The following is a 53,164-nucleotide window of genomic DNA, read 5'->3' as shown; positions in this document are numbered from 1 at the left end:
GATCCGGCTGAACATTTAATTCCAAGACTTCACAATCTTTCATATTGCACAAAATATAGATTGAGCGATAAAGCTCTTTACCTACATTCCCTTTCAAGATCTTAAATCTGTATTTCGGTGTCCAAACTATGTGGTATTTGCAACGCCAATATACATGTGATGAACTTCTATAATCGCCCATGTTTTTAGTTTCCTCTTACTTGTGGTGAATAAGAGGTTTACTTCTAGCATGGGCACTCCTTCGGGCAATAGCCCCAAGGTTGAATCACCACCGCCCAAGGCGGTGGTTTAGGGATGACAACAAAAATGCCGTTCACTCTTAAGTGAACGGCATTACTCATCCGAGAGCCTTTTTATCATCTTACGGCCTTGAACCTTGCATTTATTGGTATCTGCGTTGTTTAACGCTATACTCAGCCGCCTATTCTGCAGTTAGTGATTCACATGTTTGATATTCTTTATACTCACAACGATTTTCTCATCATCAACAAGCATCCCAATGTTTCTGTGCACAAAGATGATGGGGATACAATGCTGCTGCAAGAAGTGGGTAAGGTTTCAGGCGATGACAAGCTCTACTTAGTTCATCGGTTGGATAAAATGACGTCCGGCATTTTATTGCTTGCCCGCCATCAAGCCGCGGCTAGTGAGTTATCTAAAAACTTTGCAGCAAGGGAAGTCGAGAAATTCTATCTTGCCATTGGCAGTAAAAAGCCTAAAAAGAAACAGGGTTTGATCAGCGGTGATATGGAACGCTCTCGACGTTCGTCGTGGAAGTTAGTAGCGACACAAAATAACCCTGCAGTAACGCAGTTTTTTTCCTGCTCTGCTGAGCCGGGTGAACGTCTCTTTTTATGTAAACCTTTTACCGGAAAAACCCACCAAATTAGGGTTGCTTTGAAATCACTCGGCTCTGCGATTGTCGGTGACCCGATTTATCATTCTCATGATAATTCTGATAGAGGCTATCTACACGCTTTTGCGTTACGTTTTTGCTATCAGGATCTGTGGTATCAATTTATCTGCGACCCACGCAATCAAGTAGCGATGGGGCAGAAATGGAACTCAGACATTGTTAGCCAAGGGATTGAATCTTGGTTAACACCTTGGAATCTAGTTTGGCCGAAAGTAAACAAATGACAGAACAAACAATGCAACGTTCAGCGCTTTCTCACTTTTTTACCCATATTGAGCAGCAGCTCTCCTGCAATACAGGTGAAATTCGCCGCTTATTTCATGGCCGAGGTCGTCAGTGGCCAGGTCTAGAACAGCTCACCTGTGACTGGTTGCAAGGGCAGTTAGTCGTCAACTTATTTAAAAATGTCGAAGAGGACTTTCTCGCGGAGTTAAAAGCGGGTTTGTCGCACCTAACAACCCGTCCGTTATGGCTAGAAAAGCAAGGTCGTTGTGTCTTACTTCAGCATCGATATGCCGATGGCGCGCCTTCAGAAACAGTATGGGGAGCGTTAGAGCCATACCCTGTGGTGGTCGAAAATGGCTTAAAGTACCAATTGAGCATTGGGCGTAACCAGAATTTCGGGCTGTTTTTGGATATGCGCTACGGCCGTGAGTGGGTTTCATCTCACGCTAAACATAAAAATGTACTGAATCTATTTGCCTATACTTGCGGTTTTTCAGTAGCAGCTATTGCTGGTGGTGCTGACCAAGTTGTGAATGTCGATATGGCCAAAGCATCACTGGCTAAAGGCCGTGAAAACCATCAATTAAATGGCCACAATCTCAATTCAGTGAAGTTTCTTGGACATGATATTTTCAAGTCTTGGGGAAAAATCAAAAAATCAGGGCCATATGATTTGATTATTATTGATCCTCCTTCGTTTCAAAAAGGCAGCTTTGCGCTGACTAAAGATTATCAACGTATCTTACGCCGTTTACCAGAGTTGTTAGAACAAGGCGGCGAAGTGCTTGCATGCGTTAATTCACCAGCCGTAACCTGCGACTTTTTAATCGAAGGGATGAAGGTGGAAGCGCCATCACTTACTTTTCAAGCTCGCCTAGAAAACCCACCAGAGTTTGAAGATATTGATCCGCAAGCCAGCCTGAAAGCACTGATTTTCTCCTAAGTAGAATGGAGACTAGGTAAGATCACGCCATAATAAAGTTGGTTATGGTGTGATTTCTCCCGACTTCAGGAATTATTAATTTTGCAAAATATGTTCAATCGGTGAGGGTTTAGAATAGATGAATCCTTGGATAAGATACACAGCACGAGTAGCAAGATAATCAACTTGGTCTCCGCGTTCAACGCCTTCAGCAATAATTTCAATATTAGCTTCTTGTGCTGAGAGAATAATGGAATTGAGTACCTTTATTTTTAAGTCGTCAGTTCCAATCGTATCAATAAACATCTTGTCTATTTTAATACAAGAAATACCAAGATTTTGTATATATGAGTAACCACCGTAGCCTGTCCCAAAATCATCAATTTTGAACTTATAGCCTTTTGCCATAAGATGAGATAGTGCCCTACCTGCATTTTCAATATTAATAAATGGCGTTCTTTCTGTTATTTCAAAATGAATCTGTTTGGTGGTCGGCCAATTGAGTTCTTTTAGTGTTTCTGCTAAGCCACCACTTTCAATGTGGGCTGGCACGATATTGATACTCACCCATTGCTGCACGTCGAATTGTTCTAAATCATCAATTACTTTTCTTATGATTTGATTCGTTATCTGGATGATTAAACCGGATGTTTCCGCCGGACCAACGAACTCATTTGGTGGAACCATCTCTTTGCCTTTGCACCAACGAACTAAGATCTCATAGCCAATAACTCTCTCTTCTCGGCTATCAAGAATGGCTTGGTAGTAAGGGATGAATTGTTTATCTTTGATGCCTTTAAGAATTAATCCTTGAATTGAGTTTCTATAATTTCTGAACTTTAAATAAAAAACAGATAATAAGATGCCAATTGCTAGCGCAATGGGATAACCCCAATGTATTAATTGGTAGTAAAGATATTGCTTGAATTCTTTACCAGCAGAGAGTGTTTCTTGAATATCAAACTCTTTTATGGTGTAACTAATGGTTGTGATGTGGTCTTGGTAAGCAATCTCTTTATTGCCTCGACTCATTCTCAATCCATTTAAACTAGGCGATAAATAATGAAAATTTAATAAAAAGCAATTTATACAATCACCTTTTAATATCTCTTCTTGCCAGCTACTGTCTAATATCCAAAAAATTCGATTACCTTCTTTTTGATAATAAATAAGTAGCTCTTTTTCTGTATTAAAAAGTGCGGGAGTGGTGGACATGTAAAACCCTGAAGAGAGGTCATAGGCTTTCAACTCATCCGAAAGTTGTAATGGGAAACCGACAGTCGAGCAGCTACGCCCGTCTTTGTTGACAACCGCGATCATTCTGATAAATCGGTTGTAGTACTTGGAATCACGAATTAATGACATATCGCTTGCTTGGCATTCATAATTTATCTGAGCGACTTGATCTAAAATCATATTATTTAAGTTCTGAGCTCTATTGGCCAAGTAAAGATTGACGGTATCGAGTTTGTTTTCCAGCACATAGCGTGTCAATGGATTGATTAATATCGGGATGGCTAACGAAAAAATAAGAGTCGGGATCAGAAAGAGTAAGATCGCTATTTTAACGGGTCTGGTCAAAGTCATCAATGCAACCTTAGGCATCGTTATGCCACTGCGCTAGTAAGTGCGCAGTTTAGCATGCCACTGGTTCAATTGATGAGAATTTCGAAGAGTTATACGATTACCCAATGTATTACATTATCTGGATTTGAAGCCGTAGTTCGAAGCCAAAAGTGATAGCGTTAATCATGTTTGTATTCCTGACGTGAATGAGTGGTAGAAAGTGTATGAAATCCAGAATAAATGCGAGTAATGGTGGTGAACCAGCATGCGCAGCCGAATAGATAAGCTATCAAGGCAAAATGTTGGGGAAAAAGACAAAACAGGACGAAACAAGCAATCGTTTCCGTACCCTCAGTCAAGCCTGACATGTAATACAGTGATTTATTTTTGTAGATAGGGCTGTGGATATTTTGCTTGCTGGCCATCACGGCGAAGGCAAGAAAGCTGCTTCCCGTACCGATAAAAGAAAAGATCAAAAAGGCGCCAGCTACCGCATTGTGCTCAGGTGAAGCCAGCACAAAACCAAACGGAATGAGCGAGTAAAACAGAAAATCTAAACTGATATCGAGAAATCCTCCCGCATCGCTGACCCCCTGAATTCTTGCCAACGCACCATCAAGGCCATCCGCTATTCGGTTTAGTATGATGAAAATTAATGCCAGCGTGTACTGCGAGAAAGCAAGTGCAGGAAATGCACAGCAACCTAAAGCAAAACCCCAGAGTGTCGTTTGGTTCGCTGTAATGCCTAAGCGATGAAGCCCTTGAGCTGTTTTCTCTAGTGGCCAACGAATGATTTTGACACTAAATCGATCAAGCATGTGCGCTCTCCCATGAGCAGGTTAAAATGCGGCTGTTAGGCGGAACATCGTCTTTATCGTGCGTGACCATCAAGGTCGGAATGCCTTCGGCGACCAGTTGATTGAAGACCCAATCCCTAAATTGGATCCGCAGTGCTTTATCTAACTTACTAAATGGTTCATCCAATAGTGCCAGTTTAGGTTGAGCCAGTAGCATGCGAGCCAAGCTAATACGTGCTCGCTGCCCCCCAGATATCTGTTCTGGGTAAGCATTGGCAAGATGTTCGAGAGAAATTTTCTGTAATGCTTTTTCTGCTTGAGACTGCCGTTCATGGCCTTTTACCGAGTTGGGTAAGGCAAAAGCCAAATTTTGCCAAACCGTCAGATGTGGGAAGAGCAGATCATCTTGAAATAAAATACCGACTTGCCGCTGATGTGCAGGCCGCAAAGTGATGTCGACATCGTCCAGTATGACTCTGCCTTGGAAGCTAAAATTCCTCCCCAAATGACCCGCAATTACATTAAGTAGCGTTGATTTTCCGCAGCCGCTCGGCCCCATTAAGCTAACAATTTCACCTGGGGAGATGGTGATATTTAAATCCGATAAGAGAACGTCACCATTTTGTTTATGGATGGCGAGGTTTTCGAGGCAGAACGTCATGAGTAATGGCTTCCTTACGGGCAGTTTTTTTAACGATAGGGTTCATGGTACGGCGATGAGTTTGCAGGCGGCTGATCACAATCGCCAAGGTGAAAAAAATTAAAGGCAGTAGGGCTTGCCAAATGGCATAGATGGCGGTGACTCTGCGGTCAAAGCCACTCGAGAGCGCAACGGCTTCGGTAGTAATAGTAGCGATCCTTCCTGCGCCGAGCATCAAAGTCGGCAAATATTGCGCTAAGCTCACACTCATTCCAACCGCTGCCGCGTAAACGATGGCTGGCAAGAGTTGCGGCGTTTTAATTTGCCAAAATACTTGCCACGGCGTTTTTCCTAAACTTAACGCTGCTTTAGTCAGGTTTTGATTGTAGCTTTGCCACGGGCCATCCAACGCAAGGTAGACAAAAGGAAAGGCGAAGAATACATGTGACCATGTAACCCAAAGCCAATACTGATCGCTGGCTAAAAAGAGTGTGGCGATCTGCATGCCAAATAACAGTGAAAGTTGAGGAATGAGCATTGGCAAGGCGATCAAATAACTGGGTAAATGACGCTGATATTTGAGCTTATACTCATGAGCGAGTAGAGATAACACCAGCGCAATCACAGTGCTGAATAGCGCTAATTGTACGCTTTGATAAATGGTTGGTGCGATATTCAACCATTCGTTGTCCCAAAAACGGGCACTGAACTGGCTGGGCCATAAGTCTGGAAAGCGCCAACGTTGTGCAAAACTCCAAATCACCATTAAAGGCAACATCAGCAGAGATAAGGTAATGATGAATAAAAACAGTGATTTTCCTGGCAAGGAAAGCGCATAGCGGCCTGAGTATTGCCAGCGTTTGTAGTGTTGCGTCGAACACTTTTCGATGAAGAGAACGATCAATAACATGGCGCTTGCAAGTATAAACAACAGAACGGCGCCAGCGGCGGCGCGAGGAATTAAGGCTAAGTTAGGGTCACTAAACCACTGCCATACCAATACTGCAAACGTTGGTGGATTATTGGGGCCTAAAATGAGCGCCAAATCGACAACGGATACGCCGTAGGCAATCACGGCAAAGAGGGCAAACCGCAGTTTATTTAACCACTGTGGGAAGATCACTTTTAGCCATAGTTGGGGTTGAGAATAACCCAGCGAAGCCGCTGCTTGTTGCAGTTTATCAATGTTTAATTGCTGCAAGATGGGGATGCTCATCAGCAGTAAAAAAGGAACTTCTTTAAGTGTTAACGCTAAGGTTAACCCGACTGCGTAAGGGTTGCGTACTAAAAGTGAAGCGCCATCTCCCATGAATGAGGTTCCAAACAGATGATACAAAAGGCGATCCATCATGCCGCTTGGCGAGAATAAAAAAGCAAAACCAATGGCAAAAGCGACGTGAGGCATAGCCAGTAGCGGTGACAAAGCGTTCTCTACTTTTGACCAGTAACGGCTGTGCCACAATGATTGCAATATAGCAAAGCAGATCGCCGCGGCGAGATAGGTACTGATTAACGCAGAACCTATGCTAAGTAGTAGAGATTGCCCGACTCCCGACCATTGTAAAATGGCGATGTAGCCATCTAGAGAAAAGTGGTGCAAGCCAACGGGAGGAATATAGCCCAATGAGGAGAGTATGACCCCAAGTAGGCCGGGAACAACTGGGGCAATACAGATGACAATAATCAGCAAATAGCTTGCTCTAAACATCGGGCTTTATCTCAGTCTCTTTAGTGGCCGTAGCGTTGTTGCCATTCGGCTTCAAGCGCCGTTTGCCAGCTTGGATGTGGCTCGGCGATTGATTTAAACAGCTGAGTTTTCTTGGCGCTGCCACTTAAGAACTCATTTTGTAATACCGATGGATCTCCCCAAATGGAAAGATCCCCTTTACGAGATTGTGCTTCCGGACTGAGTAAGAAATTGATCGCAACCAATGCGCCTTCTTTGGCGCTCGCATTCCAAGGAATGGCGAGAAAATGAATGTTAGAAAGAGCCCCTGTTTCAAACGCGTAGGAGCGGGTAGAGGCCGCTAGCGTTCCATTTGCTTGAGCGGAAAAAACAGCATTGGGGTTAAAGTTGATGGAAAGATCAAGCTGACCATTATCAAGCAATTGCAGCATTTGAGCGGAACCGCTGGGAAACTGCTTGCCTTGACGCCAGGCCACAGGATGAAATTCATCAAGATAGCGCCAAAGAGGTGCTGTCACTATGGCAAAATTTTGTTCATCCACAGGCTTAGACAGTGCAACATCGTTCTCTGTTAGTTCAATCAATAAGGCTTTAAGGAAACTGGTGCCATGAAACTCTGGAGGACGAGGGTAACTAACACGATTCGGAAACGCCTTTGCGTAGCTCAACATTTCTGAAAATGAACGGGGTGAGTTATTGAGCTTTTCCTGATCGTAAATAAACACCAGTTGTCCTACACCCCAAGGCGCTTCAAGGCCAAGAGTCGGCTCTGAAAAATCTTGATCGATCGGCAGTGAGGAATCAACATATTGCCAGTTAGGTAAACGCTCCGTAAATGGACCATACAGTAAACCATTATTTTTCATGGACTTAAAGTTTTCACCATTAATCCATACTAGATCGACACTGCCATTATTATTTTTAGCGGCCGCCTTTTCTGCAATAAGCCGTGTTGTTGTCTCGGCAATATCGGTCACTTTCACCTGTTTTAACTCGATACCGTAGCGATCTTGAAGCTCGTTGCCTGCCCAGCGGATGTACTCATTAATCTCTTGGCTTCCTCCCCACGCGTGAAAGTAAACGGTTTGTCCTTTAGCTGCATCTGTGGTTTGTTGCCAAGTTTGCGCTGACGCGGAAAGTGCGAAGGCACACGTGCAGAGTAAGGTGATGAGCTTTTTCATAATTATCCTTAAAGATCGCTTTATTCAGTGACTTAGTGAATAGACCGGAGATATTTCCATGTTCATTCATTATGAACGAAAAAAAACAAAAGATCTGAATTGGTAAGAAAAAGCAGAAGTTGCAGATAGGTGAATGATGTGTGAGGTGGTCTACGGAAATGGCAGCCTGATAGAAAAGACTGCCATGAGAAGAATGACTGAAATTAATTTACCCAATCACGCAAAGTAAAGGTGAGCGTGTGAACCTCATTTTTAAGCGTTAGGCTATCTTTGGTCAGATTGATCTCGCTCCAATCTGACAATGTTTGAGAAAACGCCTGCTCGGTATCCATGACATCACCGATACACATCATCATGGTCATGCCCATTTTTTCGATGCGGAATTTGTTGTCTTTTAGCTCGGCTTGCCCAAAAAAGTTATTACAACCTGCGTTACCGCTAGCCATCATCTTTTCGCCGATTTCTAATCGCGGTGCTTTTTGTTTGTCATTATTGACCACGTCCTTGCCATCAATTTGCACCAGTTGCCAATTGTGATGCTGCAAATCTTGAGCGGTGATGCTTTCTACATCACCATTACTTGCACAGGCACTCACCAATACAGGTAGAGAAATTGCGGCTAGCCATTTTTTTGAACTAAACTTCATCGTATTAGACCCCAGAATTTGGAAAACGCGCACAGTATATAAAATTGAGTACTGTTTTTGTCAGTATAAGGTGATTGTTTTATATACGTCACAGTTTGCAATCAGGAAGTGACACACGTTACTCTTATGTGGCGGACATTAAATTGGAAAAATAATTGAGTAACCATGGAGCAACTCGAATTTTTTAAAGTGCTGAGCCCTTGTATCGGTGTATGTTCAGTTGATGACAAAGGTTATTGCCAAGGCTGTATGCGTAAAAGGGAAGAGCGTTTTAACTGGCTCTCAATGACTGCTGCGCAGCAACTGCATGTCATAAAATTATGCCAACAGCGCTATAAGCGGAAAAAACAGAAACAACAAGCGCAAAACAAAGCAGATTCCGAGCCAGAAACGAATCCGCAGCGCGATCTGTTTTAATCAATTACTTCATTCCCCAAAAATCACTGACCCAACCACCAACATGTTCATCAAAATGATTACCGTGAAAACGTTTATTCACATCGGGTTGTTCCATGTTGGGTTTTTCTGTCAGAAGCTGTTGAATATAGTTCGCCATTGGATCCGTACGTTGGTGCCGCGTTACAACATCTTTTATCAGTTGTAATCGATAAGTGGAACTTGCGCGTTTCATTTCTATAACCTCCATTGTTGTGGTAACCAATAGAAAAAATAGAAGCGATCCAGTACAGCGTCAATCAAAGATCTGCTTAAAATTCGCTCAATTTTATGATTAAAAATTAACCGCCTGATTTGGCTCGATTAAAGCTCTTTAAGCCATAGAATCTATTTAAAGAGAGATCGATCTCGAAATTTTGTGATTGCTTTTTAGTGTTGCAACCAAATGAGCGGCCCCATCACATAAACATATTTATAAAATCAATAATATCCACTCTGTTTTAATGAAAGCCTGTTTATACGTATGAGTATGTTATGAAACTAAAAATTGTTACTAGCGCAATACTTGCTTCTATTGCCGCTTCTTCTTTCGCTGCTGATGGCGATATTCATCAGGTTACCATTCTTGGTACTTCCGATATTCACGGGCATTTTATGCCATGGGATTATGCTGCTGACAAACTGAATATGCAGGGGAGCCTAAGTCAAATCGCCACCAAGGTTAAACAGATACGAGAGCAAGATAAAAACGTTATTTTAGTGGATGCGGGAGATACGATTCAGGGAAACTTTGTTGAAACGTTTAAGCATGAAGCCGTAGACCCTATGATGCTCGGTTTTAATGAGATGAACTACGATGTTTGGGTGCTGGGTAACCATGAGTTTGATTTTGGTTTATCGGTATTAAATCGCTCCCTGACACAATTTAAAGGCCGAGCGTTAGCCGGGAATATTCAGAGGCCCGATGGCAATCCATTCTTACCCGCCGCAACAATTATTGAAAAAAATGGCGTCAAGATCGGTATTATTGGGATGGATACTCCGATGACACAAGTGTTTGCTGAAGGCACTAATCGCCTTGAAGGCATGAGCTTCACTAACCCAACACTTGAAGTAAAAAAAGTGATTGGGCAGATAAAAAATGATGTCGATGCGATCGTTTTGGTTGCGCACATGGGGCTGGATAACGAAAACGACATCAAAGATACGGGCGTATCTGATATTGCCAATGCTAACCCAGAAATCGATGCCATTGTTGCTGGCCACATGCACACTAAAATTGATAAAGCGACGGTAAACGGTGTCATCATTACCGAGCCTGACAAATATGGACGCGTTTTATCTCGAATCGATTTCCAATTTGAAGAAAAGGATGGCAAATACACGCTCGTTCATAAAGACAGCTTCACCTACCCTATGAAAGGTGTTGATTCTGATTCGAAAATGGAAACGCTATACGCACCTTATCATCAACGCTTACGAGAAAATGCCAATCGCGAAATTGCGATACTTGACGGAGTCGACTTGGTTCCTGATGATGAAATACGCGGTATCCCTCAAGTGCATATTCAAGATACCGGCATCAGTGCGCTGTTTCAGGAAGCCAGTTTTTTCTACGCGCCAAAAGCAAACGTGATCGCACTGCAAATTGATAATGACCAAGCTCAACTTGATACTGGCCCCATCAAAGCAAAAGATATCGCGTTTAACTATCAATATGCTGGTGGTGAAATTACGGTTTACCAAATGACCGGCAAAGAGCTGCGCACCTACATGGAGTGGGCCGCTGGGTATTTCAATTCCGTCTCGCCAGGCGATGTGACTTATAGCTTTGATCCAAAGCGGCGCGCATCGAAATACTCAACCAATGATTTTTTTTCGGGTGTCACTTACACCATTGATCTTACTCAACCTGCGGGTAAGCGAATTAAAGATCTGCGTTTTGCTGGTGGACAACCGATTGATGATACTAGTGATATTCGGTTGGGTATGAATAGTTACCGAATGGGGCATTTGACGCAGAAAGGGGGTAGCCTTGAAGGGCGGTCATTCCCGATTATTTTTGACTCGGAAGCGGAATATGGCGAAGAGGAAGGAACTATTAGAAACCTAACGATCCGCTATCTCACCCAAGAGAAGCAAGGCCGCTACGAAGGGAAACTAATGCAACGTTGGAAGCTGGAAGGTTTGCAAGGGTATGAATCGGAACGTGCCATCGTGAAAGCTCTAATTAATAGTGGCCAAATTGATGTACCAAGTAGTGATGATGGGCGTTATAGCAATATCGCCTCGATCAATGTTAAAGCACTGCTCTTTACCAATAAGGCCGCGGCTGAAGAGGCGATCAATGCGCGTATTTTGCAAAGTAGCCAAGCTTCTGATGCTGAAAAACAGCGTATCAATCGAGAGATTGTATTGCTCAAGGCATTGAATGCTAATGTTTTAGATTAGCTAAAGTTTTAAATTAACGGTTAAGGCTCTGACCAAAAGTCAGAGCCTACTACTTTAACGACTAACTCATCAATAACCAGAATCCAACGCCTATCATTAACGAGCCGGAAATTCGGTTCATTAGACGCACATTTTTTGAATGCCCTAGAGCTCGTTTTAAACCTTTGCCACCTGTTGCGTAAAGTGTCATGCAGACAAATTCTGAGACCATGATAATGGACACCAGCAGTAACAGTTGAGGTGCAAGTGGTGCTTCACTATTAATAAAAGGCGGAAGTAGGGAGATCATAAACGCCCAGCCTTTAGGGTTAGCAATCGCGGTCACAAAACCTTGCATGACAAGATCCCAGTCTTTGTTATGGGGAGTGACTTGTGAGTCGCTACTGAGGGCAAGCTTGCCTTTTGAACGCCACATCTGAATGCCTATATAGCCAAGATAGATGGCACCGATGGTTTTGAATCCGGTAAAGAGCCAAGGGTAATTGAGCATAATCGAAGCCATCCCCAAAACGGCTGCGATGGAAACGAACGCCACACCGACGATCTCTCCCATCATCATCCATAAAGTTCGGCGATAACCAATACTCATCCCAAGACTCAGTGCCAATGTCATGCACATACCTGGAGTAATCGAAACAAAAAAGAATGTTGGTATAAATGCCAGAAGTAAAGTACTGCTCATTAATCAATCCGTGTTGAGAGACAAGAGCTCTAGCATACACATTAATTACAATCTTCACTATTTCACTTTGCTGTGCAATTGACGACAGTGCTACTTACGGATTGAAACTAATAAAGATGACCGTTTGGGATGATGAAGCATAGATAGGATGCACAGAGATGAAAAAGCCGCATTGCTGCAGCTCTTTCGTTGTTATGACTTACTTCTTACGATTTTTTAGTCGATTCATCATGTTCAAACGACGTTCTGCTGAGGCTTGATCCGGTTTTTCGTCATTTGGGTTGTTACGACGGCCTTGGCGATCTTTGTACGCCGCTTTTGTGTGAAGTTTTTCAATGTAGGCATCACGCTGTTTAGGCTCATAACCAGGCTGTTCAACACGGCGGATGCGTTGCTGGATAAGGTTTTCAACCTGAACAACAGTCAACTCTTCTTCGCGGCTGACAAATGAGACAGCATGTCCCTGTTTGCCAGCACGACCAGTACGACCTATGCGGTGTACATAATCTTCGGCGAGAAATGGCATGTCATAGTTAACCACGTGCGGCAGGTCGACGATATCTAAACCACGTGCAGCCACATCGGTCGCAACCATGACACGCACTTTGCCTTCTTTAAATTCTTCAAGAGCGCGTCGACGTGCACTTTGTGCTTTATCGCCATGACATAGCACGGCCTTGATGCCATCCAGTTTTAGCTCTTTAACCACTTCATTAGCCGTCTCTTTATAGTTCACAAACACTAAGACTTGTTGCCAATTTTTGCGGCCAATCAGCTCAGACAGCAGTTCCGTTTTACGCTCTTGATCGACAGGGTAAACCACATGCGCCACTGTTGCGGCCGTGGTATTGGCACGATCAGCATTAATGCGTTTGGGTTTGCGTAAAATATCACCTGCCAGTTGGTTAAGCTGAGTGGATGTAGTGGCCGAGAACATCATGATTTGCGGTGAGGTTTCTACTTCCAGCATGATTTTACGCACGGGATTGATGAATCCCATATCTAAAATTCGATCTGCTTCGTCGAAAACCAAAAACTCAAGGTTGGCGAGTGAAACATTACCTTCACTTAAATGTTCTTCTAATCGGCCTGGGGTCGCGACCAAAATGTCCACACCCATTTCAAGCTGACGAACTTGAGAAGACATTTTATTTCCACCGTAAACAGCAGCGACACTGAGTTTGGTGTACTTGACGTAGTCTTTAATGTTCTGGGCAATTTGTGCCACTAATTCACGCGTGGGTGCCAAAATTAAGCCTCGCGCTGTTTTAGGCGAAGGTTGCTTGCCGCTATCTAACAGATGTTGAATAACGGGCAGTGCGAATGCTGCGGTTTTGCCTGTGCCAGTTTGCGCCGTTGCAAAAATATCATGCCCTTTACGAGCCTCGGGAATGGCTTGTCGCTGAATGGGGGTAAGTTTTTCATAGCCGCATTCAGTAAGCGCTTTAACAAGTTCAGGTGCAAAACCTTGAGATGAAAATGACATTTAACGGGTTCCTTAAGCAGACAGCCTACAGTTCTTAATTTTAGCCGTGCACTATATAGGATTTAGAGTGATTTATCTCACGTTTATCGTGATCAGTGATAAATTTCCTACATTATTGACCAATTGTATTTGAGTTCACAAATGAGATGAATTGGTGATTCATAGCGGTTGCCTATCTTTCTATTATGTTTTTACTTCAGAAGCCGATAATAAATGGTAGACTCTCAACACTTGCGTAGCATCATGATGACGCAGAAGTAATTAACCTTGATAAAGGATGCATAGACGCCATGGACAATGCAGATTTTGTACAGAAACGGCAATATTACCGCTTAAAGTATCCAAAGCGGGCAAGACCTACCGTAAAAATTGATGATCAGCTATTCCATGTCTGTGAAATATCAGAGCAAGGCATTCGTATTTCAATGCCGAGAGTGACTACCTTATATTGTGGTCTATCGATGTCTGGTACGGTGCAGCTACGCAGCAATAATACAGTCAAAATTGCAGGTCAAGTACTGCGCTTTCAACAAGATGAAGTCGTGGTTCAACTATCCAATGGTCCTGCTTTTAAGCACATGGTTGAAGAACAGCGTTATATTCGCCAAAGATACCCGTCTTACTTCTCGTCTTTACGTTCTGCTTAAATCAAAAACTGTCTGCGTTGAAACGAGCGGTGCGTGCTTCTGCGATTGTGCAGTGCGTAATGTGCATAAGTTCGGCGAGAGTGATTGATGGGTTTTGTTTAACAAGCCTTACCAACTTGGCTGATTTGGGTTCAAGCTGTTCCTGATATTCTGCCAGTTTGTCTTTGAGTCTCGTTATTAAAAATTGCATGACCAATGAATCAAGTTCTCTGAGCCGATTTGCCAATAATTCAAGTTGCGTTATCTCACCACTGATTTGCCAATTTCTGGAACGTCGTATTCGTTTCAGGTTGCACTGATATTCTCTCGCCAGCATTTTTGCTTTTTTCGCATTTTCTCCACCAAGCCGATGAATCAATGAGGGGAGGGAAATCGTGATGATCATAATAGCCATGTTCTTGTTTGAATGACTTTCCGTTATAACACGGTCTTATAAAACGGTGAAACCCCGATAGTTGGTAGCTATCGGGGTTTCGAATTTTTAGATTTCTCGGATGGTAAGGCCGATCATCTTTATGCAAAAGGTTGGATTTTATCCAACTAATTCCTTGGTAGGAAATTAGATGCGGATGAAGTCCATGTGCTCAACTTTTGGCTTGAACACGTGACGTTGAACGTCTTGTGGCTTAACTTTTACTTCTGCGCCATCAATTACTAGAGTAATTGCTTCGTAGAATTCTGGTTTGTCCATTTGGTTGATCACGTCAGAATGATCCAGTGCGATAGCAACTGGCGCTGCTTCACCACCGTAAACAACTGCTGGGAATTGGCCCGCGTGACGTAGGCGGCGGCTCGCACCTTTACCTAGTTCAGTACGTACTACTGCTTCGAATTTCATAGTTTTTACACTCAAATTAGTAAAAATAAACTTCACATCTGCAATGCGACCTTGCTGATGTGGTATAGCTTTGATAGTGAATCAATGATTACTAACAAAACGAGCGCGGATACTAGCACTCTATCTAAGATGGGGCAATAGCAAATCCCTTGCAGCATCGATTTATTGCAGTGTTACGAAGGACCGTGACAGTCTTTATTGTTTAATGTCGAGTTCGATTTCGTCCATTAAACCGAACGAAAAGTTAGCACCGCTTTTAACCCCCCCATGGTGCTAGTCGATAGGGTTAGCGTACCGCGATAACTGTGCGCCATTTCACTGACAATATTCAACCCAAGCCCAGATCCAGAGGTTGTTTCGTCTAAGCGCACGCCACGCTGTATCGCTTTGGCCAGATCTTGCTCAGCAATACCTGGGCCATCGTCTTCGATGTGGATTTCTACCCAGCCTTCTTCTCGATTTTTTGCGTGAACTCGAACTAAAGAAGCTGCCCATTTGTAGCTATTTTCCAGTAGGTTGCCGAGCATCTCGTCGAGATCGGTTGGGTCAACGGCAACCTCTAGATCAGAATCCAACTCATTAACTAACGTGATTTCACGCTGTGCGTAAATTTTGTCAAATGCCATAGAAATAGCATCTACCCGTTCGCTTGGATTGGCTTTTACCGCAAGAATATTCATTGAGCCAGCCATGCGCGCGCGGCCTAGATGGTAGTCAATCTGCTTTTGTAACTGTTCAATCGGTGTTCTGAGTTTCTGCTGTTGTGCGAAATCAAGATGATCGATCTCATTGCGCAGTACAGAAATCGGCGTTTTTAAAGCGTGAGAGAGATTGCCTGCATGATTACGTGCACGTTCAAGCAATTCTTGATAGTGGAATAACAGTGCATTCAAATCATTGACTAACGGAAAGACTTCTTTTGGGTACTCGTCACTGAGACTGGCTTGTTGACCTTTGCGCAATGCGGCCAGCTCTTTTTGCATTTTCCCTAACGGCCGTAATGACCAACTGACTTGCAAGCCAATCAGCACCAATACACCACTGAAGAGCAGACCTAGTATCATCCACAATTGGCTAATTACGCTGTTTAAAGTGTCTTGTAATGGCGCTTCATCAAGACCGATGGTAATGGTGATAGGAGAAGGGAAGTCTGGTAAGTAGATGATTTGTTCAATGACGATCAGTTTTTCATCTCTTGCGCCTTTGACGATGCTTTTCAAGCCATGTTTTTCGCTGATAAGGCGCTTATCCCACAATGAGCGAGAACGAAGCGATTGATCATGGCTTGAGGCCGTCCAATAAAGGCCGCTGTAGGGTTGGCTAAAACGAGGGTCGGAAAGGCGCGACGACAGCACTAGATTCCCTTGCGGTGTCGCTTCCAAGTTCGCCGTGATTTCATCCATCGCTAAGCGTAGCTGACTTTGCACATCATTGACTAGGTAGTCTTTGATCAGTGTGGGAATGCCAATTCCCGCAGCTAAAATCATGGTACCTAACCAAAACGTTGCCGCGAGCAGTAAACGACTTTTTAAACTGAGGCGCTTTAAGGCCGAGGTTTTATTTTGCATTAAGCTGGTATCCCAGTCCTCTCACGGTTTTGATAATGTTGTTATTGATTTTTTTACGGATGCGGCCAATAAACACTTCGATGGTGTTGGAGTCTCTATCGAAATCTTGTTTGTAGATGTGTTCCACCAGTTCAGTCCGTGAAATGACTTTGTCGGCATTGTGCATGAAGTAGGCAACCACTTTGTATTCCAGTGCCGTCAAGCTCACCGCTTGACCTTGCCACATCACTTTAGAGGTTCGAGTATCAAGGCTTAAGTCACCGATTTGCATCACAGGGGAAGCGTTACCTGATGCTCGGCGCAGTTGTGCGCGGATACGAGCGGTTAATTCCACCATCTCAAATGGTTTGGTGAGGTAATCATCCGCTCCTGCATTTAAGCCCTCGACTCGTTGAGTCAAACCGTCTCTTGCACTGAGGATCACAATGGGCGTATTGATGTTTTCATCTCGAATGCCTTTCAATACGGTGAGCCCATCGAGCTTGGGTAAACCGAGGTCGAGCACAATCACATCCCACTCTTCTGATGTAGCGCGATAGAGTGCATCAATGCCATCTTGTGATAATTCAGGCACCCAGCCGGTCTGTTCAAGCGCTTCTACAATTTGTTCCCCAAGACGAGGATCGTCTTCGACTACCAATATTTTCATGGTTATTCTCTATTTTTTGATGATGTCGCGCAGGTTTCTGCCACGAATAGCCATTAGTTCTAATGTGCTTGCATTATATTCTACGCGGATAACTCGGTTGTCATGCATCAGTTTTAATTCGTAGACCCATTCACCATCATCTTCATCTAACTCTACTTTGATAACTCGGCCATTGAGTTCTTTATCTATCGTGGCATAAAGCTCAGACAATGGATGAATTAAACCTTTTTGAACTGCCGCGTAGACCTCGTCTTGATCCTCATCAATCTCTACCTTGGTTCCTGGCTTATAAGTGTCTTGAACCCAATCGTGTACATCACTGCTTGCAGCTAAAGTGGGTAAGGATAATGATGAGAGCAGCAGTAAGCGTGCGAAAGCTTTACCCTTTTTGAACAACATGTTGCGCCCCCCTGTAATAAGATGAACAGAGTATAAATGACCTTACATGAATAGAAAGTGAATCATCGGTTTTGTAGCTCATCTTCAAAGATCTTATCGCGCATTTTCCAAAATCGTCCCACTTTTCGCGCAATGACAAATTGTGGTGGACGAAAACGGTGTTGATGAGCCACCACTTTGCTTGGTGAAGATTGATCAAAAGGGCGATGCTTATCGGCTAGGTGTGGTCGCACAAATTGGTCGTGGAACACCTGTTTCTGTTTCTTGGTGGTTAGTGGCCAAAATTCGTGGACTTGCGCATCGTTCTCACCACGATAGGTAACGCGCAGTTGCGCTTTTCCACTTGCATCTTTATGTACATTCAAATCCATTTCGATACATTCAAAAACCAATGCATCTTTGAGGTTGAGTGCTTCTTTGAGCTTTTTATCAGGGTCAACCAGTGTTGCGTCACATTCATGGCAGATACGTGCGGCGATATCGTTGTCAGCCCCGCACTCACCGCAATATTTTGCTCTAAAACGGTAACCACAGTGTTCTCGTTCGCCACTTTCTTCGTCTGTAAAATAGCCTTGGCAACGTCGACCATAGTGTTCAAGCAAAAAACCAGCGGCATCGAGTTTACCCCAAAAGTTGTTATTAAAACCGCAGGCCGGACAGGGAATGGTAATAATTTCACTGTTGGGATCGGGCTTTGGCTCACCGACTTCTGGTTGATAAAGGTCATAGTTATTGCCCGCATAATCCAATACCAAACATTCGGTTTTTCCTGCAGATAAGCGTAGCCCACGCCCGACAATTTGCTGATATAAACTGATGGAATCGGTGGGGCGTAAAATCGCAATCAGGTCAACATGCGGAGCATCAAAACCTGTGGTCAATACCGACACGTTAACTAAGAATTTGATTTGGCGCTGTTTAAACTGCTTGATGATGGTGTCGCGCTCAGGGGTCGGCGTGTCACCAATGACGATGGCAGTTTCGTTATTGGGCAGTAATTGCACAATTTCTTGGGCGTGGCGAACGGTGGCCGCAAAGATCATTACTCCCTGTTTTTGCTGTGCTAGTTGGATGATTTGTTGAACAATCTGTGGTGTGGCACGTTTCGATTGCTCAATCACCATGTCGAGTTCGGCTTCTTTGTAGCGCCCGGTATTGGCGGGTTTTAGCTGCGAAAAATCGTAACTGAGCACGGGGGCATCAACCATTCGCGCTGGCGTTAAAAAAGCTTCATCGAGCAGATAACGGATCGGTAGCTCAAAAATACAGTCACGGAAGAAGCGAGGCTCCTCACTGCGCACTTGGCCGCGAGTGTGGTATTGATAAATCCAGCCCATGCCTAAACGATAAGGCGTAGCGGTTAACCCCAACACTTTAATCCCCGGGTTGAGCTCGCTTAAATGGGTGATCACCTTTTGATAGCTACTACTTTTCTCATCCGGTACGCGGTGGCATTCATCAATCACCAGTAATGAAAATTGATTTTTAAAGGCATCTAAATTACGCACTACGGACTGTACCGAAGCAAAGACGACCTGTTGATCGGTCTCTTTTCGTCCTAAACCTGCCGCAAATACCGCGCCTTGCAAACCGTAGCCCTCGTATTTGGCATGGTTTTGCTCTACCAGTTCTTTCACGTGCGCTAGTACTAAGACTCGTCCTTTGGCAAGCCTTGCCAGCTCAGCAATAACCAAACTTTTTCCTGCCCCCGTCGGTAGTACAATTACGGCGGGCGTAGTGTGATGACGAAAATAGTGGATCACGGCTTTGACCGAGTCCGATTGATAAGGACGAAGTGTGTACATAACTCGCGTTGTCTCTTGTTGAACGCTGGATAAAAACAGTGAAATAGATCAACTATTTCATTTTAGCTGCGTATAATACCTGACTTGATTTAGATGAGGTAATCATGCGGTTAGATAAATTTTTGTGTGATGCGTTAGGTGCTACACGTAAAGAAGCCACCAAGATCATCAAAAGTGGTGATGTCACAGTAAATGGTAAGATGCAAAAAAGTGGTTCATTGCAGGTGACGCAGGAGTGTGAGGTGGAGTGGCAAGGTCGTGAGTTAATCTTGCATGGCCCGCGCTATATCATGTTACACAAACCCGCTGGCTACGTTTGCTCACATGAAGACGGCTTCAATCATACGGCATTTATTTTGCTCGATGAAGTTAATGTTCAAGACTTACATTTTGCAGGACGTTTGGATGTCGATACCACAGGTTTGGTTCTGATCACCGATGACGGTCAATGGTCTCATCGCATTACCTCGCCAAAACACAAATGCGACAAAACCTACCGTGTCTGGCTTGCAGACCCTATTGAAGCGAATTATGTCGAACAATTCTTAACGGGTATTGAACTGCGTAATGAGCGTGAGCCAACCTTGCCTGCGCAATTGGAAGTCGTCGGTGAGAATGAATGTTTACTGACCATTCATGAAGGCAAATACCATCAAGTTAAACGCATGTTTGCTGCTTTAGGCAATAAAGTGGTTGGCCTTCACCGTGAGCGCATTGGTCATATTGTGCTAGATGAGGCACTAGAGCCCGGTGAATACCGTTATTTGACTGACCAAGAAGTGGCTTCTATTGGGGCTTGAACGGCCTAGCTTTACTGCAACTTCATTCCTTATTTATCTGGAGAACTATGACTTCATCTCAACCTGTTACAGCGAATAATACGCCGCACATTAGTTTTTTACTCTTCTTAGTATTAGGCGCGATTGGCGCATTAACGCCGCTGGCGATTGATATGTATCTGCCAGCCATGCCAGCGATTGCTAAAGATCTCGGTGTGAGTGCTGGAGCGGTACAAATGACGCTGACCGCTTATACCGCTGGTTTTGCGATAGGCCAACTATTGCATGGCCCGCTGGCCGACAGTTATGGCCGTCGCCCAGTGCTGCTGATCGGCGTATTACTGTTTGGTATTGCTGCCACTGTGAGTGCGACTACGCAAGGTATTGAAGCGTTAACGTATGTTCGCGCTGCGCAAGGTTTTGCTGGAGCAGCGGCGGCTGTGGTTATTCAAGCGGTGGTGCGTGATATGTTTGATCGCGAAGATTTTGCCCGCGCCATGTCTTTTGTCACCTTAGTGATGACCGTTGCCCCGTTAGCTGCGCCGATGATTGGCGGACACTTGGCCATTTGGTTTGGTTGGCGTTCGATATTTTGGGTGTTGGCTATTTTTGCCGCGGTGGTGATTGCTCTCGTGGTTTGGAAAATTCCAGAAACACTCAGTGCAGAAAATCGTCAACCGCTGCGCTTTCGAAATACCATTCGCAACTATGTGCAGTTAAGCCGTAACCCAGTCGCGATGGGGCTTGTTTTTTCTGGTGCTTTCTCGTTCGCTGGTATGTTTGCCTTTTTGACCGCAGGCTCTTTTGTCTATATTGATATTTATGGAGTCGATCCTGATCAATTTGGTTACCTGTTTGGCCTCAATATCGTCGCGATGATTATCATGACCAGCTTGAATGGTCGAATGGTGAAACGAGTCGGTTCCCACGCCATGCTACGCTTTGGTTTGTTGATTCAGTTGTGCGCAGGTATCGGGTTATTTATCGCGTGGTTACTCAACCTTGGTTTATGGGGTATTGTGCCTTTTGTGGTGCTTTTTATTGGTACATTGTCAACGATAGGCAGTAATTCAATGGGATTATTGTTAAGTGGTTATCCGAAAATGGCGGGCACCGCTTCTTCACTGGCTGGAACGTTGCGTTTTGGCACAGGCTCAGTGGTTGCGGCGATTGTCGCGATGATGCCTAGTGATGTTGAGTGGCCGATGATTGTGGTCATGACGGCGTGCTCGGTACTTTCATCTCTTTTTTATTGGACATTAGGAAGAAAGGCGTAATGTCAGAGTATTACCTCGAAATTCAACGTGTAGTGAATACAGCGCTGCAAGAGTTAACAGCAGAACACCAAGCGAATAAGCTGGTGAATGCGCCTTTAGCTAATAATCACTTTTTGGTGCATTGGGTGAGTAAGGCATTGAAAGCACAACGATTCCATCGCTGTGTGGTGGATGATTTAAATCGTTGGCAGAAAGCTGGACGTTCGAAAGGCAACCAATCTGAATTACTGTTTATCTTCAAACGCATCTCAGCATTTTACGGTAAGTTTTTTGCGCAAGAGGCGGATAACATCATTACCGATAAGAAAATTGACGCGTTTTTGGAATTCATGGAAGCGGCTCACTGGGAAGTGACAACATGTGATCCATTGGTGAATGAAGGCAAATTACAGCTTTTTACCGATGGGCAAAACTCATTGGCTTTGTGCGCAAATCAGTGTGAATCATGCTTTGATGGTGAACTGCTCGTGAAGCCGATGAACTGGTTTGTACGGGGCCATCATGCTGATTTCGTCGAAAAGGCCAGCAGTGCTGGCTTTATGGTGCATAAACGTACCGATTATAAGTCGAATGTGAAATATCATGGTGAGTATTTGATATACCCAAGCAACCATGGCGTGCAATTGGCTGAAATTCCATTAGGCTTTCCTATTGATTAGTATGGAATTGAAACCCAATAAGTTGCAGAGCTAGCGATTTCGCTAGCTCTTTTTTTGTGCCTTTTTGACGATGGCTTTGACCATGCCATTAAAAATAAAAAGGTGGGCAGGCATCATCGCGAACCAGTAAAGTAACCCTAAGAATCCTTTGGGGTGCCACCATGCGGTCACATTGAGTTCTCGCGTTTCGCCTAGATCTTTAATGGTAAATTCCAATCGCCCTAATCCTGGGCCTTTCATCCCAAAAAGAAGAGACAAAAACTGTTGAGGTTGGCAGCGGATCACTTTCCACGAATCAATAAAATCGCCAACTTGCAGTTCCGGGCCACAAGGGGAGCGGCGCACAGGTTTGCCACCACCGAATAAAAGATCGAGCCATTCGCGTGTACGCCATAGTGCATTGGCAAAAAAATAGCCTTCTTGGCGGCTGCCTATGGTTCGGATAACATCCCATAAAGCCTCAGCAGAGGCGCTGGTCTGAATCGTTGCCCCTGCTTGTTTAGGATAGTAGCCAAAACCGGGTTGCCAACGCTGTAGGGCACTTGGATCAAATCCCCACACCTGCGAGCGTGTAAATTCTCCTTCATGTTCGATTATTTTGGTGACAACGTCACGATGTGAGATCAGTCTTTGAGGATAGCGTGCTTCAATGGCTTGTGAGTCGGCAATGTAATCATGATCTAAACCGGCAAGTAGTGCTCTGCCAATATTAGAGGGGACGGAGGTGATAAGACCTAGCCAGTAAGAAGCCATTTTGGGGGTTAATAGTGGGGTAGACCATAACCGAAATGGTTTCTGCGTTGCCTGACAAATAATGGCAAATTGTTCGCGGTAGGAGAGGGTGTCAGGCCCACCGACCTCAAACAATTGGTGTGCAACGGGCTGTTCATTAGCTAATTCAAGTAGATAATGATTGAGGTTTTCCAGCGCTATCGGATTTGCTTTGGAATCAACCCATTTGGGAGTGATGAGCATCGGTAAGTTGTAAACAAAATCACGCATGATTTCAAATGCGGCTGATCCTGGTCCAAGAATAACACCGGCTCTTAATTCGGTCACTGGTACAGGACTTTTCCTAAGTAGATCGCCCGTCATTTTCCGCGCTTTGAGGTGTTCTGAGTTTCCGGTTTGTGGTTGAATCGCACTTAAGTAGATCAGGTGTTTGACCTGGCTAACCTCAAGGGCTTGTTTAACGTTTTCCGCTAACGATAATTCATAGTCGACGAAATCATGTCCTTGCGCCATACCGTGCACTAAAAAATAAACCAGTTCAAATTGTGGGATAAGCGCAAGTGTCGCCTCTTTATCGGTAAGGTCTAAATAACGCAAGGTAAGGTTGGGATGAGATATGGCACGTGAGGTTAAGTAGTCAATGTGCCTAGCTGCGGCCGTTACTTGAAAACCTTGCGCTAATAGCAAAGGTAGCAGTTGTGAGCCGACATAGCCTGATGCGCCGAGTACTAACACTTTTTTCATGACGGTCCCTTCAAATAAGATGGTTAGATTATGCTCACAGACGTATAATAGCGACTTCATTTTTCCTGTGCTATCAATGTGTTGAATTTGAGGTGATCGGTTGTCTGTTTTTTCGCAAATCGTGTTACATACAAGAGGCGATTTTTTCCGTCGCTTAATGGCTATCGCTCTGCCGATCACCTTGCAAAGTATTATGTTTTCTAGCCGTGGTCTAGTGGATGTTTTGATGCTAGGGCAATTAGGTGAGGCTGAAATTGCTGCGGTAGGCGTTGCCGCTAGAGCAACTTTTGTCACCACCATCATGCTAGTGGGCGTGACAACCGGAGGCGCACTGTTAACAGCTCAGTATTGGGGCGCAGGAAACAAACAGGGCGTGCGAGAAAGTACGGCACTTACGTGGTTAGTCGCTAACCTATTTGCTGCAATGACGGTGGCACTATTTTTACTGTTTCCAAGTCAAATCATGGCACTAACCACGGATTCCGAGACCGTTAATGCGCTAGGTAGCCAATATTTGATTATTACCTCACTCAGTATGTTTGCTGTAGCTTGCGTCAGTAGTATGGCGGTAGGGCTGCGAGCGATGCATAAACCGGGGCTCAGCACGTTTTTTAGCGGTATTGGTATTGTTTCAAACGTGTTTTTAAACTGGGTGCTGATTTTCGGTAAATTTGGTTTTCCCGCGATGGGAATCGAAGGTGCGGCGATTGCTACCGTGCTCAGTGGTTTTATTGAAGTCGCGTGTTTATACGGTTACCTCTATGCCAAGAAACATCTGTTAGCGTTTGGAATTGACGATATCCGAGCCATCATTGAATGGCCTACCATTTCTCGTTTTTTGAAGCTTTCCTTGCCAACCACCTTTAATTTCCTTGCATGGGCAGGCGGTTTATTTGTCTACCATGCCATCATGGGGCAGAGTGGTGTGCAAGGCTTAGCGGCGCTATCGGTGATGACGCCAGTAGAATCGATTTCATTGAGTTTACTGATTGGGATGTCGAATGCGGCTGCGGTTTTAGTCGGTAACCAACTTGGCGCTAAGCAGTACGATGCTGTTTATTATCAAGCCTTAGGTTTAACTATCATCAGCCTTCTTGTAGGCGTGATCGTCGCTGCCGCCTTGTATGTGGTGCAGATCCCTATCCTGAACTCTTTCACCGCCTTGACGGATGAAACCCGTGCTTTATCTGAAGAGTTTATCGTGATACTGAGCCTTGGCATCATTTTACGTTCCATTCCAATGACGGTGATTGTTGGCGTGTTGCGAGCTGGCGGTGACGTAAAGTTTTGTCTTTATCAAGATTTAGTCGCGCAGTGGCTGATCGGTATTCCGTTAGCCGCATTTTGTGCGATTGTGCTTGGTGCTAAGCCTGAAGCCATCTATTTATTGTTTCTCGTTGAAGAGTTGATTAAATGGGGCGGTTCTCTTTATCGAATGAAAAGCAAGAAGTGGATGCGAAATTTGATTGAAAATTAGACACAACGCAGTTAGGTGGTGCAATTTGATGCACATAATGTGATCCGGTATCCAAAATGCTTTCTACTGCAGGAGAATTAGTGTAGATTCACAATCCAATTTTAGTCGATTGCGAGCGATTTGATGTTACAGCTGACCAACCTGTGTAAAGGCTATCTAGATGGCGATGAATTTCATCCCGTGCTACAGGGGGCAGAGTTAACATTAAACCGAGGCGACCAAATCGCATTGATGGGTGAAAGTGGTTCGGGTAAGAGTACATTACTCAACCTTATTGCCGGATTAGATATTGTCGATTCTGGCGAAATTTGGTTTCCAAGTTTTTCCATGCATGACACGTCAGAAAATAAGCGTACCGCTTATCGCCGAAATAACATTGGTCATATATTTCAGCAGTTTAATCTTCTTCCCACCCTCAATCTCGCGGATAATATTCGCTTTTGTCGTCAGTTGAAAGGAATGCCGGAAGACCAAGGTTTACTGCGTCAAATTCTTTCTTCGCTTGATTTAATGCCGTTGCTAGGCCGATACCCTGAAGAGGTTTCTGGTGGGCAGCAGCAGCGTGCTGCGATCGCGCGCTCCTTGTACATGGAGCCTAAGATTTTATTAGCAGATGAACCCACCGGTAGTCTTGATGAGCGTAATGCCGAGGCGGTGATGCGTTTATTGACGACCTTAACTCGCCAGTTGGATTGCACGTTATTATTGGTGACGCACAGTGAAAAAGTCGCGCAGCATATGGATGGTCGCATACGTTTACAAGGAGGGTTGTTGCATGTTATGGCCCGTAGTTAAGGCGCTACTTGGTCATTATCGGCGTTATCCTTTACAAATCATTCTAGTATGGCTGGGTTTAACGCTTGGCGTTTCATTGTTGGTGGGAGTGACGGCCATCAACCAGCATGCTCGTCAAAGTTATGAACATGGCGAAAAGCTGTTTTCTAATCCATTACCTTATCGTATTCGTTCCAAGCATATTGCCAATAAAATCCCCCAAGGTTTCTATATTCAGTTGCGCCGTGATGGATTTTCTCAGTGTGCTCCTTTTGAAAACCATCGTTTGACGACAAAAAATGGCACGGATATTTCGCTGATTGGGCTTGATCCCGTCGCGATGTTGCCAACCAATAGCGGCCTTCCTTTATCGGAATTTTCGACATTATCATTGATGAATCCGCCGTATCCTATTTTGGTGAGTGTTGATCTCGCTCGTCTCCAAGGTTGGCAAACGGGTGATTTTATCGTGCTTGATGATGAATCAAAGTTAGGTCCTATTCAGATCGATCAACAAGATCTCATCAACGGCACACGCGTTATTGCGGATCTATCCTTGGTGCGTATGCTCAAGAAAAGTTCGGGCTTATCTGTTATTGCTTGTGGTGATATGCCGCCAGAGAAACTGAAAAGACTAAAAGATAATTTACCTAATGGTTTGACGCTAGTCCGTAGTTCTCGCACTGAGCTGGAATCACTCACGCGTGCTTTTCATCTCAATCTCAATGCAATGGGTATGTTGGCATTTTTGGTCGGGCTATTTATATTCTACCAAGCCATGTCCTTATCTTTAATCCAGCGCCAACCTTTAGTCGGGTTATTACGGCAAGCGGGTGTTTCTGGCTGGCAGCTTACCCAAGCATTGGTGATTGAGTTGTTTGGCATGGTCCTGCTTAGCTGGATATGCGGTAACGGATTGGGGTTATTATTGGCCAATCAACTTATTCCAGCGGTTTCAGCCAGTTTGGGTGACTTGTATGATGCTAATGTCGGTTTATCGATTAGCTGGAATTGGCAGTGGAGTAGTTACAGTTTAGCCATGGCGTTGATTGGTGCATTCGCGGCGTGCGCTTGGCCCCTCGTCCGGTTGCTAAAATCGCAGCCTATTCGTCTTTCTGCTCGTCTCTCTTTGCTTCGATTTGCTGGCACAGAATTTCGCCTGCAAGCCCTTGTTGCTTGCGCATTGACTGTCGCGGCGATTGCCGTGTATCAAGTTCCACAAACGCAACTTTCTGGTTTTGCAATTATTGCGTTGATGTTACTCAGTGTTGCGCTGTTTACGCCTTATCTTATTTGGACGCTGTTCAACAGTTTTTCCTACTCACTCGCTTGGGTAAAAGCGCGTTGGTTCTTTGCCGATGCAGCCGCCAGTATGAGCTATCGCGGTGTCGCAACTATGGCATTTATGATTGCTATGGCGGCGAATATTGGCATTGAAACCATGGTCGGTAGCTTTCGCGATACTACTGAAAAATGGTTAAACCAACGTTTAGCGGCCGATATTTATGTCTATCCTACCAACAGTTCAGCATCAAGAATGAGCAGTTGGTTGAAAGCGCAGCCTGAGGTCAATGATGTTTGGTGGCGTTGGGAAAAAGATTTCGCCACTGACAAAGGTGCATTGCAAGTGGTCAGCACAGGTATCTCGGATGGTGAGTTAGACTCGTTGACGGTTAAACTCGCTGTTCCTAACTATTGGTATGATTTACACCATTCAAAGAGTTTGATGATCAGTGAATCCATGGCGCTTAAATTAGGCATTAAGCCTGGTGATTTTATTGACCTTTCTGAGCCTTTGGGCCAAAAGTGGCAAGTCGTGGGAGTGTATTACGATTATGGTAACCCTTACCACCAAGTCTTATTGTCACACCAAAATTGGTTATTTGCGTTTGCCAGTACGGGAAATGTTGCGCTAGGAGTGGTTTTGCACGAAGGTGTGAATGACCAAGGATTAAAGAAGCGACTAGAATCGGTATTTAGGTTGGGCCCTGAGCGGATTTTTGATAACAATCACATCCATACTCAAGCGATGCGGGTGTTTGACCGAACCTTTGCCATCGCCGATACGCTCGGGCGTATTACTTTGTTGATTGCCGTGTGTGGTATTTTCTTTGCTACGTTAGCCGGAGAGGTTTCCCGCCAGCGACATGTTTCGCTACTGCGTTGTTTGGGTGTTTCTGGTAAAGAGCTGGTGGTGATTGGCAGCTTGCAATTATGTGTTTTTGGGGCGATAGCGCTCGTGATTGCAATGCCGTTAGGGCTTGCACTCGCTCGTCTTGTGGTGGACATCGTGATTAAACAATCCTTTGGTTGGACAATCCAACTGCAGTTGATCCCCGGGGAGTATTTGAAAACGGCAGCATGGGCGATGGTGACCTTGATGTGCGCAGGCGCAATCCCGGTTATTCGTTTGGTCAGAAGGCCACCGATTAGCTCATTTAGAGACGCGTTATAAATGATGAAACGATACCTCGTACTTTTGTGCTCTTTGTTGCTTGTTGTATTGTTCAGCCTCTATTCGTGGCACCAGTATTGGCAGGCACAGCAAACGATTTCAGAATATGCCGTTTCTGAAACAGCTTCTAAGCAAATGGATACATCATCAATATCGAAGGAGCACCCGTTCGAGTTCGTGCTTCCTAATCGCCCGGTACGACTTCCTCAAGATTTCAATTTTCATCAAGGTTTTGAACATGAGTGGTGGCATTACTTTGCGAATGTCAGTGATGAACATGGGCAGCAATATGGGATACAGTGGAGTTATTTTCGTCTCGCTAACGAAGCTCGAGATGCTAATGGATGGCTTAGTCCTCAGCTTTATCTTGCTTATGTGGTGATCTCTTCAAAGAATGAAGTCTGGCGTGAACAGCGGATTGCGCGGGGCGGAATTGGTCAAGCCGGCTTAGAATTAAAACCGTTTAAAATGTGGATTGATAATTGGAACTGGCGCGCACCGGGGACGACTCCATTTCCTGGAGTATTAGATGTAGCGACGGACACGTTTTCACTCTCATTAAAAAATAACCTTTCCGGGCCATTTGTATTACCTGGTCAGCAGGGATACCAAAAAAAGCATGATTCACTCTCTTTAGCCTCATATAGTCTCCAAGCACCGTTTTTGCAGGTCAAAGGTGTGCTCAACTTAGGTGTTAACTCTCAACCCATTCAAGTCACAGGTAATGCATGGCTGAGCAAGGAGTGGGGTAATAATCTACTGCCTAACGCTAAACAGGGATGGGATAAGTTGTTCGTTAAACTCGATAGCAAAACAACCTTATTGGTTAATCGCTATCGTTATTTTCAGCAAGAGCCCTATTTGTTTGGGGCAATTGTGAAAGATTCGGGCACCACGATCGTACTATCTGCTGATGAAATTGATTTAGTTCCTGTCGTTTCTGCCGCGTCGGAGAATGAGCGTGACATCCCGTTACAATGGGTGGTAAACATCCCTAAATATAATATTCATCTGGTGACGAAAGCGGTGAATCGCGATTTGTGGTCACCCTTTCTGCTCCCTTATTGGGAAGGCCCCATTATCACCGATGGTAGTCATAAGGTGACGGGTTTCATGCAACTAACGAGCAACTAAGTTCAAATATTTGTGGAATCTAAAGGTCAAGTTGTTCTTGGCCTTTTGTGTTTTTGTGAACCTTTTTTATTTTGTTGTAAAATTGTTATGCATGAAAACTAATCAACAATGGGAAAATAGTGAAAACTAAGGAATATACGTTGTATTGTTATGCTTGACTCGGAAATTCCGATTCTTAATATCTGAACAAGCGATTTTTACTTCTATCAGCTACTGTATAAACTCTGTCATATTCATTTGTTAATGGTTTATTAACATGCATAACTATAAGGACGATATCATGAGTGATGTGATTCGCGACTTTTTCAAGATGGAATCAGCAGGTGGTATTTTGCTGGTTATTGCTGCTGCAATTGCAATGATGATTGCTAACTCACCGCTAAATGATGTTTACCAATCTTTTTTACATTCCTACGTGTTTGGAATGTCAGTGTCGCATTGGATCAATGATGGCTTAATGGCCGTATTCTTTTTGTTGATTGGTTTAGAAGTCAAACGTGAATTGTTGGAAGGTGCTCTTAAATCCAAAGAAACGGCTATTTTCCCAGCCATTGCTGCCGTCGGCGGCATGCTTGCTCCAGCATTAATTTACGTGCTGTTTACGGCTGGTGATGCACAAGCGATTCAAGGTTGGGCGATCCCAGCGGCCACTGATATTGCGTTTGCGCTAGGTATTATGGCGTTATTGGGTAAACGTGTTCCGATCAGCTTAAAAGTGTTCTTGCTGGCGCTTGCGATTATTGATGACTTAGGGGTTGTGGTCATTATTGCGCTATTTTATAGCGGTGATCTTTCTACCATTGCGTTAACCGTCGGTTTCTTAATGACTGGTGTGCTTTTTATACTAAACAACAAGCATGTTACCAAAATCAGCCTGTATTTAATTGTCGGCGCGATTTTATGGTTTGCCGTACTTAAATCTGGTGTTCATGCAACCTTGGCTGGTGTAGTGATTGGTTTTGCTATTCCGCTGAAAGGTGATAAAGGTGAATATTCTCCACTAAAGCATCTTGAGCATGCGCTACACCCGTATGTCGCTTTTGGTATTCTGCCATTGTTCGCATTTGCCAATGCCGGGATTTCACTGGAAGGGATCTCCGTATCTAGCCTCACGTCAATGTTGCCTTTGGGCGTGGCTCTTGGCCTATTTATTGGTAAGCCATTGGGTATTTTTACCTTCAGTTGGGCTGCGGTGAAACTCGGTGTTGCTAAATTGCCTGAGGGGATCAATTTCAAGCATATTTTTGCCGTGTCAGTGCTATGTGGTATTGGCTTTACAATGTCGATTTTTATCTCGTCATTGGCTTTTGGACCGACCAATGCTGAATTTGATACGTTTGCAAGGCTCGGTATATTAATGGGCTCAACCACTGCCGCGATTGCAGGCTATATATTGCTTCGTTTATCTTTGCCAAAAAACGCATAAGAATATAATCAGCCCTCCGTAATACGAGGGCTGATTCATTTTATAAACTAACCATTTGATTTATCAATATTCTTAATCAATAGAAAATTTAAGTTTTTATCGATTTATTGAAAATTATTGCCAGCGTAATTATTTTTTGATATTTTTCGCACCAATCTCGGACAGTAGCTTCTGGGGGACACGCGTAATGACCATTCAGGCTGATTGTGACATTACGTAGGGTAGGTATCAGCAAGTCCTTTTGTTGATAGACGGGATACTCTTGCAGCGGGAGCTGCATGTGAATGGGAAACCCAACATTGAACTCATCATCACTTAACACACTGACGTTAATCAGCTTTGTACTTCCTCTATGCCCTGTGCTTGAAGACAGTTCTATCACCGAACCTTGATTCTCTGATTTAGTAATCTTTCATCGAAGACGATGAACCAATTTCCGTTTTTGCCTTTTGGCTAATACGGAGCTTATTGCTATGTCATATTTCCTTATATTCAAACCAAACCAAGGAAATAGGCGGAAATTTTCACATTCAAGGGGAAGGGAAATGAGCACAGCCTTTGAAGTCGATAACACTATCGCAAACATTTTTTCATCTCAGGTACCTGTTGTTGAAGGTATTTATGATCTCACACCGGACCAAATTCTACTCGATCAAATTGAGCATGAATCTGAAGTTCGTTCATACCCACGCCGTCTACCGATTGCCATCAAGCAAGCTTATGGTGCGTTAGTAGAAGATACGCGCGGACAAATTTTCCTCGACTGCTTAGCGGGCGCGGGAACGTTGGCGCTTGGGTATAACCATCCAGAGATCAACCAAGCACTGAAAGAGCAGTTAGATTCAGGTCTGCCATATCAGACATTGGATATGACAACGCACGCTAAAGACAAATTCATCAAGCAAGTAAAAGCATTTTTGCCTGAAGAGTTTGCAAAAAATTCCGCGATTCAATTTTGTGGACCTTCTGGTGCGGATGCCGTTGAAGCGGCTATCAAGCTGGTGAAGCAGACAACGGGTCGTAACACCATGTTTGCGTTTCGCGGTGCTTACCACGGCATGACCAACGGAACGATGGGCATGATGGGCAACCTGAATACTAAAGCTCGTCGCACAGGATTAATGTCGGATGTGCATTTTATGCCATTCCCATACAACTTGCGCTGCCCGTTTGGTTTAGGGGGCGATGAAGGTGCCAAAGCGAGCATTCGCTACATCGAACGTCTGCTGAACGATGACGAAGCAGGCATCATGAAACCGGCGGCCATTATTGTTGAACCTGTTCAAGGTGAAGGTGGCGTTATTCCCGCTCCAGCATTCTGGCTGCGTGAGCTACGCCGTATTTGCGATGAACACGGTATTTTATTAGTTTTCGATGAAATTCAATGTGGCGTGGGTAAATCGGGTTACCGCTTTGCATTTGAAGAGTCTGGCATTTGTCCTGATATTCTTTGCTTATCTAAAGCTATTGGTGGTGGTCTACCAATGTCTATTCTTGTGTTCAAGAAAGAGATCGATACTTGGAAACCGGGTGAGCACACAGGCACGTTCCGTGGTAACCAATTGGCCATGGTTTCTGGTGCGAAAGCGTTAGAAATTATTTTACGTGATAACCTCGTTGAACACGCTAATGTCGCGGGTCAGTACCTACGCCAAGGTCTTGAAGCCATTCAACGCCGCGTGAATTGTATTGCTGAAGTTCGTGGCAAAGGTTTGATGCTCGGCCTCGAGATTCGTAAACCAAACGGTGAAATGAACAAATTTGGCGAGCCAATGGCCGATGGCCAATTAACACTCGCTATCCAACGCGCGGCACTTGAGCGTGGGTTGATGGTTGAAAAAGGTGGCCGTGAAGGATCCGTTATTCGTTTCTTACCACCGATTATCATCTCATTCGAGCAGATCGATTTTGCCCTGCGCACTCTTGAAGCGGCGATTTTAGCCGCAGGTGGCGGCGAGAAAGATCCAGAGCCAGAAAATCAAGCGTGGAAGAAGCATTTTATCCAAACCGGTGAAATGGGCAGCAATGAATTTGCCGCTGTGATGAACCATGCCACTTCTGCGATGAAAGCTGTTTTTGAACAAGCCAAAGCGCCTTATTCAGGTTTGGATCCAAAGCAGCTTGAAGAAGCGATTTACGCAGTAGATTTGGATAACAAAAATGCGCCATTGAAGGATGTGATCTCTGAAATGGCAGATCTGGTAGCCAAAAATTCCATTATCGTTCAACACCCAGATTGTATTGCTCACCTGCACACGCCACCCTTGATGCCATCAGTAGTGGCTGAAGCGATGATTGGTGCATTAAACCAGTCCATGGACTCATGGGATCAATCGTCTTCTGCTACCTATGTTGAACAGAAAGTGATTGATTGGATGTGTGAGAAATACGAACTCGGCGCTCAGTCGGATGGTATTTTCACCAGTGGTGGCACGCAAAGTAACCAAATGGGTTTAATGTTAGCTCGTGACTGGATTGCCGATAAATTAAGTGGTCATTCTATTCAAAAGCTCGGCTTACCTGAGTATGCCGATAAGCTGCGTATTGTGTGCTCGAAAAAATCGCATTTCACCGTGCAAAAATCGGCCTCTTGGATGGGGTTGGGCGAGAAAGCCATTTTGGCGGTTGATGCGAATCCAAACGGCACAATGGATGTCACCAAACTGGAAGCGGTTGTTGCACAAGCGAAAGCGGAAGGTCTTATTCCTTTTGCTATTGTTGGAACGGCAGGCACAACGGATCACGGTGCGATTGATGATCTGTCGACGATTGCGGATGTAGCACAGCAACATGATCTATGGATGCATGTGGATGGAGCATACGGCGGCGCATTGGTTCTAAGTAGCCATAAAGCACGTTTGCAAGGCGTTGAGCGTGCGCACTCGGTCAGCGTCGACTTCCATAAATTGTTCTTCCAAACGATCAGTTGTGGCGCGGTGTTGCTCAAAGATAAAAGTCACTTCAAGTATCTACTGCATCATGCGGATTACCTTAACCGTGAACATGATGAACTGCCAAACTTGGTGGATAAATCTATTTCTACGACCAAGCGTTTTGATGCATTGAAAGTGTTTATGACAATGCAAAACGTAGGCCCTAAGGCTTTGGGTGAAATGTACGATCATCTGCTAGAACAAACACTGCAAGTGGCAGATTTAGTGCAGCATCACGATGCTTTTGAACTCTTGGCTGAGCCTGCTCTCTCCACCGTGTTATTCCGTTCCGTGGATAAACAAGCGGTAGATTTTGACGAGTTGAACAAAGCGTTGCGTTTAGAAGCATTGACACGTGGTGTCGCGGTGTTGGGCGAGACGATTGTGGATGGCAAAACAGCGCTTAAATTCACCATTTTAAACCCATGCTTACAACTGTCAGATTTCAAAGCATTACTTAATAAGATTGAAGTACTAGCCTCTGAGCTAGCCAAGGCATAAAGGAATACAAACAACCATGTCTATTTTACAAATTGGCGCGGGAGGCGTTGGCTGGGTTGTCGCACATAAGGCGGCCCAAAACAACGACATACTCGGTGATATTGTTCTTGCTTCTCGTACTCTTGAAAAGTGCGAGAAGATCATTGAATCGATCAAAGGAAAAAATAACCTTAAAGATCCAACTAAAAAACTTGAGGCACGCACCGTCAAGGCGGATGACGTAGCCTCGTTAGTTGCATTAATTAAAGAAGTCCAGCCTGATCTTGTGATCAACGCTGGCCCTCCTTGGGTAAACGTGCCAATCATGGAAGCATGTTATCAAGCCAAGGTTTCCTATCTAGATACATCGGTTGCTGTTGACCTTTGCTCTGAAGGTCAACAAGTGCCTGAAGCGTATGATCCTCAATGGGCATTTCGTGAAAAATTTAAGCAAGCAGGCATTACCGCTATTCTCGGTGCTGGTTTTGATCCGGGCGTGGTTAGTGTGTTTGCCGCGTATGCAGTGAAACACCTCTTTGACGAAATCGACAGTATTGATGTGATGGACATTAATGCAGGCGATCACGGCAAAAAATTTGCGACTAACTTTGATCCAGAAACCAATATGTTAGAGATTCAAGGTGACTCTTTCTATTGGGAAGAAGGGCAATGGCAGCGTGTTCCTTGCCATTCACGAATGCTAGAATTTGATTTTCCTCAGTGCGGCCAGCACAAGGTGTACTCCATGTCGCACGATGAAGTACGTTCGATGAAAGAGTTTATTCCGGCCAAACGAATTGAATTTTGGATGGGTTTTGGCGATCGTTATCTCAACTATTTCAATTGCATGCGTGATATTGGTTTATTGAGCCCAAACCCATTGACGCTGCAAGATGGTACTGTGGTTCAACCACTTCAAGTGCTTAAAGCGATGTTGCCAGACCCAACCTCTTTGGCCCCTGGTTACAAAGGCCTGACTTGCATTGGTACTTGGGTGCAAGGTTGGAAGGACGGTAAACAGCGCAGTGTCTTTATCTACAATAATGCAGACCATGAAGTGGCATACCATGATGTAGAGCACCAAGCCATCGCTTACACCACGGGCGTTCCTGCCATTACTGCGGCATTGCAGTATTTCCAAGGGCATTGGGCACAAGCGGGCGTGTTTAACTTAGAACAGCTTGACCCTGATCTGTTTTTAGAAACGATGCCGAAATTAGGTTTGGATTGGCATGTTCAAGAGCTCGATATCGGGCAACCAGAGATTAAAATTCTAAAATAAGAGTTTTCGATAGTTAAGCCGATGCAGATGTGTCGGCTTTCTTCAATTTGAGAGTGATAAATAGATGCAAAAAAGCGAACTCCAAACGCCCTATTTTATGATTGATGAATCACAGTTGATCGCGAACCTAGAAATCGCGAAGCAGCTCAAAGAGATGTCGGGCGTCAAACTCGTCTTGGCTTTAAAATGCTTCTCTACTTGGGGAGTATTTGACATCATCAAACCTTACTTAGATGGCACAACCAGCAGTGGCCCATTTGAAGTAAAATTAGGTTACGAAACGTTTGGTGGTGAAACACACGCCTATAGCGTTGGCTACAGTGAAGCTGATGTTAAAGAAGTGGCCGATATTTGCGACAAAATGATTTTTAATTCGCAATCCCAGTTGGCCGCTTACCGTCATTTAGTTGAAGGCAAGGCGTCATTGGGTTTACGTTTAAACCCCGGCGTGAGTTACGCTGGGCAAGATCTTGCCAATCCCGCACGTCAGTTTTCTCGTTTAGGTGTTCAAACAGACCATATTGATAACTCAGTGTTCGATACTATCAATGGCGTGATGTTCCATATGAACTGTGAGAACAAAGATGCTGATGCGTTCATTGCATTATTAGATTCGATCTCTGAGCGTTTTGGCCAATATCTGGATAAGTTAGATTGGGTCAGCCTAGGCGGTGGTGTGTTCTTCACTTGGCCTGGTTATCCGCTAGAAAAATTAGCATTAGCGCTTAAGGCCTTTTCAGAAAAGCATCAGGTTCAGCTTTATCTTGAACCGGGTGAGGCGATCATCACGAAAACGGCTGATTTAGTGGTGACTGTTGTCGATATCGTTGAAAATGGCATGAAAACAGCGATTGTTGATTCGGCAACTGAAGCGCATCGTTTAGACACACTGATTTACAAAGAGCCTGCGGCTATCTTAGAAGCGAGTGCGAACGGTAAACATGAGTATGTCATTGGCTCGTGTTCTTGTTTAGCGGGTGATCAATTTTGTGTGGCTTCATTTGAACAGCCATTATCGATTGGTCAGCGGTTGCATATCATGGATAGCGCGGGCTATACCATGGTGAAATTGAATTGGTTTAATGGCCTTAAAATGCCTTCCGTGTATTGTCAACGCAGTACAGGAGAGCTTCAGAAACTGAATGAATTTGGCTATGAAGACTTTAAACGTTCATTATCTCAATGGTCGGTAAACTGATGACAATAGGCCTCACCATACAGTGGGTGAGGCCTATTTTTGTAAAATCACACCTTAGAGTTTGAAGCTTTTCATTCTTTCGTCTAATTGGCGTGAAAGAGCGGCCAAGGTTTCACTCTCTTCTGCCAAATAGTTTGCCGATTGTGACATCTCCAATGCTGAATCGTTAATGCCACTGACGTTACGGTTCATTTCTTCGGCCACTGCACTTTGTTCTTCTGCCGCAGTGGCGATTTGAATTGCTTTATCACTCACATGCTGAATATGACTGACGATCAAGGAAAGATCGCTGCCTGCATTTTCTGCCCGCTCCACACTGTTATAAGCGAGATCTTGGCTTTTTTGCATCGCGTTTGATGTACTAACGGCCAGTTGCTGTAAGCGGTTAATGGTGGTTTGGATTTGGTCAGTGGAATGATGAGTACGGCTAGCCAAATTTCTGACCTCGTCGGCGACCACTGCGAATCCTCGACCTTGTTCTCCAGCACGTGCGGCTTCAATCGCTGCATTTAGCGCAAGTAAATTAGTTTGTTCAGAAATGCCGCTGATCACTGTGGTAACTTCACTGATTTGCATCACGCCTTCTTTGAGTTTGTGCACTTGCTCAGTGGCCACTTCCAGCTCTTTTGAGAGCGCTTTAATGCTGTCCACACTGGAATGTACGTCTTTATCGCCTAAGCCGGCTTCTTTGCTGGCATCCAATGTGTCTCTTGCTGTCTCTTCTGCATGGCCTGCAACATCGGCAACAGTCGCACTCATTTCATTCATCGCGGTTGCGAGCTGGCTTAATTGGTCACGTTGGCTGGTCACCGCTTGGCTAGTTTCTTCCGCAGAAGAAGCGATGCGAATGGCGGCCTCTGCAAGCAGGTTTGCTGAGGTGACCGACTCGGTTAATGCTAAACGCACTGCGCTTACGCTGTCATTGATACGACATGCCACAATGCCAATCTCATCTTCTCCCATTACTGGGACTTGTGCGGTTAAATCGCCGCTTGCCACTTTTTTCATGACTTCTTTAATTGACTCTAACGGCATAATGATGGCTCGGCTGATGACCACCCCAAGCGTTGCCATCACAAACACAACTGCCAATGTCGCTCCTCCCATCTTGAGGATCTGTTTGTTGATCGCCTCTTCAATGTCATTGATGAGCATGCCTGAGCCGATAATCCAATGCCACGGCGCAAACCCGTGGACTGCCGATAATTTCTCTGCGGGTGTTCCACTGTTAGTCTGCCAAGGATATGTCAACGTGCCTTGTTGACCATTTTTGCCAAGTTCAACCATAGTGAACCAAAACTCGCCTTGCGTATCTTTTCCTGGGCTTCCCATCTGTTTGCCAACCAAATCAGTGCGAATCGGATGGGCAATGGTGTAACGAGACTCATCGATAGCAAAAAGATAGTTGTTGCTGTCAAAACGTGTGTTGTTGATGAGTATCTTCGCTTGTGATTTAGCTTCGTCTTCGGGGAGTGTTTTCTGAAGGTGTGAGATTTGTGAGAGGAGAGTATCGATAACTGCGTTCAACCTCGCTTCACGCTCTACGACTAAGTTACTTCTCAGCGCGCTAGTTGCAATGAACAGTAAGCTCAATAAGCCAACAATTGCAACCGCGATAATAGCGGTCAGCTTGTAGCTGACCTTAATATTTTCAAGCTTCAACATGACGTTACCACCATTAAAACAACCCAACCTTATTGCTGGGCATATTGGTTTACCTGTTGTACTTGAGGTTACCGTGATGTTGGTTACGTTTGATTGCCAGAGTCACAAGGTTTGTTAATACTCATTAGTAATCATCCGTTTATCCATCTGACGGCGTCTTCAAGTTATTCGGCATCTAGGATTTGCAGGCTTAGATTAATTATGGTTACCCGCTCTCTAATATTGGAATATGGTCGTCATTTCGCGAATGCAATTAGTTGATTTTGTTAACTGAATCACAACTTTAATCTTACTTAATAGATAGTGAGGTCGATAAAAAAGGAAGCATCAGCTTCCTTTTTTCGGGGGCGTAAGCGAGATTACACTTCTAATATCACGCGCGTATCTTCACTGAGCGCTTCAAGCTCATCGGCTACGTCTTCAATTTGTATCGCAGCTGGGAGCTTGATGGCTAGGTTGGCGGTAAATAAACTTGAGCTGACACCACCGCCACCCGCAATAAAAACGCGTTGGCAATCCATATCTAAAATATTGATACCTTGATTATCAAGAAGGTGGGTGATTTCGTTGACGATGCCTGCACGGTCGTTTGCATCAATCCGCAGTTGGTAAATCGTTTCTTTTTCGTGTTGATGTACGTCAGAATCAACAATCTGCACCAGAAGATCGGGTTGTTCTCTAAATGCTTGTTGAACGATAACGGCATTTGAGGTCGGTAACTCTATTTTAATGACGGCAGCTACTTGGTTTTCAATAAAGTTCACTTTACTTATTAACCATTTTCCACCATTTTCATGAGTGATCGCGGCAAGATGCTTAATTGTGGCTGGTGTTGCACTGCCGACGAAATTGACGATAAAAGTACTGTTCATAATAGGCCTCCCATAGCAAGCTAACGAAAGATAAATCGTTGATCTTGAATTCCTTTCACTTCAGTGTAGAGGCCTATCTTAGATAAGACTTGATGAGAGTCAATTTTTTACATTTACGCAGTCTCTTGCTTGTCAGTATTCATACTTGGGCCACAAAAATAGCCTTGGCTTTAGGCATTGGCCTTGTGTTTAGCCCTGTTTTTTAGAAACTGACTTTGAGATTAAGGCCATAAAATTGCGAATCATAGCTAGCGCCTGAGTCCAAAGCAAACTTTGCGGCATCTTGGTTACCAAACCAAGGTGTGCCATTAAATTCTACTTCGGCATTGCCTCCCCAAGCATTTGATACCCAGCCATGGATATGTCCAACAGGGTTGAGGAAGAAAAGTGTGACATCACCCAGAGTCGATGAACCCAACACTTCACCACCTGTGGTAACAATATCTTGTTCCGCTTCAAACATCAGCTCACCGACAACCGCACCGAAAAAGGGCGTAATAAACAAGTCTTGCCATGACGGTATCTCGGCAAACGATTCTACGCCATATTCCCAAAAGAAAGTCGACATAACACCGGAGTAAAGAAAAGATTCAAACTCATTAAATCCAGCATGTCTTGCGGCTGTGTAGTAAACGCCGCCAAAGTAGGGGTGCATAATGTAGTTGAGATAATGCTCATCTCTATCCCAAGTGGGGCCGGATGATACGTTATCTTTCCATTTGCTGCCTATGCCGCTTATGCTGCGATCCTCTTCATCCCATTTGGTAATGGATGCAGGCAAAAATGTCATTAAACCAACGGTTGCTACGCTTAATCCTAAGATGGTATAGGTTTGGCCTTTGAGATAGTCCCAGTCTTTTGTATCTTGCACGGTAAGATATTTAGGCAGCGCGGGCTCTTCAAGGTTTAGCGGTTGCGACTCTGCTAAGCTTGCTAAAAATGGAGAGTTCGATTGGTAAATATTCGGATCGTCATTAAAACAAGAAATTTGATTGCAGTCGACCGTATAGGAAAACTCAATGTGTTGGTTGAAATCGTATGCAGTGGCACTAGCACAAGCCGAAAACGATAACATCAATGGTATGATGCTTTTCTTTGACACGGAGGGCTCCAAAGTTTTGTTTTTAATGATCAGAATCACAATTATCTATTAAAGCGGCGGTGATGAAAACAGCAAATTATGTAAATAAGGAAACTTATGAGAAAAATAGCATTCAAAGCGTTATATATTGCACTTTATTCTCTGCCGTATTGATTGATAGCACACCTGTAAGCGTACATAAAAGGACACCATGATATGTTGAAAATAGCAATGTTAAGCACGGGTGAGGAAGTGCTCCATGGCGATATTGTCGATACCAATGCTGCTTGGTTATCCAGTGAGTTCTTCCAGCAGGGTTTTTCGTTAGTAAAACGATCAACGGTAGGCGATAGCCAGCAAGCCTTGGTTGAAGAGTTACTGATGCTCAGTTTCAATAATGATGTATTGATCGTGAATGGTGGGCTCGGCCCAACGTCTGATGATTTAAGTGCGGCGGCGGCGGCTCAAGCGGCGGACCAAAAGTTGGTGTTGTCTGTGCTGTGGAAGCAAAAACTGGACGAATTTTTTGCGCAGCGTGGTGTTGTGATGCCAGAAAGTAACCTCAAACAAGCGATGTTACCGGAGTGCTCTGACATCATTGATAACCCAATAGGGACGGCTTGCGGCTTTAAAGTTCAGATTAATGATTGTGTTTGTTATTTCACCCCCGGAGTACCCAAAGAGTTTAAGTTGATGGTCTCTGAACAGATTTTACCTGACTTGCTAGCGACATACCCACAACAAACGGGATTAGAGTGCAGCCGTTTATTCACTCTGGGTTCATCGGAATCGGCCATTTCAGATAAGTTGGATAAATTAGTCTTACCGGAAGGGTATATGCTGGGGTATCGTTCTTATCTGCCTTTTATTGAGGTGAAATTGTTTGGTCCGAAAAGTGATTTAGAACGCCGAGTAAAACTACTACAGATCATCTACCAGCATTTGGAACAACATGTTGTGAGTGTCGATGAACCTATGCTCACGCATATCGGTCATTTAATGCAAGACAAAGGATTATCGATCTCTATTGCAGAACAAGCGACCAAAGGTTGGCTTGCCAGTTGGTTGTTAAGTAACGAGCAAGTGGAAGCGTTGAGCGGTCACTGCTGGATTTTGAGCCGCAACGTTGAATCGGGCTTAGGCGATCAAGATCCACTCGCGGCGTCATTAGCGCTTGCTGGCGCAACGAAGGAAAAGTGTTCTACTTCGTTATCGCTCGTGACTGGTGTATTAAATGATGATCAATTTAGCCTAGCTTTATCGGCTCCGCAGGGAGAGTGGGGACAGATCCTCAAATTCAAGCGTCGTTACAGCGCCGATGAGCAGAGGGAGTTAATGGGGACCATCGCGGCTGATATGTTACGCCGCTATTTATCGAATAAGCCTATTTTTGCTCAGTATGGGGCATTGATCTCCGTCAAAGAGATGTTTTTACCTGCGAGCGTTATTGACTAATTAACTCAATGTGTTAGCGTGTTTTTAAATCTAAGTTATTGATAATGAGGCTCTTTATGTTTAAATTGTATCGGGTGGTAACTGCATGATTTTTTGGCTTATTCCGTAGGTTCGGTGAGGTGCTTAGCTTATGATTATTTCGTCTAAAGACTAAGCTCATGATTTCACGCATCAGATAAAATTGTTTCAAAATTGGGTCTTTTTTACACATCTTTTCTCTGTACACTGTCAGTCCGCTCGATGAAATTCAGCAGGAGGCTGACATGTTTAACCAATCGAAAATTTTAGTTTGGTATAAAGTTGCAAGTCAAAAAGTGATCTTAGGTGAGGCATTGAGTAATGAAATGAGTGATGTTGTTTCTTTATGGCTCAACGCTCCATCAGACTTAGATACGCCTAGCTATCAAGGATATAGACTTTCATTGTTTGATGGGGATGGCAGAGAAATCGCTAACAAATCCGTATCAATGGGTACGGCTGATGGCATTCTTCTAGGAATGTATAAAGCCAGAGCATAGCTCTGGCTTTATCTTTTTAACGCGCCAATGTGTGATGCGTTAACAGTGCACTATTGGCAGATCGAGATTAGGCTCGCCTTGCTTTGGGTCGATAATTAACACCAGCAAGTTCCACATGGCTTTTGGCTTTACAAATACAGGGCAATATTTCGTTGCGCTCTGTGTAAGCCATCGCAAAACCAACGTATTCCACTTCGCCTTTAACGAGCGTGCAGCGACAGGCACCACAGTGACCATCGCGACAGTTGTACTCTGGCTCTAGCCCCGCACTCTCCATACTTTCCAATAAAGTATTGGAAGAGTTTGATTCTATGGTTGTAACTTTGTTGATTTTAATGGTCGCCATTACAGCTCAAAGTCCTCGAAGTCATTGGCACGAACTTCATTGTCAATTTGGCCTACAAGGTAGGAGCTGATTTCTGCTTCTTGAGGTGCAACTTGTACGTTGTCTGAAGACAACCACGCATTAATCCAAGGAATTGGGTTTGATGTTGCGCCGGGGTAGGCGATATCTAAACCAACCGCTTGCATACGAACGTTGGTGATGTATTCAACGTATTGGCACAGAATGTCTTTGTTTAAACCAATCATCGAACCATCTTTAAACAGATATTCAGCCCACTCTTTTTCTTGTTCAGCAGCCGCTTTGAACAAATCAAAACACTCTTGCTTGCACTCTTCAGCGATTTGTAAGAAGGCGAAATCGTCTTGTCCATTACGCAGCAAGTTGATCATATGCTGTGTACCAGTCAGGTGCAAAGCTTCATCACGTGCAATCAACTTGATGATTTTGGCGTTACCTTCCATCAATTCGCGCTCTGCAAAGGCAAATGAGCAGGCGAAGCTGACATAGAAACGAATCGCTTCCAACGCATTGACTGACATCAAGCAAAGATAAAGTTTGCGTTTCAGGTCACCCAAGCTAATTTTGACGCTCTCACCATTAATCTGATGTGTTCCTTCACCAAAACGGTGATAGTCATTAGACAGTTGGATCAGATCATCGTAATAGTGTGCAATGTCTTTTGCGCGTTTCAATATATGTTCATTTTCGACGATGTCATCAAACACAATACCAGGATCATTCACAATATTACGAATAATATGAGTGTATGAACGTGAGTGGATTGTTTCTGAAAATGACCAGGTTTCAATCCATGTTTCCACTTCAGGAAGCGAAACCAGCGGTAGCAGTGCCACGTTAGGGCTGCGACCTTGGATTGAATCCAATAGCGTTTGATATTTCAAGTTCGAGATAAAAATGTGCTTTTCATGATCTGGAAGCTTGTTGTAATCAATGCGATCACTCGATACGTCGACTTCTTCTGGACGCCAGAAGAACGAGAGCTGTTTTTCTATCAGTTTTTCAAAAATTTCAAACTTTTGCTGGTCGTAACGAGCCACGTTAACCGATTGGCCAAGAAACATCGGTTCTTTGAGTTGATCATTCTTTTTTTGAGAAAAAGTACTGTAAGCCATAAATGCCTCAATCCCTTTTAAGCTCCCCTGCGTGGGGAGCATTATTGAATACGTTGAGTGAAATAGAGTTAGATCTTACAACCGCCGCCCGCACAATCATCATCTTGTGCCTGTACTGCGTCTTTTTGATCATCCTTCGCGCCATCACGAGTGTTGTGATAGTACAAGGTTTTCACACCAAATTTATATGCCGTCAGCAGATCTTGCAGCAACTGTTTCATTGGTACTTTGCCACTTTCATACGCGCTGGGGTCGTAGTTGGTATTAGCGGAAATCGCTTGGTCAACAAATTTCTGCATGATGCCGACTAGGTGCAGATAGCCGTTGTTAGAACCAATATTCCACAATAACTCATAGTTCTCTTTCAAATTAATGAAATCCGGCACGACTTGTTTCAAGATGCCATCTTTTGAGGCTTTTACTGAAACATAACCGCGAGGAGGCTCAATACCGTTGGTGGCATTGGAAATTTGCGAAGAGGTTTCTGAAGGCATTAACGCTGTTAACGTTGAGTTACGTAAGCCAAATTCCATGATCTCTGCGCGCAGCGCATCCCAATCATAATGCAAAGGTTCTGCGCAAATTTGGTCGACATCTTTTTTATAGGTGTCGATAGGCAGCAAGCCTTTGGCATAATTTGTTTCATGGAATAGAGGGCATCGGCCTTGTTCTTTGGCTAACGCGACTGAAGCCTTCAACAGGTAATATTGCATCGCTTCAAAAGTGCGGTGTGTCAAACCATTTGCACTACCGTCCGAATATTTCACGCCATTTTTCGCCAGATAGTAAGCGTAGTTAATCACGCCTACACCCAATGTACGGCGATTCATGGTTGACTTATAAGCGGCAGGCAGTGGGTAATCTTGATAATCCAACAGTGCGTCTAGCGCACGAACCACAAGATCAGACAACTCTTCGAAATCATCCAGAGATTGAATTGAACCTAAGTTGAATGCCGAAAGCGTACATAGCGCAATCTCACCTTCATTATCTTCAACATTAGACAGCGGTTTCGTCGGTAGTGCGATCTCCAAACAGAGATTGGATTGGCGAACAGGCGCTACAGACGCATCAAACGGGCTGTGCGTATTGCAGTGGTCAACGTTCTGGATGTAGATACGGCCAGTGGAGGCACGTTCTTGCATCAATAGGGAGAACAGTTCTACCGCTTTCACCGTCTCTTTTTTAATCGAAGTGTCATTCTCATATTGAACATACAAACGTTCGAATTCGTCTTGGTTTTCGAAGAATGCGTCATACAATCCAGGCACATCAGAAGGGGAGAATAGGGTGATATTACCGCCTTGAACTAAGCGAGAATACATCAACTTATTGAGCTGAACACCATAGTCCATATGACGAACACGGTTCTCTTCAACGCCGCGGTTATTTTTCAATACCAGTAGCGACTGCACTTCACCGTGCCACAAAGGGTAGAAGACAGTGGCTGCGCCACCACGTACACCACCTTGAGAACAGCATTTCACTGCGGTTTGGAAATATTTATAAAAAGGAATACAACCCGTGTGGAATGCTTCACCACCGCGAATTTCCGAGCCTAATGCACGAATGCGGCCCGCGTTAATACCAATACCCGCACGCTGTGATACATAACGTACGATAGAGCTTGCTGTGGCATTGATTGAATCTAAGCTGTCACCACATTCAATCAACACACATGAGCTAAATTGACGGGTAGGCGTGCGCACGCCCGACATGATTGGCGTTGGCAGCGAGATTTTGAACATTGATGTTGCGTCGTAAAAACGCTTAATGTAATCGAGACGGTTTTCTTTTGGATATTTCGCGAATAAGCAAGCGGCGACCAAAATGTAGAGGAACTGGGCACTCTCATAAATTTGTTTCGTCACACGGTTTTGCACGAAGTACTTACCTTCAAGCTGTTTTACCGCGGCGTAAGAAAAATTAAGGTCACGTGCGTGGTCGATATAAGTGTCGAGTTCTTCAAATTCTGCGCGAGTATAATCTTCGATAAGGTGCTTATCGTATTTGCCCATTTCAACCAAATGAGAGACATGGTTGTACAAAGTGGGTGGCTCGTATTGTCCGTAGGCTTTTTTACGCAAATGGAACACCGAAAGACGAGCCGCTAGATATTGGTAATCTGGCGTCTCTTCTGAAATCAAATCGGCAGCGGATTTGATGATAGTCTCATGGATGTCAGAGGTCGTAATACCATCGTAAAACTGAATGTGAGCTTTCAGTTCTACTTGTGATACAGAGACATTGTGCAGGTCTTCCGCAGCCCACGCGATTACACGGTGGATTTTCTCAAGATCAATTGTTTCTTTGCGTCCATCACGCTTGGTGACAGTAAGTTTTTGGTTCATTCTGCTTCATTTCCCTAACAAAACTGATTAAGGCCGTATTTTTGTAGAATTGTTGTAAATTTCATCGCGGCTTTGTGATCTGAATTTATCTATATATTGTAGTGCAAACACAACATATAGGGGTTCTTTGCTTTGCGAGTTACAAGATAGTGCTATCTGAAGCTCATTTCAAGTTACAGATCTGGGACAGCTTGTGGATAACTAGCAAAAATAAAAAAAACAGTTAGTACCCACTTACTGATGATCAAAGAGCCGATTTGATTGTAGAAAATTACCGTTTTGAGTTTGGTTTAGATGTAACCACAATCAAAAAAAAACTTCTTGATCTTTGAGGAAAAAAGGGAGCGATTTTCGATGTGGTTAAAATGGAATCTAGAGCACAAAAAACAGCCTAGAAACCGAGAAAAAATGTGCTATTCGGCTTAATTTTTAACGTGAGCAATACGCTATCCATAATGGCATATTAGATGACCACTGACTTTAAAAAAGCTGAGTATGAACGATGTAATTGACATCAACATTGCGCCCTAAACGGTAAGTATCGGTTAACGGGTTATAAAGTAGGCCTGTTATTCCTTGCTCTTGCAGGTTTGTTTTATCAATCATCTTAATCAGTTCCGATGGGCGGATGAATTTTTCATGATCATGTGTGCCTTCTGGAACAATGCGTAGTAACTTCTCTGCGCCCACGATGGCAAACAGGTAAGACTTAAAATTACGATTGAGCGTAGAAAAGAAAACATGACCGCCGGGTTTGACCAACGCAGAGCAGGCTTGAACAACGGACAATGGGTCTGGAACATGCTCAAGCATTTCCATGCAAGTGACAACATCATATGTGTGTGGGTTGCCAGCGGCGTGGTCTTCAATCGTACTTTGAATATAAGTGAGCTTTGTTCCTGTTTCTAAAGCATGTAAACGAGCGACTTCAAGCGGTTCTTTGCCCATGTCTAAGCCAGTCACTTGCGCACCTTCTCGCGCCATGCTTTCGGCTAAAATTCCGCCACCACATCCTACATCGAGCACCTTCTTGCCAAATAGGCCGTTGGCATTGACTAACACATAGTTCAATCTTAACGGGTTAATCTGATGCAGTGGCTTAAATTCACCATCCAGATCCCACCAGCGTGACGCCATCTCTTCAAACTTTTTAATTTCATTAAGATCAACGTTTTGTGCTTTAGTCATGTTAGATTCGCTCTTGCTATCAAAATAGGCATCTTTAGTTGTGTGGGGTATTATAACCAGTTGATTATCACAGGCTACAGGTTATCTTTATTCCATTAATTTTTGGCTAAAATTTGGCCATTAATCAGCCGGGTATGGAATGAATGTGCAATTTCTCGGCACTTGATACACAACAAAGGTCACAACCTGATAAAAGGAAAGGGAAAGGGATGCCGAAGTAGTGAATTATGTGTTATATTTTTCGGCCTTGTACGTATCGAATATACGATCAAAAGATAGAGGGATAATGGCTCTATGAGCGATCTAGCTAGAGAGATCACGCCCGTAAACATTGAAGATGAGCTAAGAGGTTCATACCTAGACTACGCGATGTCCGTTATCGTGGGTCGTGCTCTTCCAGATGTGCGTGATGGCCTAAAACCAGTACACCGTCGCGTTCTATTCGCGATGAATGTGCTTGGTAACGATTGGAATAAACCATATAAAAAATCTGCCCGTGTTGTGGGCGATGTGATTGGTAAATATCACCCGCATGGTGATAGTGCTGTATACGATACGATTGTTCGTATGGCGCAGCCGTTCTCATTGCGTTACATGTTGGTCGATGGCCAAGGTAACTTTGGCTCGATCGATGGTGACTCTGCGGCAGCAATGCGTTACACCGAAGTACGCATGTCAAAAATTGCCCATGAACTGCTTGCCGATCTCGACAAAGAAACGGTCGATTATGTACCGAACTATGACGGTACAGAACAGATCCCTGCGGTTCTTCCTACGAAAATTCCTAACCTACTGGTGAATGGCTCATCCGGTATTGCAGTAGGTATGGCAACCAACATTCCACCCCATAACCTAACGGAAGTGGTTGAGGGTTGCTTGGCCTATATAAATAATGAAGACATCACCATTGATGAGTTGATGGACTACATTCCGGGCCCAGATTTCCCAACAGCAGCATTAATCAGTGGCCGCAAAGGAATTATCGACGCTTATAAAACAGGGCGCGGTAAAGTCTACATGCGCTCTAAAGCGGATATCGAAGTCGAGAAGAATGGTAAAGAGACCATTATCGTCAGAGAAATCCCTTATCAAGTGAACAAAGCACGCTTGATTGAAAAAATTGCTGAGTTGGTTAAAGAGAAAAAAGTCGAAGGCATCAGTGCACTGCGTGATGAGTCTGATAAAGACGGCATGCGTATTGTTATCGAATGTAAACGTGATGCGGTTGGTGAAGTAGTTCTGAACAACCTTTACGCTCAAACACAGTTACAAACGACATTCGGCATCAACATGGTTGCGCTGGATAATGGTCAACCTAAGCTATTCAACTTGAAAGAAATGTTGAAATGCTTTGTTGATCACCGCCGTGAAGTGGTGACGCGTCGTACTATTTTTGAACTGCGTAAAGCTCGTGATCGTGCCCACATTCTAGAAGCACTTGCTCTCGCGTTAGCCAACATTGATGAAATCATCGAATTGATTCGCCGCGCAGCAACGCCAGCAGAAGCAAAAGAAGGCTTGATTGCTCGTGGTTGGGATCTTGGCAACGTAGCGTCAATGCTTGAACGTGCTGGAACCGATGCCGCTCGTCCTGAATGGCTTGAACCAGAATACGGTATCCGTGATGGCAAATATTTCTTAACTGAGCAACAAGCCCAAGCAATTCTTGAACTTCGTCTGCACAGATTGACAGGTTTAGAGCACGAAAAAATTCTTGATGAGTACAAAGCTCTTCTGGAAGAAATCGCTGAACTGATGCATATCCTTGCCAGCACTGAACGTTTGATGGAAGTTATCCGCGAAGAGCTTGAAACTGTTCGTGATGCTTTTGGTGACGCACGACGCACTGAAATTACCGCGGCAACTCACGATATCGACATGGAAGAGCTGATTGCTCGTGAAGATGTGGTCGTTACACTTTCTCATGCAGGTTATGTGAAATACCAGATCCTCAGCGATTACGAAGCACAACGCCGTGGTGGTAAAGGTAAGAGCGCGACGAAGATGAAAGAAGAAGACTACATTGAGCGTCTTCTTGTGGCGAATACTCATGACCATATTCTTTGCTTCTCGACTCGTGGTAAGACATACCGTTTGAAAGTCTATCAATTACCGCTAGCGAGCCGTACAGCGCGTGGTAAACCTATCGTTAACATTCTTCCTCTGGAAGAAGGGGAACGTATTACTGCGATTTTACCAGTCACTGAGTTTAGTGATGATAAGTTTATCTTTATGGCGACCGGTGACGGTACAGTGAAGAAAACATCACTTTCAAGCTTCGCCAACGTGCGTTCTAACGGTTTGATCGCGGTTAACTTGCGTGAAGATGATTCTTTGATTGGTGTGGACATTACCGATGGCAACAGTGAAATTATGCTGTTTTCTAAATTTGGTAAGGTGGTTCGCTTTAAAGAATCAGAAGAAACGCCAGTATTGGATGAAAATGGTCAGCCTGTTCTTGATGAACATGGCCAGCCAGAAATTAAGTTCAAAGGTGTTCGCGCCATGGGACGCACAGCGTCCGGTGTTCGTGGTATGAAGCTAGCAGAAGGCGACCAAGTGGTATCGCTGATTGTTCCTTCAAATGACGGCGACATCTTAACAGTGACACAAAACGGCTATGGTAAACGTACAACCTTAGGGGAATACCCAACTAAAGGTCGTGCAACTCAAGGCGTTGTTTCAATCAAGGTGTCTGAGCGTAATGGTCAAGTTGTCGGCGCAGTGCAAACTGAAGAAGGCGATGAGTTCATGATGATCACCGATGCCGGTACGCTCGTTCGTACTCGCGTCGCGGAAGTGAGCCAAGTGGGACGCAATACTCAAGGTGTGACCTTGATTCGCACCGCTGAAGATGAAAACGTCGTAGGTTTACAACGTATTGAAGAAATTGAAGATGTTGAGTTACCAGAAGGTGAGGAATTGCCAGAAGGTGAAGCGAGCGTTGCAATTTTAGAAGTACAAAGTGACGCAGAAGAGGCTGACTCTGAACCGAGCAGCGATTCTGAAGACGAGTAATCGTTTCACGTATCCACCTTTATTCTAAGGTGATAAAGAATAAAAGCCGGAGCATTGATTGCTTCGGCTTTTTACTTCTAGCGAGCAGCCCATCTAACAAGTGAAGGATTTCCATTCAGCGTTGAAATCGTGGTGGTCTTTTTGAAAAGATCATCTGTGCCACAAATACGGCTGACTCCACATCTCTCATTCAACCTAAAATTGCCTATACTTAGCTATTGAGTTAACGTCATAAAAGTCATTAATTTAATTTAAAACGTTCTAGAAAAGATAACTTTTTAATAAATAAGAAACCATTCATTGGTTAAGATCTGTCCCCATAACATAATGGCGCTACAACTAAAAAGGATATAAAAGATGTTTGCTAATCGGTTTACCTTACAATCGCGATTAATTTTTGCAGTGTTATTACCTTGCGTTGCGTTGATTATTGTTGGAATGGCGAGCTTCAATAGCATGTCGACGATTCAACGACAGGCAGAACAGCTCTATCTCAATACGGCCGCGCCAATGCGTTCAATGGCTGAAGTTGCCTCTCGAATTCCCCGTATGCGGGTTGGTATCGATATGATGTTACTTCAAGAGACGTCGTTAAGAGATAAAAAGGGTGTCCTCACACGCGTGAAAGAGACACGTGACGAAGATATCCCTGAAATGAGGCAGTCTGTCGAGCACGCAGTTCAGTCACAAGTGGATCCAGAACAGCGTAGACAAGTTCAGCAGCTGTTGACTGACTTTGAAAAAATGGTCAGTACTCAACTTAATCCTATGTTGGCGGCATTTGAAAAGGGCGATCTAGATACGGCGCGCAACATATACCGAGATCAATACGCGGTTACCTATGGTGAACTGCGTAAAAAAGCCAATGTGATCCTCGATTCGCTACTAGAGCAGGCCAAACAGCAGAACGTCAATAGCCAAAAGAGTTATGCTCAAGGGCAAAATCACATGTTTATCATTATTGGTATTGGCGTGCTAATTTCGTTTGTCACTTCATTCTTTATTGTTATCGGCCTAAAAACGCGAGTGGCCAGCCTACAAAAATCCATTGCTTTGGCAGCTGAAAACATGGCGCTAGATGCTCGCATTGATTTAGGTGGCCAAGATGAGTTATCGAAAATTAGCGACAGTTTTAACGACTTCATTGAGAAAGTACATGTAGCGATCAAGCAAGTGGCTTCGAGTTCTTATGAATTAGCGAATACGGCTAACCAAGTTTCAGCTCGGGCACTATTAACTAAAAACAACTGCACTTCGCAACGTGATAGAACAGTTCAAGTGGCCACTGCCATTCATGAACTAGGTGCAACGGTAGGCGAAATTGCAAACAACGCAGCTCAAGCTGCCGACGTTGCGAAACAGGCCACTCATCAGGCGGAAAATGGCACCACTGTAGTAGAGAAAGCACAAGTGCAAATTGCAGATTTGATCACTGAATTAGAGCAAGCTGCACAAGTCGTAGGCTCTTTGGCTGGTCAAGTGGTTAACATCAGCTCGATACTTGAGACTATTCGTAGCATTTCCGAGCAAACGAACTTACTTGCATTGAACGCAGCGATTGAGGCGGCGCGAGCGGGAGAGCAAGGTCGAGGCTTTGCGGTCGTTGCCGATGAGGTGCGAAATTTAGCAAGCCGTTCTGCTGCATCAACCGAAGAAATTCAAAGAGTCATTAATAACTTACAGGAAGAATCGAAACGGGCGGTTGGGGCAATGTCCCAAGGCCGAGAGCAGAGTTTGTTGGTGGTTGAACAAGCTGAAAATGCCAATAGCTCGCTAAAACAGATCCGCGTTTATATAGAGAATATTAGTGATCAAAACATTCAAGTGGCGACGGCAACGGAAGAGCAATCAAGTGTGGTCAGTGAAATCAACCGCACCGTTGAAGATATTAATCATCTCACCATGGAAACAACAACAGTAGCTGAGGAACTCACTGTCAGTAGCGAACATTTGAAAAAAGTTTCTAAGCAACTCGATAGCCTAGTGAATAATTTTAAATTGTAATTTTGATACTTTAGGCTTAGATATTAGAAATGTGATAACTATTCCATAACTTAACACGACATAAGACATGTCTATGAAAAATGGTATTATTTTTGAGAATTTTAGTATTTTTATAGGAATCGGTTGTGGACCCTGTGATATCGCAATTAAAGAAGGATTTTTATGCGCAGATTCGCTCTCTCAAAGACGGTCCGACATCTGAATCTCAAACGACCTTAGCACTGCTCACAGAAGAAGAGTTGCAACAACTCGAACAAATGTGGGTTGAACTGGCGGTTTGGAAGCAGTCGCAGAATATCTAACTGCCCACAAATTGATTAGCGCAAATTTTCGTAATAATCCCAAATAAAAAGCCAGCAGAACAGATGCTGGCTTTTTTGTTGTCATCCCTAAACCACCGCCTTGGGCGGTGGTGATTCAACCTTGGGGCTATTGCCCGAAGGAGTGCCCATGCTAGAAGTAAACCTCTTATTCACCACAAGTAAGAGGAAACTAAAAACATGGGCGATTATAGAAGTTCATCACATGTATATTGGCGTTGCAAATACCACATAGTTTGGACACCGAAATACAGATTTAAGATCTTGAAAGGGAATGTAGGTAAAGAGCTTTATCGCTCAATCTATATTTTGTGCAATATGAAAGATTGTGAAGTCTTGGAATTAAATGTTCAGCCGGATC

Annotated in this window: 46 protein-coding genes; 22 read left to right on the top strand and 24 right to left on the bottom strand. The window is 44.2% G+C overall.

Annotated elements, in window-relative coordinates; all coding sequences use genetic code 11:
* A partial coding sequence (gene tnpA, locus AACQ42_RS06120) for an IS200/IS605 family transposase (RefSeq protein ID WP_141195638.1) occupies positions 1–181 on the bottom strand: 181 nt, incomplete at its 3' end.
* A gap of 263 nt (positions 182–444) precedes the next feature.
* Here tnpA (AACQ42_RS06120) and AACQ42_RS06115 point away from each other — a divergent pair.
* Together AACQ42_RS06115 and AACQ42_RS06110 are read left to right on the top strand one after the other, a co-directional pair.
* On the top strand, positions 445–1,140 hold the full coding sequence (locus AACQ42_RS06115) for a TIGR01621 family pseudouridine synthase (protein ID WP_094165851.1): 696 nt from the start codon (positions 445–447) through the stop codon (positions 1,138–1,140).
* Between the two features lie 11 nt (positions 1,141–1,151).
* Complete coding sequence (locus AACQ42_RS06110) at positions 1,152–2,084, top strand: class I SAM-dependent methyltransferase (protein ID WP_176429688.1); 933 nt, start codon at positions 1,152–1,154, stop codon at positions 2,082–2,084.
* Between the two features lie 75 nt (positions 2,085–2,159).
* Here AACQ42_RS06110 and AACQ42_RS06105 read toward each other — a convergent pair whose 3' ends face one another.
* The 6 genes from AACQ42_RS06105 to AACQ42_RS06080 all read right to left on the bottom strand — a co-directional run bounded on the left by AACQ42_RS06105 (position 2,160) and on the right by AACQ42_RS06080 (position 8,581).
* On the bottom strand, positions 2,160–3,650 hold the full coding sequence (locus AACQ42_RS06105) for an EAL domain-containing protein (RefSeq protein ID WP_094165849.1): 1,491 nt from the start codon (positions 3,648–3,650) through the stop codon (positions 2,160–2,162).
* 158 nt (positions 3,651–3,808) lie between these two features.
* Positions 3,809–4,447 carry a CDP-alcohol phosphatidyltransferase family protein gene (locus AACQ42_RS06100; RefSeq protein WP_094165848.1) on the bottom strand — a complete coding sequence of 213 codons (639 nt, stop codon included), beginning with the start codon at positions 4,445–4,447 and terminating at the stop codon, positions 3,809–3,811.
* Entirely contained in the window at positions 4,440–5,087 is a 648-nt protein-coding gene (locus tag AACQ42_RS06095) for an ATP-binding cassette domain-containing protein (protein ID WP_094165847.1), read from the bottom strand. The genes AACQ42_RS06100 and AACQ42_RS06095 overlap by 8 nt, the downstream gene beginning before the upstream one ends.
* Entirely contained in the window at positions 5,053–6,774 is a 1,722-nt protein-coding gene (locus tag AACQ42_RS06090) for an ABC transporter permease (RefSeq protein WP_094165846.1), read from the bottom strand. Before AACQ42_RS06090 ends, AACQ42_RS06095 begins: the two co-directional genes overlap by 35 nt.
* Before the next feature lie 20 nt (positions 6,775–6,794).
* The gene (locus AACQ42_RS06085) at positions 6,795–7,934 is read right to left on the bottom strand and encodes an ABC transporter substrate-binding protein (RefSeq protein ID WP_094165845.1); all 1,140 of its coding nucleotides are present in this window, start codon (positions 7,932–7,934) and stop codon (positions 6,795–6,797) included.
* A 203-nt stretch (positions 7,935–8,137) separates the two neighbouring features.
* Entirely contained in the window at positions 8,138–8,581 is a 444-nt protein-coding gene (locus tag AACQ42_RS06080; RefSeq protein WP_094145810.1) for an META domain-containing protein, read from the bottom strand.
* Between the two features lie 165 nt (positions 8,582–8,746).
* Here AACQ42_RS06080 and AACQ42_RS06075 point away from each other — a divergent pair, with 165 nt between their 5' ends.
* Positions 8,747–8,998: a DUF1289 domain-containing protein gene (locus AACQ42_RS06075; RefSeq protein WP_013857474.1), complete on the top strand. Its 252-nt coding sequence runs from the start codon at positions 8,747–8,749 to the stop codon at positions 8,996–8,998.
* Between the two features lie 4 nt (positions 8,999–9,002).
* On the opposite strand, the gene AACQ42_RS06070 is transcribed toward AACQ42_RS06075, so the two are convergent.
* Positions 9,003–9,212 (bottom strand): hypothetical protein, encoded by a 210-nt coding sequence (locus tag AACQ42_RS06070; protein ID WP_176429687.1) that lies wholly within the window; start codon positions 9,210–9,212, stop codon positions 9,003–9,005.
* Positions 9,213–9,511: 299 nt separating this feature from the next.
* Here AACQ42_RS06070 and AACQ42_RS06065 point away from each other — a divergent pair, with 299 nt between their 5' ends.
* The gene (locus AACQ42_RS06065; protein ID WP_094165843.1) at positions 9,512–11,428 is read left to right on the top strand and encodes a bifunctional metallophosphatase/5'-nucleotidase; all 1,917 of its coding nucleotides are present in this window, start codon (positions 9,512–9,514) and stop codon (positions 11,426–11,428) included.
* Positions 11,429–11,489: 61 nt separating this feature from the next.
* Here AACQ42_RS06065 and AACQ42_RS06060 read toward each other — a convergent pair whose 3' ends face one another.
* Both AACQ42_RS06060 and AACQ42_RS06055 read right to left on the bottom strand, forming a co-directional pair.
* Positions 11,490–12,110 (bottom strand): LysE family translocator, encoded by a 621-nt coding sequence (locus AACQ42_RS06060; protein WP_013857026.1) that lies wholly within the window; start codon positions 12,108–12,110, stop codon positions 11,490–11,492.
* 199 nt (positions 12,111–12,309) lie between these two features.
* Positions 12,310–13,596, bottom strand: coding sequence for a DEAD/DEAH box helicase (locus AACQ42_RS06055; RefSeq protein ID WP_026027722.1), 1,287 nt, complete (start codon positions 13,594–13,596; stop codon positions 12,310–12,312).
* Positions 13,597–13,886: 290 nt separating this feature from the next.
* Between AACQ42_RS06055 and AACQ42_RS06050 the strand changes: the two genes are divergently transcribed.
* Positions 13,887–14,243 (top strand): PilZ domain-containing protein, encoded by a 357-nt coding sequence (locus AACQ42_RS06050; protein ID WP_017046184.1) that lies wholly within the window; start codon positions 13,887–13,889, stop codon positions 14,241–14,243.
* A gap of 1 nt (position 14,244) precedes the next feature.
* On the opposite strand, the gene AACQ42_RS06045 is transcribed toward AACQ42_RS06050, so the two are convergent.
* From AACQ42_RS06045 to AACQ42_RS06020, 6 genes are all read right to left on the bottom strand, one after another.
* Entirely contained in the window at positions 14,245–14,637 is a 393-nt protein-coding gene (locus tag AACQ42_RS06045) for a ribosome recycling factor family protein (protein WP_064625078.1), read from the bottom strand.
* A 165-nt stretch (positions 14,638–14,802) separates the two neighbouring features.
* Complete coding sequence (gene rplY / locus AACQ42_RS06040; protein ID WP_010318386.1) at positions 14,803–15,081, bottom strand: 50S ribosomal protein L25; 279 nt, start codon at positions 15,079–15,081, stop codon at positions 14,803–14,805.
* A 227-nt stretch (positions 15,082–15,308) separates the two neighbouring features.
* Positions 15,309–16,649: an ATP-binding protein gene (locus tag AACQ42_RS06035; RefSeq protein ID WP_094150171.1), complete on the bottom strand. Its 1,341-nt coding sequence runs from the start codon at positions 16,647–16,649 to the stop codon at positions 15,309–15,311.
* Positions 16,639–17,298, bottom strand: a complete 660-nt coding sequence (locus AACQ42_RS06030; RefSeq protein WP_010318384.1) for a response regulator transcription factor — start codon at positions 17,296–17,298, stop codon at positions 16,639–16,641. Before AACQ42_RS06030 ends, AACQ42_RS06035 begins: the two co-directional genes overlap by 11 nt.
* Before the next feature lie 9 nt (positions 17,299–17,307).
* Positions 17,308–17,697 (bottom strand): PepSY domain-containing protein, encoded by a 390-nt coding sequence (locus AACQ42_RS06025; RefSeq protein ID WP_010318383.1) that lies wholly within the window; start codon positions 17,695–17,697, stop codon positions 17,308–17,310.
* 62 nt (positions 17,698–17,759) lie between these two features.
* Positions 17,760–19,502, bottom strand: coding sequence for a DEAD/DEAH box helicase (locus AACQ42_RS06020; RefSeq protein WP_094165842.1), 1,743 nt, complete (start codon positions 19,500–19,502; stop codon positions 17,760–17,762).
* Between the two features lie 104 nt (positions 19,503–19,606).
* On the opposite strand from AACQ42_RS06020, the gene rsuA reads away from it, so the two are divergent.
* Genes rsuA through AACQ42_RS06005 form a run of 3 tightly spaced genes read left to right on the top strand, consistent with a single transcriptional unit; the run spans position 19,607 to position 22,217 of the window.
* Complete coding sequence (gene rsuA, locus AACQ42_RS06015; protein WP_064625086.1) at positions 19,607–20,302, top strand: 16S rRNA pseudouridine(516) synthase RsuA; 696 nt, start codon at positions 19,607–19,609, stop codon at positions 20,300–20,302.
* A 47-nt stretch (positions 20,303–20,349) separates the two neighbouring features.
* Positions 20,350–21,558, top strand: a complete 1,209-nt coding sequence (locus AACQ42_RS06010; protein ID WP_013857017.1) for a Bcr/CflA family multidrug efflux MFS transporter — start codon at positions 20,350–20,352, stop codon at positions 21,556–21,558.
* Positions 21,558–22,217, top strand: a complete 660-nt coding sequence (locus AACQ42_RS06005; protein ID WP_013857016.1) for a DUF2913 family protein — start codon at positions 21,558–21,560, stop codon at positions 22,215–22,217. Before AACQ42_RS06010 ends, AACQ42_RS06005 begins: the two co-directional genes overlap by 1 nt.
* Before the next feature lie 42 nt (positions 22,218–22,259).
* Here the strand turns inward: AACQ42_RS06005 and AACQ42_RS06000 are convergent, their stop codons facing one another.
* Complete coding sequence (locus AACQ42_RS06000) at positions 22,260–23,753, bottom strand: DUF2867 domain-containing protein (RefSeq protein WP_094165841.1); 1,494 nt, start codon at positions 23,751–23,753, stop codon at positions 22,260–22,262.
* Positions 23,754–23,793: 40 nt separating this feature from the next.
* Between AACQ42_RS06000 and AACQ42_RS05995 the strand changes: the two genes are divergently transcribed.
* The 8 genes from AACQ42_RS05995 to nspC all read left to right on the top strand — a co-directional run bounded on the left by AACQ42_RS05995 (position 23,794) and on the right by nspC (position 36,852).
* On the top strand, positions 23,794–25,170 hold the full coding sequence (locus AACQ42_RS05995) for an MATE family efflux transporter (protein ID WP_094165840.1): 1,377 nt from the start codon (positions 23,794–23,796) through the stop codon (positions 25,168–25,170).
* 123 nt (positions 25,171–25,293) lie between these two features.
* Positions 25,294–25,965, top strand: a complete 672-nt coding sequence (locus tag AACQ42_RS05990; protein ID WP_094165839.1) for an ABC transporter ATP-binding protein — start codon at positions 25,294–25,296, stop codon at positions 25,963–25,965.
* Positions 25,946–28,399, top strand: coding sequence for an FtsX-like permease family protein (locus AACQ42_RS05985; protein ID WP_013857012.1), 2,454 nt, complete (start codon positions 25,946–25,948; stop codon positions 28,397–28,399). The genes AACQ42_RS05990 and AACQ42_RS05985 overlap by 20 nt, the downstream gene beginning before the upstream one ends.
* Positions 28,400–29,533 carry a lipocalin-like domain-containing protein gene (locus AACQ42_RS05980; protein WP_094165838.1) on the top strand — a complete coding sequence of 378 codons (1,134 nt, stop codon included), beginning with the start codon at positions 28,400–28,402 and terminating at the stop codon, positions 29,531–29,533.
* A gap of 280 nt (positions 29,534–29,813) precedes the next feature.
* Complete coding sequence (gene nhaA / locus AACQ42_RS05975) at positions 29,814–30,959, top strand: Na+/H+ antiporter NhaA (RefSeq protein WP_176429686.1); 1,146 nt, start codon at positions 29,814–29,816, stop codon at positions 30,957–30,959.
* 545 nt (positions 30,960–31,504) lie between these two features.
* Entirely contained in the window at positions 31,505–34,393 is a 2,889-nt protein-coding gene (locus tag AACQ42_RS05970; RefSeq protein ID WP_088728818.1) for a pyridoxal phosphate-dependent class III aminotransferase, read from the top strand.
* Between the two features lie 16 nt (positions 34,394–34,409).
* On the top strand, positions 34,410–35,654 hold the full coding sequence (locus AACQ42_RS05965; protein ID WP_017044304.1) for a carboxynorspermidine synthase: 1,245 nt from the start codon (positions 34,410–34,412) through the stop codon (positions 35,652–35,654).
* 64 nt (positions 35,655–35,718) lie between these two features.
* Positions 35,719–36,852 carry a carboxynorspermidine decarboxylase gene (gene nspC, locus AACQ42_RS05960; RefSeq protein WP_017044303.1) on the top strand — a complete coding sequence of 378 codons (1,134 nt, stop codon included), beginning with the start codon at positions 35,719–35,721 and terminating at the stop codon, positions 36,850–36,852.
* Positions 36,853–36,906: 54 nt separating this feature from the next.
* On the opposite strand, the gene AACQ42_RS05955 is transcribed toward nspC, so the two are convergent.
* The 3 genes from AACQ42_RS05955 to AACQ42_RS05945 all read right to left on the bottom strand — a co-directional run bounded on the left by AACQ42_RS05955 (position 36,907) and on the right by AACQ42_RS05945 (position 40,530).
* Positions 36,907–38,517, bottom strand: a complete 1,611-nt coding sequence (locus AACQ42_RS05955; RefSeq protein ID WP_026027718.1) for a methyl-accepting chemotaxis protein — start codon at positions 38,515–38,517, stop codon at positions 36,907–36,909.
* Positions 38,518–38,876: 359 nt separating this feature from the next.
* Positions 38,877–39,389 carry a glycine cleavage system protein R gene (locus tag AACQ42_RS05950; protein ID WP_013857004.1) on the bottom strand — a complete coding sequence of 171 codons (513 nt, stop codon included), beginning with the start codon at positions 39,387–39,389 and terminating at the stop codon, positions 38,877–38,879.
* A 202-nt stretch (positions 39,390–39,591) separates the two neighbouring features.
* Complete coding sequence (locus AACQ42_RS05945) at positions 39,592–40,530, bottom strand: DUF3943 domain-containing protein (RefSeq protein ID WP_234826560.1); 939 nt, start codon at positions 40,528–40,530, stop codon at positions 39,592–39,594.
* Between the two features lie 156 nt (positions 40,531–40,686).
* Here AACQ42_RS05945 and AACQ42_RS05940 point away from each other — a divergent pair, with 156 nt between their 5' ends.
* The gene (locus AACQ42_RS05940; RefSeq protein WP_094165836.1) at positions 40,687–41,925 is read left to right on the top strand and encodes a CinA family nicotinamide mononucleotide deamidase-related protein; all 1,239 of its coding nucleotides are present in this window, start codon (positions 40,687–40,689) and stop codon (positions 41,923–41,925) included.
* A 263-nt stretch (positions 41,926–42,188) separates the two neighbouring features.
* Positions 42,189–42,443: a hypothetical protein gene (locus tag AACQ42_RS05935; RefSeq protein WP_013857001.1), complete on the top strand. Its 255-nt coding sequence runs from the start codon at positions 42,189–42,191 to the stop codon at positions 42,441–42,443.
* 67 nt (positions 42,444–42,510) lie between these two features.
* Here the strand turns inward: AACQ42_RS05935 and yfaE are convergent, their stop codons facing one another.
* From yfaE to ubiG, 4 genes are all read right to left on the bottom strand, one after another.
* Complete coding sequence (gene yfaE / locus AACQ42_RS05930) at positions 42,511–42,789, bottom strand: class I ribonucleotide reductase maintenance protein YfaE (protein WP_013857000.1); 279 nt, start codon at positions 42,787–42,789, stop codon at positions 42,511–42,513.
* Entirely contained in the window at positions 42,789–43,922 is a 1,134-nt protein-coding gene (gene nrdB / locus AACQ42_RS05925; RefSeq protein WP_010318364.1) for a class Ia ribonucleoside-diphosphate reductase subunit beta, read from the bottom strand. The genes yfaE and nrdB overlap by 1 nt, the downstream gene beginning before the upstream one ends.
* Before the next feature lie 68 nt (positions 43,923–43,990).
* Positions 43,991–46,273, bottom strand: a complete 2,283-nt coding sequence (nrdA, locus tag AACQ42_RS05920; RefSeq protein ID WP_094165835.1) for a class 1a ribonucleoside-diphosphate reductase subunit alpha — start codon at positions 46,271–46,273, stop codon at positions 43,991–43,993.
* A gap of 480 nt (positions 46,274–46,753) precedes the next feature.
* The gene (gene ubiG / locus AACQ42_RS05915) at positions 46,754–47,461 is read right to left on the bottom strand and encodes a bifunctional 2-polyprenyl-6-hydroxyphenol methylase/3-demethylubiquinol 3-O-methyltransferase UbiG (protein ID WP_094165834.1); all 708 of its coding nucleotides are present in this window, start codon (positions 47,459–47,461) and stop codon (positions 46,754–46,756) included.
* A 294-nt stretch (positions 47,462–47,755) separates the two neighbouring features.
* Between ubiG and gyrA the strand changes: the two genes are divergently transcribed.
* From gyrA to tnpA (AACQ42_RS05895), 4 genes are all read left to right on the top strand, one after another.
* Entirely contained in the window at positions 47,756–50,479 is a 2,724-nt protein-coding gene (gene gyrA, locus AACQ42_RS05910; protein ID WP_017044297.1) for a DNA topoisomerase (ATP-hydrolyzing) subunit A, read from the top strand.
* Positions 50,480–50,836: 357 nt separating this feature from the next.
* Positions 50,837–52,483, top strand: coding sequence for a methyl-accepting chemotaxis protein (locus tag AACQ42_RS05905; protein ID WP_017046166.1), 1,647 nt, complete (start codon positions 50,837–50,839; stop codon positions 52,481–52,483).
* A 125-nt stretch (positions 52,484–52,608) separates the two neighbouring features.
* Complete coding sequence (locus tag AACQ42_RS05900; RefSeq protein ID WP_017042466.1) at positions 52,609–52,785, top strand: hypothetical protein; 177 nt, start codon at positions 52,609–52,611, stop codon at positions 52,783–52,785.
* A gap of 198 nt (positions 52,786–52,983) precedes the next feature.
* A partial coding sequence (gene tnpA / locus AACQ42_RS05895) for an IS200/IS605 family transposase (RefSeq protein ID WP_141195638.1) occupies positions 52,984–53,164 on the top strand: 181 nt, incomplete at its 3' end.

Origin of the sequence: Vibrio sp. V12_P9A6T4 (assembly GCF_963874835.1) — a bacterium.
Classification (GTDB): domain Bacteria; phylum Pseudomonadota; class Gammaproteobacteria; order Enterobacterales; family Vibrionaceae; genus Vibrio; species Vibrio anguillarum.
Note: the sequence above shows the minus strand (reverse complement) of the source record. Positions and strands in the feature narration are given on the sequence as shown.

Coding starts and splice junctions, on each gene's coding strand:
- AACQ42_RS06055 (WP_026027722.1), bottom strand. CDS start 13,596: ATGTCATTTTCATCTCAAGGTTTTGCACCTGAACTTGTTAAAGCGCTT.
- AACQ42_RS06080 (WP_094145810.1), bottom strand. CDS start 8,581: ATGAAGTTTAGTTCAAAAAAATGGCTAGCCGCAATTTCTCTACCTGTA.
- AACQ42_RS06030 (WP_010318384.1), bottom strand. CDS start 17,298: ATGAAAATATTGGTAGTCGAAGACGATCCTCGTCTTGGGGAACAAATT.
- AACQ42_RS05955 (WP_026027718.1), bottom strand. CDS start 38,517: ATGTTGAAGCTTGAAAATATTAAGGTCAGCTACAAGCTGACCGCTATT.
- nrdB (WP_010318364.1), bottom strand. CDS start 43,922: ATGGCTTACAGTACTTTTTCTCAAAAAAAGAATGATCAACTCAAAGAA.
- AACQ42_RS06105 (WP_094165849.1), bottom strand. CDS start 3,650: ATGACTTTGACCAGACCCGTTAAAATAGCGATCTTACTCTTTCTGATC.
- AACQ42_RS06115 (WP_094165851.1), top strand. CDS start 445: ATGTTTGATATTCTTTATACTCACAACGATTTTCTCATCATCAACAAG.
- AACQ42_RS06070 (WP_176429687.1), bottom strand. CDS start 9,212: ATGAAACGCGCAAGTTCCACTTATCGATTACAACTGATAAAAGATGTT.
- AACQ42_RS05990 (WP_094165839.1), top strand. CDS start 25,294: ATGTTACAGCTGACCAACCTGTGTAAAGGCTATCTAGATGGCGATGAA.
- AACQ42_RS05970 (WP_088728818.1), top strand. CDS start 31,505: ATGAGCACAGCCTTTGAAGTCGATAACACTATCGCAAACATTTTTTCA.
- AACQ42_RS06110 (WP_176429688.1), top strand. CDS start 1,152: ATGCAACGTTCAGCGCTTTCTCACTTTTTTACCCATATTGAGCAGCAG.
- AACQ42_RS05935 (WP_013857001.1), top strand. CDS start 42,189: ATGTTTAACCAATCGAAAATTTTAGTTTGGTATAAAGTTGCAAGTCAA.
- AACQ42_RS05985 (WP_013857012.1), top strand. CDS start 25,946: ATGTTATGGCCCGTAGTTAAGGCGCTACTTGGTCATTATCGGCGTTAT.
- AACQ42_RS05980 (WP_094165838.1), top strand. CDS start 28,400: ATGATGAAACGATACCTCGTACTTTTGTGCTCTTTGTTGCTTGTTGTA.
- AACQ42_RS05965 (WP_017044304.1), top strand. CDS start 34,410: ATGTCTATTTTACAAATTGGCGCGGGAGGCGTTGGCTGGGTTGTCGCA.
- AACQ42_RS06100 (WP_094165848.1), bottom strand. CDS start 4,447: ATGCTTGATCGATTTAGTGTCAAAATCATTCGTTGGCCACTAGAGAAA.
- AACQ42_RS06020 (WP_094165842.1), bottom strand. CDS start 19,502: ATGTACACACTTCGTCCTTATCAATCGGACTCGGTCAAAGCCGTGATC.
- AACQ42_RS06060 (WP_013857026.1), bottom strand. CDS start 12,110: ATGAGCAGTACTTTACTTCTGGCATTTATACCAACATTCTTTTTTGTT.
- AACQ42_RS05950 (WP_013857004.1), bottom strand. CDS start 39,389: ATGAACAGTACTTTTATCGTCAATTTCGTCGGCAGTGCAACACCAGCC.
- AACQ42_RS06095 (WP_094165847.1), bottom strand. CDS start 5,087: ATGACGTTCTGCCTCGAAAACCTCGCCATCCATAAACAAAATGGTGAC.
- nhaA (WP_176429686.1), top strand. CDS start 29,814: ATGAGTGATGTGATTCGCGACTTTTTCAAGATGGAATCAGCAGGTGGT.
- gyrA (WP_017044297.1), top strand. CDS start 47,756: ATGAGCGATCTAGCTAGAGAGATCACGCCCGTAAACATTGAAGATGAG.
- AACQ42_RS06075 (WP_013857474.1), top strand. CDS start 8,747: ATGGAGCAACTCGAATTTTTTAAAGTGCTGAGCCCTTGTATCGGTGTA.
- AACQ42_RS05905 (WP_017046166.1), top strand. CDS start 50,837: ATGTTTGCTAATCGGTTTACCTTACAATCGCGATTAATTTTTGCAGTG.
- ubiG (WP_094165834.1), bottom strand. CDS start 47,461: ATGACTAAAGCACAAAACGTTGATCTTAATGAAATTAAAAAGTTTGAA.
- AACQ42_RS05940 (WP_094165836.1), top strand. CDS start 40,687: ATGTTGAAAATAGCAATGTTAAGCACGGGTGAGGAAGTGCTCCATGGC.
- nspC (WP_017044303.1), top strand. CDS start 35,719: ATGCAAAAAAGCGAACTCCAAACGCCCTATTTTATGATTGATGAATCA.
- AACQ42_RS06010 (WP_013857017.1), top strand. CDS start 20,350: ATGACTTCATCTCAACCTGTTACAGCGAATAATACGCCGCACATTAGT.
- AACQ42_RS06085 (WP_094165845.1), bottom strand. CDS start 7,934: ATGAAAAAGCTCATCACCTTACTCTGCACGTGTGCCTTCGCACTTTCC.
- rsuA (WP_064625086.1), top strand. CDS start 19,607: ATGCGGTTAGATAAATTTTTGTGTGATGCGTTAGGTGCTACACGTAAA.
- nrdA (WP_094165835.1), bottom strand. CDS start 46,273: ATGAACCAAAAACTTACTGTCACCAAGCGTGATGGACGCAAAGAAACA.
- AACQ42_RS06025 (WP_010318383.1), bottom strand. CDS start 17,697: ATGTTGTTCAAAAAGGGTAAAGCTTTCGCACGCTTACTGCTGCTCTCA.
- yfaE (WP_013857000.1), bottom strand. CDS start 42,789: ATGGCGACCATTAAAATCAACAAAGTTACAACCATAGAATCAAACTCT.
- AACQ42_RS06065 (WP_094165843.1), top strand. CDS start 9,512: ATGAAACTAAAAATTGTTACTAGCGCAATACTTGCTTCTATTGCCGCT.
- AACQ42_RS06035 (WP_094150171.1), bottom strand. CDS start 16,649: ATGCAAAATAAAACCTCGGCCTTAAAGCGCCTCAGTTTAAAAAGTCGT.
- AACQ42_RS06045 (WP_064625078.1), bottom strand. CDS start 14,637: ATGGCTATTATGATCATCACGATTTCCCTCCCCTCATTGATTCATCGG.
- AACQ42_RS06090 (WP_094165846.1), bottom strand. CDS start 6,774: ATGTTTAGAGCAAGCTATTTGCTGATTATTGTCATCTGTATTGCCCCA.
- AACQ42_RS06050 (WP_017046184.1), top strand. CDS start 13,887: ATGGACAATGCAGATTTTGTACAGAAACGGCAATATTACCGCTTAAAG.
- AACQ42_RS06000 (WP_094165841.1), bottom strand. CDS start 23,753: ATGAAGTCGCTATTATACGTCTGTGAGCATAATCTAACCATCTTATTT.
- rplY (WP_010318386.1), bottom strand. CDS start 15,081: ATGAAATTCGAAGCAGTAGTACGTACTGAACTAGGTAAAGGTGCGAGC.
- AACQ42_RS06005 (WP_013857016.1), top strand. CDS start 21,558: ATGTCAGAGTATTACCTCGAAATTCAACGTGTAGTGAATACAGCGCTG.